Annotated in this window: 49 protein-coding genes (2 of these 49 cut by a window edge); 15 read left to right on the forward strand and 34 right to left on the reverse strand. The window is 71.0% G+C overall.

Features of this window, described 5'->3' with window-relative positions; translation table 11 throughout:
* Positions 1–1,119, reverse strand: the 5' portion of a protein-coding gene (locus tag AC3WLB_RS12210) for an MFS transporter (protein WP_492506301.1). It extends 147 nt beyond the left edge of the window; only the first 1,119 of its 1,266 coding nucleotides appear in the window; the start codon lies at positions 1,117–1,119; its stop codon lies beyond the left edge, outside the window.
* Between the two features lie 61 nt (positions 1,120–1,180).
* Here AC3WLB_RS12210 and AC3WLB_RS12215 point away from each other — a divergent pair, with 61 nt between their 5' ends.
* On the forward strand, positions 1,181–2,146 hold the full coding sequence (locus AC3WLB_RS12215) for a ketopantoate reductase family protein (RefSeq protein ID WP_492506303.1): 966 nt from the start codon (positions 1,181–1,183) through the stop codon (positions 2,144–2,146).
* Positions 2,147–2,241: 95 nt separating this feature from the next.
* Here the strand turns inward: AC3WLB_RS12215 and AC3WLB_RS12220 are convergent, their stop codons facing one another.
* From AC3WLB_RS12220 to AC3WLB_RS12235, 4 genes are all read right to left on the reverse strand, one after another.
* Complete coding sequence (locus AC3WLB_RS12220; protein ID WP_492506305.1) at positions 2,242–4,224, reverse strand: YhgE/Pip family protein; 1,983 nt, start codon at positions 4,222–4,224, stop codon at positions 2,242–2,244.
* The gene (locus tag AC3WLB_RS12225; protein ID WP_492506307.1) at positions 4,221–7,331 is read right to left on the reverse strand and encodes an MMPL family transporter; all 3,111 of its coding nucleotides are present in this window, start codon (positions 7,329–7,331) and stop codon (positions 4,221–4,223) included. Before AC3WLB_RS12225 ends, AC3WLB_RS12220 begins: the two co-directional genes overlap by 4 nt.
* A gap of 40 nt (positions 7,332–7,371) precedes the next feature.
* Entirely contained in the window at positions 7,372–7,956 is a 585-nt protein-coding gene (locus tag AC3WLB_RS12230; protein WP_022898840.1) for a TetR family transcriptional regulator, read from the reverse strand.
* Between the two features lie 123 nt (positions 7,957–8,079).
* Positions 8,080–8,943 carry an NAD-dependent epimerase/dehydratase family protein gene (locus AC3WLB_RS12235; protein WP_492506309.1) on the reverse strand — a complete coding sequence of 288 codons (864 nt, stop codon included), beginning with the start codon at positions 8,941–8,943 and terminating at the stop codon, positions 8,080–8,082.
* A 41-nt stretch (positions 8,944–8,984) separates the two neighbouring features.
* Between AC3WLB_RS12235 and AC3WLB_RS12240 the strand changes: the two genes are divergently transcribed.
* Positions 8,985–9,374 carry a DUF1304 domain-containing protein gene (locus AC3WLB_RS12240; RefSeq protein WP_492506311.1) on the forward strand — a complete coding sequence of 130 codons (390 nt, stop codon included), beginning with the start codon at positions 8,985–8,987 and terminating at the stop codon, positions 9,372–9,374.
* Between the two features lie 208 nt (positions 9,375–9,582).
* Here AC3WLB_RS12240 and AC3WLB_RS12245 read toward each other — a convergent pair whose 3' ends face one another.
* The 23 genes from AC3WLB_RS12245 to kdpF all read right to left on the reverse strand — a co-directional run bounded on the left by AC3WLB_RS12245 (position 9,583) and on the right by kdpF (position 37,779).
* Positions 9,583–12,984: an efflux RND transporter permease subunit gene (locus AC3WLB_RS12245; protein ID WP_492506313.1), complete on the reverse strand. Its 3,402-nt coding sequence runs from the start codon at positions 12,982–12,984 to the stop codon at positions 9,583–9,585.
* 61 nt (positions 12,985–13,045) lie between these two features.
* Positions 13,046–14,413, reverse strand: a complete 1,368-nt coding sequence (locus AC3WLB_RS12250) for an amidohydrolase family protein (protein WP_492506315.1) — start codon at positions 14,411–14,413, stop codon at positions 13,046–13,048.
* Positions 14,410–15,729: an amidase family protein gene (locus AC3WLB_RS12255; protein WP_492506317.1), complete on the reverse strand. Its 1,320-nt coding sequence runs from the start codon at positions 15,727–15,729 to the stop codon at positions 14,410–14,412. The genes AC3WLB_RS12250 and AC3WLB_RS12255 overlap by 4 nt, the downstream gene beginning before the upstream one ends.
* Entirely contained in the window at positions 15,726–16,991 is a 1,266-nt protein-coding gene (locus tag AC3WLB_RS12260) for a M24 family metallopeptidase (RefSeq protein WP_492506319.1), read from the reverse strand. The genes AC3WLB_RS12255 and AC3WLB_RS12260 overlap by 4 nt, the downstream gene beginning before the upstream one ends.
* The gene (locus AC3WLB_RS12265; RefSeq protein ID WP_492506321.1) at positions 16,988–18,076 is read right to left on the reverse strand and encodes a TIM barrel protein; all 1,089 of its coding nucleotides are present in this window, start codon (positions 18,074–18,076) and stop codon (positions 16,988–16,990) included. Before AC3WLB_RS12265 ends, AC3WLB_RS12260 begins: the two co-directional genes overlap by 4 nt.
* On the reverse strand, positions 18,073–19,524 hold the full coding sequence (locus AC3WLB_RS12270; RefSeq protein ID WP_492506323.1) for an FAD-binding oxidoreductase: 1,452 nt from the start codon (positions 19,522–19,524) through the stop codon (positions 18,073–18,075). The genes AC3WLB_RS12265 and AC3WLB_RS12270 overlap by 4 nt, the downstream gene beginning before the upstream one ends.
* Positions 19,525–19,531: 7 nt before the next feature.
* A complete protein-coding gene (locus AC3WLB_RS12275; protein WP_492506325.1) occupies positions 19,532–20,632 on the reverse strand; it encodes a sugar phosphate isomerase/epimerase family protein in 1,101 nt (366 codons plus the stop codon).
* Positions 20,629–21,456, reverse strand: coding sequence for an ATP-binding cassette domain-containing protein (locus tag AC3WLB_RS12280; protein ID WP_492506327.1), 828 nt, complete (start codon positions 21,454–21,456; stop codon positions 20,629–20,631). Before AC3WLB_RS12280 ends, AC3WLB_RS12275 begins: the two co-directional genes overlap by 4 nt.
* The gene (locus tag AC3WLB_RS12285) at positions 21,453–22,391 is read right to left on the reverse strand and encodes an ABC transporter ATP-binding protein (protein WP_492506329.1); all 939 of its coding nucleotides are present in this window, start codon (positions 22,389–22,391) and stop codon (positions 21,453–21,455) included. Before AC3WLB_RS12285 ends, AC3WLB_RS12280 begins: the two co-directional genes overlap by 4 nt.
* Position 22,392: 1 nt before the next feature.
* Positions 22,393–23,364: an ABC transporter permease gene (locus AC3WLB_RS12290; RefSeq protein ID WP_022895015.1), complete on the reverse strand. Its 972-nt coding sequence runs from the start codon at positions 23,362–23,364 to the stop codon at positions 22,393–22,395.
* Entirely contained in the window at positions 23,361–24,386 is a 1,026-nt protein-coding gene (locus AC3WLB_RS12295; protein ID WP_492506331.1) for an ABC transporter permease, read from the reverse strand. Before AC3WLB_RS12295 ends, AC3WLB_RS12290 begins: the two co-directional genes overlap by 4 nt.
* Before the next feature lie 97 nt (positions 24,387–24,483).
* Positions 24,484–26,052 (reverse strand): ABC transporter substrate-binding protein, encoded by a 1,569-nt coding sequence (locus tag AC3WLB_RS12300; protein WP_492506333.1) that lies wholly within the window; start codon positions 26,050–26,052, stop codon positions 24,484–24,486.
* A 37-nt stretch (positions 26,053–26,089) separates the two neighbouring features.
* Positions 26,090–27,424: an amidohydrolase gene (locus tag AC3WLB_RS12305; protein ID WP_492506335.1), complete on the reverse strand. Its 1,335-nt coding sequence runs from the start codon at positions 27,422–27,424 to the stop codon at positions 26,090–26,092.
* Between the two features lie 121 nt (positions 27,425–27,545).
* Positions 27,546–28,235 (reverse strand): GntR family transcriptional regulator, encoded by a 690-nt coding sequence (locus AC3WLB_RS12310; protein ID WP_492506337.1) that lies wholly within the window; start codon positions 28,233–28,235, stop codon positions 27,546–27,548.
* 105 nt (positions 28,236–28,340) lie between these two features.
* Entirely contained in the window at positions 28,341–28,745 is a 405-nt protein-coding gene (locus AC3WLB_RS12315) for a PIN domain-containing protein (RefSeq protein ID WP_492506339.1), read from the reverse strand.
* The gene (locus AC3WLB_RS12320; RefSeq protein WP_031282236.1) at positions 28,742–28,972 is read right to left on the reverse strand and encodes a hypothetical protein; all 231 of its coding nucleotides are present in this window, start codon (positions 28,970–28,972) and stop codon (positions 28,742–28,744) included. Before AC3WLB_RS12320 ends, AC3WLB_RS12315 begins: the two co-directional genes overlap by 4 nt.
* Positions 28,973–29,049: 77 nt before the next feature.
* Positions 29,050–30,021 (reverse strand): magnesium/cobalt transporter CorA, encoded by a 972-nt coding sequence (gene corA, locus AC3WLB_RS12325; protein ID WP_492506342.1) that lies wholly within the window; start codon positions 30,019–30,021, stop codon positions 29,050–29,052.
* Positions 30,018–30,752 carry a response regulator gene (locus AC3WLB_RS12330; RefSeq protein ID WP_492506344.1) on the reverse strand — a complete coding sequence of 245 codons (735 nt, stop codon included), beginning with the start codon at positions 30,750–30,752 and terminating at the stop codon, positions 30,018–30,020. The genes corA and AC3WLB_RS12330 overlap by 4 nt, the downstream gene beginning before the upstream one ends.
* Positions 30,749–33,295, reverse strand: coding sequence for a DUF4118 domain-containing protein (locus AC3WLB_RS12335; protein WP_492506346.1), 2,547 nt, complete (start codon positions 33,293–33,295; stop codon positions 30,749–30,751). Before AC3WLB_RS12335 ends, AC3WLB_RS12330 begins: the two co-directional genes overlap by 4 nt.
* A 12-nt stretch (positions 33,296–33,307) precedes the next feature.
* A complete protein-coding gene (kdpC, locus tag AC3WLB_RS12340) occupies positions 33,308–33,910 on the reverse strand; it encodes a potassium-transporting ATPase subunit KdpC (RefSeq protein WP_492506348.1) in 603 nt (200 codons plus the stop codon).
* Between the two features lie 22 nt (positions 33,911–33,932).
* Positions 33,933–36,002, reverse strand: a complete 2,070-nt coding sequence (gene kdpB, locus AC3WLB_RS12345; protein ID WP_492506350.1) for a potassium-transporting ATPase subunit KdpB — start codon at positions 36,000–36,002, stop codon at positions 33,933–33,935.
* Positions 36,003–36,005: 3 nt separating this feature from the next.
* A complete protein-coding gene (kdpA, locus tag AC3WLB_RS12350; protein WP_492506778.1) occupies positions 36,006–37,673 on the reverse strand; it encodes a potassium-transporting ATPase subunit KdpA in 1,668 nt (555 codons plus the stop codon).
* Positions 37,674–37,689: 16 nt separating this feature from the next.
* Positions 37,690–37,779 (reverse strand): K(+)-transporting ATPase subunit F, encoded by a 90-nt coding sequence (gene kdpF / locus AC3WLB_RS12355; protein ID WP_022896341.1) that lies wholly within the window; start codon positions 37,777–37,779, stop codon positions 37,690–37,692.
* Between the two features lie 262 nt (positions 37,780–38,041).
* Between kdpF and AC3WLB_RS12360 the strand changes: the two genes are divergently transcribed.
* A complete protein-coding gene (locus AC3WLB_RS12360) occupies positions 38,042–38,248 on the forward strand; it encodes a hypothetical protein (protein ID WP_492506352.1) in 207 nt (68 codons plus the stop codon).
* A gap of 22 nt (positions 38,249–38,270) precedes the next feature.
* Here the strand turns inward: AC3WLB_RS12360 and AC3WLB_RS12365 are convergent, their stop codons facing one another.
* The gene (locus AC3WLB_RS12365) at positions 38,271–38,639 is read right to left on the reverse strand and encodes a DUF7882 family protein (RefSeq protein WP_022895495.1); all 369 of its coding nucleotides are present in this window, start codon (positions 38,637–38,639) and stop codon (positions 38,271–38,273) included.
* A 104-nt stretch (positions 38,640–38,743) separates the two neighbouring features.
* Between AC3WLB_RS12365 and AC3WLB_RS12370 the strand changes: the two genes are divergently transcribed.
* Entirely contained in the window at positions 38,744–39,883 is a 1,140-nt protein-coding gene (locus tag AC3WLB_RS12370) for an AI-2E family transporter (RefSeq protein WP_492506355.1), read from the forward strand.
* A gap of 15 nt (positions 39,884–39,898) precedes the next feature.
* Here AC3WLB_RS12370 and yczR read toward each other — a convergent pair whose 3' ends face one another.
* Positions 39,899–41,362, reverse strand: coding sequence for a MocR-like transcription factor YczR (yczR, locus tag AC3WLB_RS12375; protein ID WP_022895493.1), 1,464 nt, complete (start codon positions 41,360–41,362; stop codon positions 39,899–39,901).
* A 61-nt stretch (positions 41,363–41,423) separates the two neighbouring features.
* Between yczR and yczE the strand changes: the two genes are divergently transcribed.
* From yczE to AC3WLB_RS12390, 3 genes are read left to right on the forward strand one after another with little or no spacing between them, the layout of a single operon-like run.
* Complete coding sequence (gene yczE / locus AC3WLB_RS12380) at positions 41,424–42,101, forward strand: membrane protein YczE (protein ID WP_492506357.1); 678 nt, start codon at positions 41,424–41,426, stop codon at positions 42,099–42,101.
* On the forward strand, positions 42,070–42,420 hold the full coding sequence (locus AC3WLB_RS12385; protein WP_492506359.1) for an L-rhamnose mutarotase: 351 nt from the start codon (positions 42,070–42,072) through the stop codon (positions 42,418–42,420). The genes yczE and AC3WLB_RS12385 overlap by 32 nt, the downstream gene beginning before the upstream one ends.
* A complete protein-coding gene (locus tag AC3WLB_RS12390) occupies positions 42,417–43,514 on the forward strand; it encodes an aminotransferase class V-fold PLP-dependent enzyme (protein ID WP_492506361.1) in 1,098 nt (365 codons plus the stop codon). Before AC3WLB_RS12385 ends, AC3WLB_RS12390 begins: the two co-directional genes overlap by 4 nt.
* A gap of 78 nt (positions 43,515–43,592) precedes the next feature.
* Here the strand turns inward: AC3WLB_RS12390 and AC3WLB_RS12395 are convergent, their stop codons facing one another.
* Complete coding sequence (locus AC3WLB_RS12395) at positions 43,593–44,222, reverse strand: SGNH/GDSL hydrolase family protein (RefSeq protein ID WP_492506363.1); 630 nt, start codon at positions 44,220–44,222, stop codon at positions 43,593–43,595.
* On the reverse strand, positions 44,219–46,489 hold the full coding sequence (locus AC3WLB_RS12400; protein WP_492506365.1) for an alpha-galactosidase: 2,271 nt from the start codon (positions 46,487–46,489) through the stop codon (positions 44,219–44,221). Before AC3WLB_RS12400 ends, AC3WLB_RS12395 begins: the two co-directional genes overlap by 4 nt.
* A gap of 217 nt (positions 46,490–46,706) precedes the next feature.
* Between AC3WLB_RS12400 and AC3WLB_RS12405 the strand changes: the two genes are divergently transcribed.
* The 5 genes from AC3WLB_RS12405 (at position 46,707) to AC3WLB_RS12425 (ending at position 54,112) form a co-directional block, all read left to right on the forward strand.
* Positions 46,707–47,594: a carbohydrate ABC transporter permease gene (locus AC3WLB_RS12405; protein WP_492506367.1), complete on the forward strand. Its 888-nt coding sequence runs from the start codon at positions 46,707–46,709 to the stop codon at positions 47,592–47,594.
* On the forward strand, positions 47,594–48,553 hold the full coding sequence (locus AC3WLB_RS12410; RefSeq protein ID WP_492506369.1) for a carbohydrate ABC transporter permease: 960 nt from the start codon (positions 47,594–47,596) through the stop codon (positions 48,551–48,553). The genes AC3WLB_RS12405 and AC3WLB_RS12410 overlap by 1 nt, the downstream gene beginning before the upstream one ends.
* A gap of 8 nt (positions 48,554–48,561) precedes the next feature.
* Positions 48,562–51,288 carry a glycosyl hydrolase family 95 catalytic domain-containing protein gene (locus tag AC3WLB_RS12415; RefSeq protein ID WP_492506371.1) on the forward strand — a complete coding sequence of 909 codons (2,727 nt, stop codon included), beginning with the start codon at positions 48,562–48,564 and terminating at the stop codon, positions 51,286–51,288.
* Positions 51,289–51,457: 169 nt separating this feature from the next.
* A complete protein-coding gene (locus tag AC3WLB_RS12420; RefSeq protein ID WP_492506373.1) occupies positions 51,458–52,798 on the forward strand; it encodes an ABC transporter substrate-binding protein in 1,341 nt (446 codons plus the stop codon).
* A 45-nt stretch (positions 52,799–52,843) separates the two neighbouring features.
* On the forward strand, positions 52,844–54,112 hold the full coding sequence (locus AC3WLB_RS12425; RefSeq protein ID WP_492506375.1) for an ROK family transcriptional regulator: 1,269 nt from the start codon (positions 52,844–52,846) through the stop codon (positions 54,110–54,112).
* Here the strand turns inward: AC3WLB_RS12425 and AC3WLB_RS12430 are convergent.
* On the reverse strand, positions 54,060–54,632 hold the full coding sequence (locus tag AC3WLB_RS12430) for an HhH-GPD-type base excision DNA repair protein (protein ID WP_492506378.1): 573 nt from the start codon (positions 54,630–54,632) through the stop codon (positions 54,060–54,062). The genes AC3WLB_RS12425 and AC3WLB_RS12430 overlap by 53 nt on opposite strands.
* A 131-nt stretch (positions 54,633–54,763) precedes the next feature.
* Between AC3WLB_RS12430 and AC3WLB_RS12435 the strand changes: the two genes are divergently transcribed.
* A complete protein-coding gene (locus tag AC3WLB_RS12435) occupies positions 54,764–55,141 on the forward strand; it encodes a YciI family protein (RefSeq protein ID WP_492506380.1) in 378 nt (125 codons plus the stop codon).
* Positions 55,138–56,469, forward strand: coding sequence for an RNA polymerase sigma factor (locus AC3WLB_RS12440; protein ID WP_492506382.1), 1,332 nt, complete (start codon positions 55,138–55,140; stop codon positions 56,467–56,469). The genes AC3WLB_RS12435 and AC3WLB_RS12440 overlap by 4 nt, the downstream gene beginning before the upstream one ends.
* A 105-nt stretch (positions 56,470–56,574) precedes the next feature.
* Here the strand turns inward: AC3WLB_RS12440 and AC3WLB_RS12445 are convergent, their stop codons facing one another.
* Positions 56,575–57,390, reverse strand: a complete 816-nt coding sequence (locus AC3WLB_RS12445) for an MBL fold metallo-hydrolase (RefSeq protein ID WP_492506384.1) — start codon at positions 57,388–57,390, stop codon at positions 56,575–56,577.
* Between the two features lie 65 nt (positions 57,391–57,455).
* Between AC3WLB_RS12445 and AC3WLB_RS12450 the strand changes: the two genes are divergently transcribed.
* Positions 57,456–57,671: the start of a GNAT family N-acetyltransferase gene (locus tag AC3WLB_RS12450; RefSeq protein WP_492506386.1), read on the forward strand. Its footprint extends 321 nt past the window's final position; 216 of the gene's 537 nt are visible here — the first part of the coding sequence; the start codon lies at positions 57,456–57,458; the stop codon falls past the right edge of the window.

Raw genomic sequence — 57,671 nt, forward strand, 5'->3', positions numbered from 1 at the left:
GATGAGGGTCGGCGCGGTCGCCCCGAGGGCGTAACCGACGCCCTGGATCATCGCCGACAACCGCCGCGCGTGCGTGCCGCTCAGGGCGAGCTGCACGATCAGCATGAACACGATCGTGATGCCACCGCCCTGCGCCACCCCACCGAGCAACCCCCACGCGAACCAGCCGGCCGGAGCGAGCATCATGCCGAGCGGAAAGCTCACCCACAGCGCCGCGACCCCGACGAAGACGACCGGAACACCGAGGCGCTTGACCAGCAGCGGCACCCCGAGCGCACCGACGACGGCCGCGACCTGGAAGATCGACGAACTCGACCCGGCCGACGACGCGGAGTACCCGAGCTCCTGCTCGAGGATGGTCGGGAACCACGCCGTGAGCCCGTAGTAGGAGAACGCCTGCCCGGCGAACGCGAGCGCCAGCAGCACCGCGGAGAGGTTGCGCCAGGTGCGCGGCTCCTCACCGGCGAGCGGCACCGAACGGGTGTCGATGGCCACGGTGTCGACGGCGCCGGTTTCGACCGAGCGCCGCACCGGGCCCCAGTGGAAGGCCCGCCGCGGGCCGATGGCGACGAGCCACGCCACCGCGGCGAGCACCACGAAGCCGAGCCAGGTGAGCAGCGCCCCGCGCCAGCCGAACAGCGCGGCGAGCGGCACGGTCGCAATCGAGGTGATCATCGAGCTGACGTTCATGGCCGAGGTGTAGGCGCCGGTCACGATGCCGACGCGCTCCTCGCGCACGTCACGGCGGATGATCACGGGGATGACGACATTGCCGATGGTGATGAACGCGCCCATGATGATCGTGCCGGCGAAAGCGGCCTCCACTCCCCCGGCCGAGCGCACGATCGATCCGATCCCGACGCCCACGATGGCGACGGTGGTGGCGAAGTTCGCTCCGGCACGGCCCACGAACAGCGACGCGAACGGCGTGATCAGCGCGAAGCAGAGCACCGGGAGACTCGTCAGGAGGCCGGCTTGGGCGGCGTTCAGCGACAGATCCGAACTGATCGTTCCCGTGATCGGGGCCACCGCGATCAGCGGGCCGCGGAGGATGAACCCGATGCAGACGATGCCGACGAGGAGCAGCCACGGGAAGCGGGATCGGGAGAGGCTGCGCACGTCGTCCGATCCTACGCGTAGCGTGGGATCAGCAGTTCCCGGCGTCAGTGAGGAGACCAGCATGCGCACACTCATCGTCGGCGCAGGGGCGATCGGCGGCTTCTTCGGCTCCCGCCTCATCGCGGCCGGCCGGGACGTCACCTTCCTCGCCCGGGAGAACCGCGCCGAGTCGTTGCGGCGCGACGGCCTGCGCGTGGCCGGGCGGGTGCCCGAAGGCGGTGCGGATGCGGTGGAGGTCTTCCCCGGCATCCGTGCGATCTCGGCTCGCGATGCGGCCGACGCGGGCACCTTCGATCTCGTGCTCCTCGCCGTGAAGTCGTACGCGCTGCCGGGCGCGATCGACGACGTCGCGCCGTTCGTGGGGCCGGAATCGACCGTCCTGCCGCTCCTCAACGGACTCAAGCACCTCGACACCCTGGGCGAGCGGTTCGGCACCGCCGCGGTGATCGGCGGCCAGTGCGTCGCCTCCGCGCAACTGCGCGGCGACGGCACCGTCGAGCTGCTGCTGCCCGGCACGAGCATGAGCTACGGGGAGCTCGACGGGTCGGTGGGCACGCGCATCCGGGCCGTCGACGAGACCCTGCGGGTGCCCGACCTCGACGGGGCGGAGTACACGGCCAAGCTCTCCACCGACATCCTCTACGACATGTGGGTGAAGTGGGTGTTCCTGGCTTCGGGCGGGGCGGTGAACACGCTGCTCGGCGGATCGGTGGGGCAGGTCGCCGCCACGCCCACCGGGCCGTCGACGGCGCGCGCCATCGTCGACGAGTGCGTGGCGGTGGCGCGGGCAGCCGGCTACGAGCTGCCCGAGCGGGTGGTCGCGGCGGCGCGGGGGCGCGTGACGGAGGCGGGTTCGGCGTTCACGACGTCGATGTTCCGCGATCTGCAGGCCGGGCATCCGGTCGAGGGCGACTCGATCATCGGCGACCTGGTCGCCCGCGGCAGAGCGCTCGGCGTGCCGACGCCGCTGCTCGCCGCCTGCTACGCGCGGCTGTGCGTGTACACCGACGGCCTCGGCCTCGGCTGAGCCGGTCGGCCCGGACTTCTCCAAACGAGAACGCCATCCCTCCCCTGGGGACCGTCGGAGGACCCCAGGTTTGGAGAAGTCCGCACCTGACGGGGTCAGGCCACGCCGGGACGCGTCGCCGCGCGCGACGCGGGCAGTCTGCGCGGGGGCGCGGGCCGCGCCGGCACGAGCCAGCCGATCTCGACCGGGCGACGTCGGCGCGCCAGAGCGAACGCGGCGAGCAGGATGCTCACGACGAGCATCATCGCCAGCACCACCGCGGCGGTCACCACCGTTCCGGGGTCGCCGCCCGTGAGGATCGCCTGGATGCCGTTCACCGCGTAGGCGAGCGGGCTGATGGTGTTGATCGCCTGGAACGGGCCGGAGAGGATCTCGACCGGGTAGAGGCCGCCCGTCGCCGCCAGCTGCAGGGCGAGCAGCACCAGCGAAATGACGGCGCCGATGCGCCCGAACGCGGTGGCGAGGAACTGATGGAAGGCCGTGAAGGCGAGTGCCACGAGCAACGAGAAGCCGAGGGTGGCGGGCAGGGAGCTCCACGCCACACCGAGAGCGAGGTGGATGAAGGCGACGAGCAGCACGACCTGAGCGGCCGCGATGCCGGCGGCCCGCACGAAGGTGCGGGCGGTGAGCCGCGCGGTGGTGGCCGAGGAGGCGAGCACACCGCGGGAGAACGGGCGGAGCCAGAGGAAGAGGGCGAGGGCGCCGATCCAGAGGGCGGTGGGGAGGAGGATGGTCGACACGATCTGCCCCAGGTTCGTGACCTGGTTGACGGTGGTGACGTCGACCTTCACGGGCTGCGCGATCACGTCGGCCGGGCTCGGGCTGGCGGTGGCGCTGCCTCCGTCGGCCGCGGTGTTGGCGGCGATCTGGTCGGCGCCCTGCTGCAGGCCGGAGGCGAGCGTGCGCGCCCCGTCGCCGAGCTGCGTCGCGCCCGTGCCGAGCTGCGTCGCGCCGGGAACGGTCTGCTGGAGGCCGGTGGACAGCTGTGCGGCGCCCGACGAGAGCTGCGCGGCTCCGTCGGCGAGCGCGGGACCGTTCGCGGCGAGGTCGGCGGCACCGGATGCTGTGCGCGCGATCCCCGACTCCAGGTCGCCGAGGCCGGCGGTCTTCGCGGTGAGATCGGCGCCACCCGCCGAGAGACCGGCGAGCCCACCGGACAAAGCCGTCAGTCCGTCCTTCAGGTATCCGGGAACGGTGGGATCGGCCGATGCCGCGTCAGCCAGGTTGGCGGCGGCCTGGGAAGACTGGTTGACGCCCTCGGTGTACTGCGCGATCCCACCGGACAGCTGCCCGAGGCCGGTGGTCTGCGCGGCGAGTTCGCCGAGGCCGCCGGAAAGCTGACTGACGCCGTCGGTGTACTTGCTGAGGCCGTCGCTGAGTGGCGTCGCCCCGTCGGCGAGCTGCACCGCACCCGTGTTCAGCTGGTTGAGGCCATCGGCGAGCTGGGTGGCTCCTGTGGCGAGGCCGTCGGCGCCGGTGGCGAGCTGGGTGGCGCCGCCCGCGGCATCCGAGAGGCTTGTGCCGACACCGCCGAAGCTCGTGTAGAGCCCATTGACCACCTGCGCCGTGACCTGCTGGCCGAAGCCGGCCTGCACCGCCGACGCCACCGTGCTCGCGACGATGCCCGAGAGGTAGCCGTGCGCGTCATCCGTGGTGATGTCGATCAGGCCCTGCTTGGGGTCGGGGGTGCCGAGCGTGTTGAGCGACGCCGAGAAGTCCTTCGGAATGGTGAGCACCGCGTAGTAGGTGCCGTCGTCGAGGCCCTTCTGGGCGTCGTCGGCGTTGGTGGCGGTCCAGTGGAATCCCGTCTGACCGGGGCCGGTGAGCTCGGTGACGAGACCGCGGCCGGCGAAGTTCGTCGATGTCGTGCCGTCGGGGTTCGTGGTCGTGGTCATCTCGTCGTTGTTGACGACGGCGGCCGGCACGCTCGTGAGGTTGGTGTCGGCATTCGCGAGGGCTCCCGCGAACAGGCCGTTCACCGCGAGCGGCGTGAACGCCACGGCGAGCGCGGCGAGCACCACCAGCACGATCTTGGTGCGACGCCGCATGCGCGGGGTGGGGGTGGTGGCGGTGCTCATCGGGATTCTCCCGTCGTCGGAATGGCAGGTGAAGACTGGTCGGTGCCGGTCAGCGCGACCCGCACCAGAGTGCGGTCGCCGACCGTGGCGGCGTGGCTCGCGGGTTCCTCGGCCAGGCCGAGGACGACCGTGGTGGACGGGTCGGCGATGCTCGCCACCGCGCCGGCGAAGGCCGGGCTGGCCGGATGCGCGAGGTCGCCGTCGCCCGCATCGACCACCAGCACCTCGGCGCGGTCGGCCACGCCGAGCGCCACCGCGAGCAGCGAGTGCGCGAGCGGCGACAGTTCGCCGAGGGTGCGGTGGACGTCGATCGGCGCCTCCGCCTGGTCGCCCGCCGGGTTTCCCGGCGAGCCGGCCCCCGCGGAGGCCGCGGAGCTCGACGCGCCCGAGTACTCGGCGAGCGCCGCGTTGATGCGACCCACCAGCTCCTCCGCGTCGCCCTGCGGCACCCGGCGGAACCACGGCAGACCCAGCCGCAGACGCTCGTTGAGGGCGTCGCCGACGGTGGTGGTCGCATCCGGCCGCCGCGATTCGAGGTCGACGAGGGTGACGCGCTTCGCGACCGCGGAGGCCTCGGAGGGCAGGCACTGGCCGAGCACCTGGAGGTGACCGGCGTCGGGCGCGATGCGGCCCGCGATGGCGGCGCCGACCATGCGGCGGGCAGCGGTCTCACCGGTGACGACGGCCACCGACCCGGCGGGGACAGCGAACGACACCGGCGCGCCCGCACCCTCGACCGTGAGGTCTTCGGCCGTGATCGCGTCGTCGTGGCCGCGCGCCCACTCCCGCTCGTCGATGTGGCCGCGCAAGCTCTCGCCCTCCACGTCGACGTTCGGCAGGATGCGCCCCAGCCACTTCGGCAGGTACCAGGCGTGCCGGCCGAGCAGGGTCATGATCGCGGGCACCAGCGTCATGCGCACGAGGAACGCGTCGACGAAGACGCCGACCGCGAGCGCCAGCGCGATGGCCTTGATGGCGCCCTCCCCCTCGGGCACGAAGGCGAAGAAGACGAAGAACATGATGAGCGCGGCGGCCGTCACCACCCGTGCGCCGTGCTGGAAGCCGACCCGCACGGCGCGCCGGGCATCCTTCGTCTTCACGAACTCCTCGCGCATGCCCGAGACGAGGAAGACCTCGTAGTCCATGGCGAGACCGAACAGGATGGCCATGAGGAGGATGGGCAGGAAGCTGATGATCGGGCCGGTGGAGTGCACGCCGAGCAGGTCGGCGAACAGCCCGTCTTGGAAGACGGCGACCGTCACGCCGAAGGAGGCGCCGACCGAGAGCGCGAACCCGAGCGCGGCCTTGATCGGCACCGCGATGGAGCGGAACACCATGGCGAGCAGCAGGATGGACAGGCCGATCACGAGGATGCCGAACGGGATCAGCGCGTTCGTCAGCTGGTTCGACACGTCGATCGCGACGGCGGTCTGGCCACTCACCGTGAACGGCGTGCCGTACTGCGCGTCGACCTCGCCCTTCATGTCGCGGAGCCGCTCGACCAGCGCCTTCGTCTCGGGGGCGTCGGGCGCGGTGGTGGGCACGACCTGGAAGATCGCGGTGTCGAGCGTCTCGTCGGGCAGGCCCGGGCCCACGGTCGCGACACCGTCGACCGCTTCGAGGTCGGTGCGGATGCCCGTGAGCACGTTCTGGATGTCGGTGGTCTGCGTGATGTCGGCCACCACCACGATCGTGCCGTTGTAGCCCGCGCCGAACTTGTCGGCGATGGTGTCGTAGGCGATGCGCGCCGAGTCGTCGGCGGGCTGCGAGGCCGCCGTGGGCAGGTTGAGGTCGAGGCTGAACGCCGGGATCGACGCGACTCCGAGAAGGCCGACCACCGCGACGATGAAGACGATGGGGGCGCGCATCACGAGGCGCACCCAGCGGCCGCCGAGGGAGGGTTTCACGGGCTTGGCCGGCTTCGCCTGCTCCGCCTGCTCTGCCTGCTTCCTCGATCCGGGGGCTGCGGTGGATGCCGCGGAGGGCACGGATGCGCTTGCGTCGGCCGCTGCGGGGGCGGTGCCCCGCGCATCCGCTGGGTCGTCGTCGTGTGACGCAGCTGCGATCGCTCGACGGGCGGCGCGCGAGCCCGGCTTGGGGGCGAGCTTGCCCTTCGCAATACCCATGATGGCCGGCAGCAGGGTGATGGCGATCATGACCGCCGCGAACACCGCGAATGCCGCGGCGACACCCATGACGGAGAGGAACGGGATGCCCACGACGAGCAATCCGAGCAGGGCGATGATGACGGTGAGCCCCGCGAACACGACCGCGGCGCCCGCGGTGGCGACGGATTGGGCGGCCGACTCCTCCGCAGCCATTCCCTGCGCCAGTTGCGATCGATGTCGGCTGAGGATGAAGAGGGCGTAGTCGATGCCGACGGCCAGCCCGATCATGACGGCGAGCATCGGCGCCGTGCTCGACACGCTGGTGAACGCGGCGACGAGGGTGATGCCGGAGAACGAGACGCCGACGCCGATGAGCGCGGTGAGGAGGGGAAGCCCGGCGGCCAGCAGCGAGCCGAAGGTGATGAAGAGCACCACGCCGGCGAAGAGCACGCCGATGCCCTCGGTGATGGTGAGGCCGAAGGACTGGTTCTGGAAGACCTCGCCGCCGTAGGAGACGGTCATGCCGTCGGCGACCAGGCTGTCGCCCGCGGTGGTGACCTGCTCGAGCGTCGTGTCGGTCACATCCGTCGACGGGCCGTCGAACTGCACCTTGAGGAGGGCGGTGGTGCCGTCGTCGGAGATGGCGTTCGTGGCGTACTCGGAGTACGGGCTCACGACGGCGGCCACCTGGTCGAGCTTGCCGAGGTCGTCGGCGACGCCGGTGATCTCCTGCTTGACCGTGTCGTCGTTGACGCTCTGACCCTCGGGCGCGACGATGACGACGGTCGCGGCGGCACCGGCGGCGGAGGGGAAGAGGTTCTCGAGCTTGTCGATGGTCTGCTGCGACTCGGTGCCCGGGATGGTGAAGCTCTCCTGGGTCTGGCCGCCGAGCGCGAGACCGGTGCCGAGCAGTGCGCCGAGCACGAGCACCCACGCCGCGACGACGTACCAGGCTTTGCGGAAGGCGAATCGGCCGATGCGGTAGAGCAGTGTCGCCACGGGAGGGCTCCTCGGTGTTCGGGTTCGGGTGTGGGTCGGGCTAGCCCGCGAGGGGCACGATGAGTTCGGTGACCACGTCGATGAGGGCCTCCCTGACCTCGTCGACGGGTTCGATCGGGTTCGCGTCGACCGGGGTCGCCACGAGGATGTAGGCGGCACCGGCGAGCGCGATGCCGAGCCGCACGCGTTGCTGCGTCGTCGGCAGCTCGGACATGAAGGCTTCGCCGATGTGGTTCATGTAGCCGAGCGCCTCATCGATCAGGCGGATGTCGCTGAGCGTCTGCCCCTGGTTGATGATGATGTGTGCCGCGAGGCGGTACTCGAGCAGCAGGTCGACGAACTCGACCACGAACTCCTCGCGGAGCTCGCGCGACGAGGCACGCTCGACGGTCGAGGCGAGGAAGGTGCCGAGCCGCTCGACGGCAGGGGCGATCGCCGCTTCGAACAGCGCCTCCTTCGACGAGAAGTGGTAGAGCACGCTCGACTTCGAGTACCCGGCGGCGTCGGCGATCTGCTGCAGGCTCGTGCCGGTGTAGCCGTTCTCGGCGAACATCCGCAGCGCGATCTGCCGCAGTTCGGCGGGCACGTCGGTCTGGATGCGCGGAATGGGCTGGGAGGAGGGCACGCCCCCACCCTATTCTGACCGATCGGTCAGCTCCTGTCCGATCGGTCAGATTCGCGGCGACCTACCAGCCTTCCCCCAGCGCCTGTTCACCCTCGCGCAGGTCTGCTCGTGGCGCTCATGCGCTCACACGTGGTCGCGCCAGGAGTGGCGCGGGGCGTACCAGAGCTGGTCGCGGGCCTTGTCGATCGAGAGCAGGGTGTCGGTGCCGTCGACCGAGCGGCTGAAGGGGACCGTCGGGAAGTGCGACGCTGCCAGGGCCGCCGAGGGCGTGGACATGACGGTGTCGGCCGCCGCGATGATGAAGGGCTCGAAGCCGCGCAGGGTGCTCTCGAGCGACAGGCGCACGGCCTGCGCGCCGTCGCGGGCGTCGATGTAGCCCCAGGCGTTCCAGGCGCGCGACAGCGGCGCCTCCTCGAAGGCGGGGAAGGCGGCGTAGTCGGCCTCGTCCATCACGTTCGAGAAGCGGAGGCCGATGAGCTTCAGGTTCGGGTTCCAGCGCGTGAAGTGCCGCGCCATCTCCTCCTCCACAGCCTTGCCGAGGGAGTAGGTCGACTGCGGCCGCACGGCGTACGACTCGTCGACCGGGAACGACGGCGGCGGCGACTGGGTGAAGGGCAGGCCGAGCACGGTCTCGCTCGAGGCCCAGACGATGTTGTCGATGCCGGCCGCCTGCGCCGCGGCGAACACGTTGTACGTGCTCGGCACGTTGTTGGCGAAGGTGGCCGAGTTGGTGAGGATGCCCGGCGCCGGGATCGCCGCCAGGTGCACCACCGCATCCACCCGGGTGTAGCGGTCGTCGACGGCGGTCAGCGCCTCCGCGACCTCGCCGTAGTTCGACAGGTCGACGCGCACGTGCTTGACCCGCGCATCCGCCCCCGGTGACGGCACCCGGTCGAGGTTCACCACCTCGTAGCCGTGCTCGAGCAGCTCGCGCACGACCGCTCGACCGAGTTTTCCGCTTCCACCTGTGACTGCGACGATCTCCATGCCTCAACGCTAGACCGCCCCGCCGACGTTAGGCTGACCGCATGGGTATCGTCGCATCCGTTCTGGTCGGGCTGGCCGCGCTGTTGCACGTCTACATCTGGTACATGGAGAGCGTGCGCTGGCGCACCCCCGCCATCTGGAAACGCTTCGGCCTCGCCAGCCAGGCCGACGCCGACACCACCGCCCCCATGGCCTACAACCAAGGCTTCTACAACCTGTTCCTGGCGATCGGGGCGGCGCTCGGCGTCATCCTCTACTGGACGGATGCGCGCGAGGCCGGCTTCGCCCTCGCCCTCTTCTCGGCCGGGTCGATGGCCGCGGCAGCCCTCGTGCTCCTCAGCACCGGCCGCAGCCGCCTCCGCGCGGCCGCAACCCAGGGCACCCTCCCCCTCCTCGGCGTCGTCTTCTTCCTCCTGTCCCTGGCCTTCTGACCCGCGTCGCCCGGCGCGCCCGAACGACGGACTTCTCGCGAAAACCGGACCGTCACTCCGTCGTTACCGTGTGCCGCCCCCATCCTCCGTCGTTGCGGAGGGTGGGGAGTGCCGTTGCGGAGGGCGGGGGGCGAAAGGACGAGGCAGAACGCAACAGGCCGTACTCGACGACCCAGGGTGAGGGCGTGGCCGCGAAGCGACCGCGTCCTCACATGTCGCGCGGCGCCGGGCGAGGACCGGCGACGCCCGAGGAGCCCGCGCGCAGCACGGGCCCCGAGGCAGCCAGCACAGCCCGCTCCTCCCGGCGGTTGCGGCGGCGCTCGCGCCAGCCCTCGACGATGTTGTAGAGCACCGGCAGCACGATGAGGGTGAGCAGCGTCGACGACACGAGGCCGCCGATCACGATGATCGCGAGCGGCTGCGAGATGAAGCCGCCGTGCCCGGTGAGCCCGACCGCCATGGGCAGCAGCGCGAAGATGGTGGCGAGCGCCGTCATGAGGATGGGTCGCAGACGTCGCGACGCCCCTTCGATGAGCGCCTCCCGCACCGGCAATCCGCGAGAACGGTACTGGTTCACGAGGTCGACGAGCACGATCGCGTTCGTCACCACGATGCCGATGAGCATCAGCACGCCGATGATGGAGGGCACACCGAGCGGGATGCCAGAGATCACCTGCAGCGCGATCGCCCCGGTCGCGGCGAACGGGATCGACACGAGCAGCAGGATCGGCTGCAGCAGGCTCTTGAAGGTCGCCACCATCACGACGTAGACGATGAGGATGGCCACCAGCAACGCGATGCCGAGCTGCGAGAAGGCATCCGACTGGTCGGTCACGACACCACCGACCGACGCGGCAGCGCCCGCGGGCAGTGACACCTCGTCGAGCGCTCGCTGCACCTCGGCGCTCGCGGTGCCGAGGTCTTCGCTGTTCGGCGTGACCGACACGGTCGCGGTGCGGACACCCTTGATCGTGGTGATGGTCGCGGGCCCGTCGACGACCCCGACGGTGGCCAGCGAGTCGAGGCGCACCGGGCCGAGCGCGGTCGGGATCTGCAGCGCCGCCAGCTCGTCCTGCGTGGCGGGCGGATTCTCGGCGACGATGTAGATCGTGTAGTTCTTGTCGTCGATCACGATCGATCCGGCCGTGGTGGGCTGCATCGCCTGCGACACGATGCTGCCGACGGCGACCTCGCTGAGGCCCGCGGCCGCCGCCTTCGCACGGTCGACCGCCACCTGCACGTACGGCCGCGAGTCGCTGAGGTTCGACGACGCCTGCTTGACCGCGTCGAGGCCCTGCATGGACGTGAGCACCGCATCCGACGCCGTCTTCAGGTCGGTCTGGGTGGGTGCCGTGACGTCGATCGCGATGTCGGAGGAGCCGCCGAATCCGCCGCCCGACGACACCGAGATCTCGCCCGCGTCGGGCAGGGCTTCGAGGGTGGAGCGCACGGTGTCCTGCAGCGCATCCTGGTCGACGTTCTCGTCGGTGGTGATGTTGTAGGTGATGGCGCTGTCGCCACCGCCCACGAAGGCGTCGCGCAGCGCGCTTCCGGACGAGCCGATGGTCAGCTGCACGGTCTGGATGCCGTCGATGCCCTCGAGCGCGGTCTCGACCTGATCGGCGGCGGTGGACTGCGCGTCGAGGCTCGACCCGACCGGCACGGTCTGGGTGACGGTGAAGGTGTTCTGGCCGCTCGAGCCGAGGAAGTTCGTCTTCATCAGGAGGGTGAGCGGCACCGTGCCGACCAGCACGAGGATGGCGATGACGATGGTCACGGCGGAGTGCTTCAGCGTCCACGAGATGATCGGGAGGTAGCGGCGCTGCAGCGCGGTGGGCGGTTCGTCTTCGAGGTCGGCACGGTGCGTGCGGGCCCGGCGGGTGGGCGCGGGCGCCGGCGCCGGCGCCGACACGAGCATCGGGTCGACGGATGCCTCGGGGTGCGCGGGGAGGCCCGCCGCGTCGATCGGCGCATCCGTCGCCCCTGGCGCGGCGTGCGCCCCGTGCGCCCCGTGCGCGGATGGCGCGGAGTGCGCGCCCACCGGCACCGCTGCCACCTCGTCGGCGGGAGCGGGCGCGGCCACGGCCGCCGCCTTCTTCGCCTTCGGCGGCCGCACGAACCAGTACGCGAGCACGGGCACGATGGTGAGCGCCACGAGGAGCGACGCGAGCAACGCGATGGTGACGGTGAGCGCGAACGGGCGGAACAGCTCGCCCGTGGTGTCGCCCACGAACGCGAGCGGGAGGAAGACCGCGACCGTGGTGATGGTCGACGCGGTGATGGCCCCGCCCACCTCGCGCACGGCGTCGACGATGAGCGAGGCGCGCGCCGCCCCCGCTTCCTTCGGTGGCAGCGTCGTGCCGGCCAGCACCGCGAGGTGCCGCTTGATGTTCTCGATGACGACGATGGAGTCGTCGACGACACGTCCGATGGCGATCGTCAGCGCACCGAGCGTGATGATGTTGAGCGTGTAGTTCGCGGTCTGCAACCCGATGAAGGTGATGAGCACCGAGGTGGGGATGGAGATGGCGGTGACGATCGTCGACCGGATCGACAGCAGGAACACGAACACCACGAGCACCGCGAAGAAGAGCCCGAGGAGGCCCTCGGTGGCGAGCGACTCGATCGACTGCTGGATGAACGGCGCCTGGTCGAACACGACGGTGAAGGTGGCACCCGGGATGGCTGCCTCGAGCTGCGGCAGCAGGTCGCGCACGCCCTGCGAGACCTCGACGGTGTTCGCTGCCGGGAGTTTCGTGATCGACAGGGTGAGCGCATCCTCCCCGTTGACGCGCGAGATGGAGGTGACCGGGTCGTCGACGAGGGCGACGGATGCGACCTGCCCGATGGTGACGGGCGTTCCGTCGGGGTTCACGGCGGGCAGCGGGAGGGCTGCGATGTCGTCGGTGCTGGTGAGCTTGGAGCCCGCCTGCACCGCGTAGGTCTGCCCGTCTTGGGTGAGCGTGCCGGCCGGGATGAGGACGCCGTTCGCGGCGATCGCGTCGCTGATCGACTTGGTGGTGAGCCCGGCCGTCGCGAGCGAGACCGGCGACGGGGTGATGGTGACCCGCTGGCCGATGGCCCCCAGCACCTCGGCGGCGCGCACCCCGTCGACCTCTTCGAGGTCGGGCACGGCGGAGGTCTCGAGCTGCTGGGCCAGGGTCTTGGTGTCTTCGCCCGACACGGCGATGGAGATGATCGGCAGGTCGTTGATGCTGCCGGAGAGCACCTGCGGGTCGAGGTCCTCGGGCAGGGTCGACTTGATGCGGTTGATGGCCTGCTGCATCTTCTGTTCGGCCGTGGCGAGGTTCGTGCCGTAGGTGAAGGTGGCCGAGATGATGGAGAGGTTCGTGCTCGAGGTGGCGCTCGTGGTCTCGATGCCCTCCACGCCCTGGATGGCGCTCTCGATCGGCGTCGACACGTCCTCGTTCACCACCTCGGGGCTCGCGCCCGGGTAGGTGGTGAGCACCGCCAGCTGCGGGAACTCGATCGAGGGGATCAGTTCCTGCTTGAGGTTCGTCAGCGCCAGGCCGCCGAACACGGCGACGACGATGGTGACGAGGGCGATCAGCGCCCGGTTCTTCATGCTGAGAACGGCGAGAAAATGCACGGGGACGTCTCTCTATCGGGCGGATGCGCGAGCGGAGCGGCTAGGCAACTTAACTATCGCATCATTCCCTGGCCTCCTCCTGCCGGAGGGCGGCGAGATCGGGCGCCCAGCTCTCGTGGTGCTCGGCGGCGTAGACGACCCGGCCGCGGGCGACGACGAGGTGGCGGGGCGGCTGGTCGAGCACGAGCGCGGCCGGGTCGAGGGAGTCGAACACCACCAGATCGGCGCGTGCGCCCGCCTCGATGGCGTGCCGGGGTTCGGGGGCCGGGTGCAGGATGCGGGCGCCGGCGGCACCGGTCAGCTCGAGCAGCTGCGCGAAATGGGCGGGATCGGAAGCGAAGGAGACGCGGGCGAGGAGCAACGCGATGTCGAGCGGATCGGCGCGCCCCGTTGGCGTGAAGGCGTTGCGCACGTTGTTGGAGGAGACGGCGGTGCGCACGCCCCGGCGGCGCAGCGGCTCGAGCGGAGCCACACCCCGGCGGGCGTTCGACTCGTCGGACCGGCCCATCAGGTAGAGGTCTGTTGCGGGGAGCACCACCACCGCGACGTCGGCCGCCACCAGAGCGTCGAGCACACGGTCGCGACGAGCCGATGGCATCGCCGAGAGCGTGGTGACGTGCCCGAGAGCCACCCGTCCCTGGAGCCCACGGTCGGCCACGGCCTGCGCGACGTACTCGGCGAGCGTGAACCGCTCGTCGTCGAGGTCGTCGGCCAGATCGAGGTGCAGGTCGGCGGGCGCGCCGAACTCGACGGCGAGGTCGAGCACCTGGTCGACGTGCGCCCGGGCGTCGTCCGAGGTGACCTCCGAGTACGGGCATCCGCCGACCACCGTGTTGGGGCGGGCGAGGCCGGCCCTCATCAACTCGAGCGTGCCGGGGCGGGAGAGGATGCCCTCCTGCGGGAAGATGGCGATCTGCAGGTCGAGCCAGGTCGCGTGCTCCTCGGCGAGCGCGGACATGACGTCGACACTGAGGAGGCCGACGCCCGGATCGACCTCGGTCTGGGCCCGGATGGCGGTGGTGCCGTTGCGCAGCGCCATGCCGAGCATCCGTTCGGCCCGGGTGCGCACGTCGGCGGCGGTGAAGGCCGCCTTGCGCTCGGCCGTGGCGGCGATGGCCTCGGCGAGCGTGGCGCCACCCGCCGGTGTGCCGAGCAGCGCCTTGTCGAGGTGCAGATGCGGCTCGACGAACGACGGCGCGACCACCCGGCCGCCCAGGTCGAGCGAGCCCGGAGCGAGGGAGCCGACGTCGAGGGGGCCCGCGTCGCCCGCCGCGGGGGTGGGCGACGCGGGGTGCACGGCGACGATGCGGCCATCCGCGAGGTGGATGTCGACGAGCCCGCCGGGGCCGACCGCAGTGCCGGTGCCCGTGGCGATCCGCGCGTTGCGGAGCAGCACGGGGGTCGTCCCCGCCGCGGACGGCGACGTCATGCCGTCGCGCCCGGCGGAACGGCGTCCGCGTGCGGCAGGGCCAGCGGATCGGCGTCGCGCGCGAGGCCGAGCAGCAGCTCGTCGTCACCCGGGCGCCCGACCGCGCAGAGTCCGACGGGCAGCCCGTCGACCTCGGCGAGCGGCAGTGAGACCGCCGGCAGCCCCGCGAGACCCGCGAGACAGGTCATCGCGATCGTGCGCCCGCGCAGTTCGCCCTTCGCCGCCGCGTCGAGGTCGACGCGGGGCGCCGGGCCGGAGGCCGACGCGAACACGAGCACGGCGCCCGGTGCGAGCACCTCGTCCAGGCGGGCGAGGATCGCGTCGCCGGCCTCGTCGGCCAGCCCCATCCGCGAGGTGTCCGCGGCCGCGGCGTCGGCCATCCGCGCGGTGATGCCCGGACCGAATCGCGGCGCCGGCTCCCTGGTCGACACCCACTCACCGTGCGTTCGCCAGATCTCGGGCAGCTGCCGCGCCATGAACGCGGAGCGCCACTCGCCGAGCTGCGGGGCTCCGGCGAACTCCACCTCGCTGAACGGGACACCGATCCGGGCGGCGAGCGCGACCGCGGCGGCCCGCACGGCGACGACGGCACCCGGATCGGCCAGCCCGAGCACATCCGTCGCGACCACGATGCGCGAGACCGCGGGCACGCCGCCACCGGCGCCACCGCCGCCACCGCCGCCACCGCCGGCGCCGTCACCAGCGCCACCGTCGCTCGACGAGAGCAGCACCCGCGTCGCCGTCTCGAGCATCGCGCCCGAGCGCGCGAGCACCCCGACGGTGTCGAACCGCGGCACGAGCGGCACCAGGCCGTCGGTGGGCACCCGGCCGTGCGTGGTGCGGATGCCGAACACCCCGCAGTACGACGCCGGCACCCGGGTGGAACCTCCCGTGTCGGTGGCGAGCGCGTAGTCGACGAGTCCGCCGGCGACGGCCGCGACCGATCCGCTCGACGATCCGCCCGGGATGCGCGACGCGTCGTGCGGATTCACGGGCGTGCCGTAGTGCACGTTCGTGCCGGAGAGGCTGAAGGCGAGTTCGTCGCTGTGCGCGATTCCCACCACGGTCGCCCCGGCATCCGCCCAGGCCTGCACGGCCGCCGCGTTCGACACCGCGGGTCGGGCATCGGCGAGCCAGTCGGGATTGCCCGCGGCGATGGTCTGGTCGGCGATCGCGAAGAGATCCTTCGTCACCGTCACGGTGCCCGCGAGCGGCCCCGATCCCGCCCCCGCCACGAGCACCGCCGGCCCCACCCGGAGCGCTCCGGTGGCCGAGGCCCGCTCCGCCGACGGCAGCGCGACGAGCGTCTCCGTCACGCCGCCACCACCTGCAGCCGGTTGGCGATCGTGTTGAGCTCTTCGATGCCGTTGGCGGTGAGCATCACGGTGCCGCCGATGCAGACGCGCTTGCCGTCGCGGAGCGCGTTCGGCTCGAAGGCGAACGCCACGCCCTCCGTGATCACGAAGTCGCCGTCGAGCCCGACACCGCCGGGGAGCTTCGGCAGGTGCGAGAGCGCCGGGTCGACGCCCGGGTCGATGCGCGTGGCGCTGTTGTAGATCACCGGCGCGACCGTCTGCACCATCGGCCCCGTGTTCCAGGTGCGCGAGCGCTTGAGCGGCTCGTCCATGATGGCCGCCAGCTCCGAGAAGCGGATGCCCGGCTTCAGCGCCTGGATGCCCGCGTCGTACGACTCCAGGCACACTGCCTCGAGTTCGCGCAGCAGCGCATCCGGCTCACCGATCGACACGTCGATCTGCTGCTGCGACTCGAATCCGCCGTAGTAGGCGAAGAGCTCCGAGGCGATGCTGTCGCCCTTCTGCAGCGCGTAGGGCTTGCCGCCCATGCCGAACCACTCGGGCTGACCCCAGCCGAAGCGCTGCGAGCCGGCGCGTTCCAGGATGAAGGGCGCGCGCATCCACCCGCCGCCGGCGACGATGGCCTCGATGGCCGCCGCCGTCACGACGCTCTCGAGCACCCCCACGCCCGCCGCAGCGACGTACGCGGCACTGGCCGCCTCGCCGAGGGCCGCCGCTTTGCGCACCATCTGCTGCTCCTCCTCGCTCTTGACGAGCGTGAGGGTCTCGAAGGCGTCGGCGACGTCGACGAAGGTCACGCCGGGCAGGGCGGCGAGCACGGCCGTCCAGGTGCGGAAGGGGATGACGCCGTTCCACTGCCCCACCGCGCGGCTGGTGAGACCCACGATGCCGATGGTGGCGCCGGCGAGCCCGCGCTCGTTCACCGCGGTGGTGAGGTTCGCGATGGGGTTGCCGTGCACCCAGTTGTCGGTCCAGCGCTCGTAGCGCGCTCCGGCGGAGTCGTAACGGTTGATCGGCACGTCGCCGAGGAACGACAGCGGCTCCTCGGTGGGGGTGAACAGCACGGTGGCGTGCGCGTCTTCGTTGGTCAGGTAGGAGTCGTTCGCGTTGCGGCCCTGCCCGAAGATCAGCAGCGCGTCGAGGCCGTTCTCGGACAGGAAGGCACGCACGAGGGCCCAGCGCCGGTCGCGCTCGGCGAGGCTCAGGGTGGGGAAGAAGTCGCTGTCGACCGCGACGCTGTTGGGAACGGTGAGGAGGGTCATGCGTTTCTCATTCCTGTTTCGGTGGTCACGAGCCGATCCGGCCCGGTCAGATCGGCGAGCACGGCGCGCAGGGCGGCCGCGCTCGAGGTGATGAAGGCGAGCGACTGCTCGTCGTCGATGGGCGCACGCAGCGCGTCGAGGCCGGGCGCGAGGCCGGCGGCGGCGCGCGATTCGTAGTCGCGGGTGAGGGCCAGCACCGACTCGTACTCGTCGTCGGTGAGATCCGGATGCCCGTCCCGCCACACCGGGTCGTCGATGTGGAGCGGCATCTCGGCGGACATCCGCACCACCCCTTCGATGGAGAGGTTCACCGGGTGCGGCGACTCGAGCAGCGATCCGAGCACCGCGTGCCAGTCGATGACGCCCTGCCCGACCGGGGCGAGGAAGCGCCCGATGCCATCGGCGGTGGAGTGCAGCGCCACGTCACGCACGTGGCTGAGCCGCGTGTAGGGTGCCACCCGCGCGGCGGCTGCCACCGGGTCTTCGCAGCGCACGAGCACGTTCGCGGTGTCGAAGGTGATGCCGAACGCATCCGGTCCGGCGCCCTCCACCAGGCGCACCACCTCGAAGGAGGTGATCTCCTCATGGGTCTCGATGTTGAGGTGCGCGCCCGTGTCGCGCAGCACCGGCGCGATGCGGTCGAGCACCTTCGCGGTGGCCAGCAGCTGCTCGCTCCACTCGACGTCGGTGCGGAACCGGTCGCAGGCGTAGAGGCCGCGGATGCGGAACTGGTAGTTCGCCGTGGCCGTCCAGAGCTCGGTGATGCCCGCAGCGGTGACCGCACGGATGATCCGCTCGAGCCCCAACAGGTAGTCGCCCTCCCCGAGCCGGCGGATCTCGGGCGCTTCGGGGGTGGCGTACGGATTGACCTTCGCGGTGCCCACCTCGAGGTAGAGCCCCAGGTCGACGGCGGCGGCGGTGACGTCGGCGAGCTCGGCCGCATCCAGGGTCGGACTCAGGGCGAAGGCCGAGCGGAAGAAGGCGCCGTCGAGGCCGAGCGCCGCGACCGCCTCGAGCGTGCCGACGGCGCCGAGCGCTTCGGCGCCCGGGAACTTGCTCGTGTCGGTGCCCACCCGCAGGGTCATGCGAGCTCCCCCGCGTTGTCGCTCAGGTCGACGAGTCCGCGGGCGAAGACGTTACCCGGGTCGTACTGCTTCTTCACCGACACCAGCCGGTCGTACTTGTCGCCGTAGACCGAGCGCGCGACGGACTCGTCGCCCGCCACCGAGGTGAAGTTGATGTAGGTGCCTTTCCGGTACGGCGCGAGGGCCTCGTCGAAACCCTTCGCCCAGGCCACCAGCGGCGCCTTCTCACCCGGGTACTCCCAGTCGGCGCCGATGTTGGCGGCGAAGGGGGCGCCCACCCCGGCGGTGGAGTCGTTCGACGAGTCGCGCGGGGTGCGCGAGCCGGCGATGATCTCGAACGGGCACATCAACTGGTGGGCGATGTGGGCGCTGGAGTTGAGCGCCCGGCCGGTGTAGGCATCCGCTCGCTCGATGATGGTGTCGATCGCCTCGGCCGAGAGCTCGCTCAAGAAGGTGTGCTTCCAGTAGTGCGAGATGCCGTAGCGGAACTCGTCGTCGGTGGCGTGCTGCAGTGTGACGTGCGGCATGGTGCGGAGGCTCTCGTAGATGGGCGTGGCCTGCTCGAACATCGGGGCGGTGGCGGCGGGCTCGTCGGCGGGGTCGCCGTAGAACACCGTGGCGACCGAGATGATGGGCTCGCCGCGGTGCTCGGCCGGGATCTGCGACCAGTACTCGGGCGCGCGCAGCAGCCGCACGTAGGTGCCCTGGTTGGCCGGCGCGTCGAGGCCCCACTCGGCGAAGTAGCCGAGCAGCGCCTTGCGGTCGCTCGCGGCGTAGAGCGCCTGGCGCACGGTGGCCAGGCCGGGCAGCGGCACGTAGCGGTAGACGAAGCGGGTGGCGATGCCGTAGTTGTGACCGGCGCCCTTGAGCGCCCAGAACAGCTCGGGGTGGGAGGTGGCGCTGGCGGTGAGGATGCTCCCGTCGGCCACCACCACCTCGATCTCGACGACGTGGTCGACGGTCGCGCCGTACATCCGGGCGAGGTAGCCGAAGCCGCCGCCGAGCGTCAGGCCCGCGACCCCCGTGTGCGAGACGACGCCGGCGGGAACCGCCACCCCGAGCTCGGCGGCGGGCCGGTCGACGTCACCCCAGCGGCATCCGGCCCCCACCGTGACCGTGCCCGCCTCGGTGTCGAAGACGACCTGGTCGAGGAGGGCGGTGTCGATCAGCACGGCACCGTCGGCGACGGCGGTGCCGGCGAGGTTGTGACCGCCCCCGCGCACCGTCACCGGCACGCCGTTGGCGACGCTCCAGGTGAGGGCGGCGGAGACATCCTGGGCCGAGGTGCACCGCACGATCGCGGCCGGGTAGCGGTCGATGTCGGCGTTCCACACCCGCCGCAGCAGGTCGTAGTCCGGGTGCTCGGGCAGAACGACGTCGCACGCGACCGCGTCGGCGAGTCCGCGCAGGCCGGCCGTGTCGGTGAGGGGGAAGGGGGCGATGCTCATGGTGGTCCTATCGGTCGTGAACGGATGCGGGTGCTGAGCCGGCGAGCGCCTCGCGACGCGCGAGTGACGCGCGCAGGTGGCTCGCGCAGCGCAGCGCGAAGTCGTTGATGGCCTCCGCGGGGCGGAGGGCGCGCAGCTGGTCGATGGTCTCGGCCTCGCCCGCCAGCGCCCGGGCCTGGTACGCCTCGGCGAGCGCCGTGAGTTCGGCGAGGGCGGCGTCGGTGAGGTCGGGATGCCCGGCCCGCCAGACCGGGTCGGCGGTGTGCAGCTTCATCTCGGCGCGCACCTGCCCGATCGGCTCGATGGTGAGGTTGATGCCGGGGTTCGCGTCGAGCACCTCGGCGAGCGCGACGTCCCAGTCGATGACGCCTTCGCCGCAGGGGGCGATGAAGCGGGAGATGCCCTCCTCGGTCACCCAGAGGGCGGCGTCACGCAGCTGGGTCGTGCGCACGTGCGGGGCGATCCGAGCGATCCCCTCGAGCGGCACCTCGGCGCGCACGGCCAGGTTCGCGGGGTCGAGGCAGACGCCGAGCACGTCGTCGCCGACGGCGTCGATGAGCCGCAGCAGCTCGAAGGTGGTGATCTCCTCGTGCGTCTCGAGGTTCAACCGCACGCCGGTGGCGCGGAGGGCCGGCGCGAGCTTCAGCAGAAAACGCTCGGTGGCCGCGAGCTGGTCGGGCCAGTCGGTGTCGGTGCGGAAGCGGTCGGTGAAGAAGATGCCCGGGTAGGGCTTGTAGCCGCCGATGGCGGTCCAGGTCTCGGTCCAGCCGAACTCGGCGCAGGTGCCGAGCATCCGCTCCATGCCGGCGAGGTAGCTGCCGTTGCCGAGGTCGCGCACGCGCGGCAGTTCGGCGGTCATGTACGGGTTGACCTTGCCGACGCCCATCTCGACGTAGAGCCCGAGCTCGTCTGCGAGCTGCGCGAAGTCGGTGAGTTCGGCGCGGTCGAGGGTGGGCGAGAGCTCGTCGAGGGTGCGCACGTTCACGCCCTCGAGTCCCATCGCCGCCACCGTGCGGAGGGCGTCGCTCCACGACCCCCACGCCGTGCTGCCGTTCAGGAACTTCACGTCGACCCCGACGCGGGTGGTGGTGAGAGTGGTCTCGGTCATGCTGTCCTCGCTTCGATCAGGGCTCGTCGCTGTTGCCGGCGCATCCGCTCGCCGGCCGGATCGGCTCGGGGAACGGCTTCCAGCAAGGCCTGGGTGTACGGATGCGCGGGGTGGTCGTAGACCTCGTCGCGCGTGCCCTGCTCCACGGCGACGCCGTTCTGCATGATCACGAGGCGGTCGCAGAGGTACCGCACCACGGCGAGGTCGTGGGCGATGAAGAGCACGGAGAGCGACAGTTTCTCCTGCATGTCCTTCAGCAGGTTGAGCACCTGCGCCTGCACCGACACGTCCAGCGCCGAGACGGGTTCGTCGCAGACGAGCACCCGCGGGCCGCTCACGAGCGCCCGGGCGATGGCGATGCGCTGGCGTTGCCCGCCGGAGAACGAGCGCGGGTAGCGGGCCAGGTGCCGCGCCTCCAGGCCCACCAGTTCGAGCATCTCGACCACGCGGTCGCGCCGGGCGGCTGCGGTCAGCTTGGTGTTCACCCGCAGCGGCTCGGCCACGATGCGGCCGATCGTCATGCGCGGGTTGAGGCTCGAGTACGGGTCCTGGAACACCATCTGCACCTCGGAGCGGAATCGCCGCTGCTGGGCGAAGGTCATGCGGCGCAGGTTGATGCCGTCGTAGCGGAGGTCGCCGGACTCCGGCCGTTCGAGCCCCATGAGGCACCGCACCGTGGTCGACTTGCCCGAGCCCGACTCCCCCACGATGCCGAGCACCTCGCCCGGGAAGAGCTCGAACGAGACCTTGTCGACGGCCGTGTGGGTGCGGTTGCCCGACCCGAACCGCTTCACGAGCGAGTCGACGGTGAGCAGCGCGCTCATGCGGGCACCTCCTGGGGGGCGACGGGGGCGGTCGCGGCGGCCGCGGCGGTTTCGTCGGCTGCGGCCACTTCGCCGGCTGCGGCCGCGTCGGCCATGAACTGGTCGACCGTGCGGAGCCGCACCGAGGGGTCGGCGTCGATGCGGGGGATCGACCCGAGCAGGCCGCGGGTGTACGGATGCTCGGGGTCGGCGAACAGCTCGTCGACCGGCCGGTTCTCCACGATCGCGCCGCGGTACATCACGGCCACCCGATGCGCGAGACCCGCCACGATGGCCAGGTCGTGCGTGATGAGCAGCACGGCCAGCCCGAGCTCGCGCGACTGCTCCTCGATCAGGTCGAGCACCTGCTCCTGCACGCGCACGTCGAGCGCCGTGGTCGGCTCGTCGGCGATGAGCAGCGCCGGCTGCGCCACCAGGGCGGCCGCCATCACCACCCGCTGCCGCATACCGCCCGAGAACTCCGCGGGGTACGCCGACATGCGGCGCGCGGCATCCGGCACACCGAGCCGGTCGAGCATCTCGAGCGCCCGACGGCGCGCCTCGCGCCGGCCGACACCGCGGATGACGAGTGGCTCGGCCACCTGGTCGCCGATGGTGAGCACGGGGTTCAGCGCGGTCATCGGGTCCTGGAACACCATCGACACGGCCGAGCCGCGCAGTGCCCGCACCCGCCGCTCGGGCGCGCCCACGATCTCGGTTCCGGCCACTCGGATCGAGCCGCCGAGCCGCACGGTGGGGTCGAGGCGCATCACGGCCTTGGCGGTCATCGACTTGCCCGACCCCGACTCGCCCACCAGGGCGAGCCGTTCGCCGCGGTGGATCGTGAGGTCGACGCCGTGCACCAGGGTGAGGTCGCCTGGCGCGTCGTCGATGCGTGCCGCCTCGGGCACCTGCACGGTGAGGCCCGCGATCTCGAGCACCTTCTCGTCGGTCATGTCAGCGCCTCCGCAGACTCGGGTCGAGCCGCACCCGGATGGCGTCGCCGAGCAGGCCGAAGGCGATGGCGGCGATCGTGATGGCGAGGCCCGGGAAGGTGGTGACCCACCACGCGGTGGTGATGTACTCACGGCCCTGGGCGACCATGGCGCCCCAGTCGGCGCTCGGTGGCGGGGCGCCCACACCGAGGTAGGCGAGGCCCGCCATCAGCACGATCGTGCCCGAGATCTCCATGCTCGCCTGCACGTAGACCGAGTCCATCGAGTTCGGCAGCACGTGCCGGGCGAGCAGCCCGAACCGCGAGACGCCCGTCACCCGCGCCGACTCGACGTAGGCGCTCGACATCGTGACGCGCAGGATGCCGCGCACGAGCCGGGTGGTGCCCGGCCACATCGCGATCACCATGGCCACCACCACCGATCCGAGCGACGGCCCGAGGGCCGCCGCGATGCCGAGGGCGAGCACCATGGCGGGCAGGGCCATGGCGATGTCGCAGATGCGCATGATGACGGTGTCGACCGCCCGCGGCGCGAGCGCCGCGATGCTCGCCACCACGACTCCCACCACCGTGGTCAGCACGACCACGGCGATCGCCGCCAGCAGCGTGGTGCCGGCACCGGTCAGCAGCCGCGACAGCACGTCACGGCCGGCGTCGTCGGTGCCCATCCAGTGCGCGGCGCTCGGCGGCAGCAGCGAATCCACCGGCTGGGCCAGGTAGGGGTCGTAGGGGGCGATGAACGGGCCGACGATCGCGATCAGCACGAGCAGTGCGGTGATGACGATCGCGACGCGGTCGACGATCGGTGCCCGGCGGCCGAACAGTCCGCGGAGCCCCCGGGAGATGCCCGCGCCCAGACCGGCGGGGGTCAGCCACTCGTTGACTTTTCGATAGCCGCGGGTGCCGGCCGGCACGAAGTCGGCATCGACGCTCTCGCGCTCGGCTTCGGCCGTGGGTTCGAGCAAGGAGGTCATGCCGGTGCTCCCGTCGTGTACGAGGCCCGCACGCGCGGGTCGGTGCCGATCTGGATGAGGTCGACCACGAGACTCGCCACGGTGAACACCACACCGATCACGAGCACGCAGCCGAGCACGGCGAAGGTGTCCTGGTTGAGCACCGCCTGATTGAGGTAGACGCCGATGCCCGGCAGGGCGAAGACGGTCTCCACGAGGAGCGCCGCGCCCATCATCCAGCCCAATTGCATGCCGATGATCGTGAGCGTCGACCCGAACGTCGACCGCAGACCGTGCCGGGTGACCACCCGGAACGGCTTCGCGCCCTTCGAGACGGCGAAGGCCACGTAGTCGGTGTCGAGGGCGCCGATGAGGTTCGACCGCACGTTGCGCGCGACCGTGGAGAGGAAGGGCGCGCTCAGGGCGAGGGCAGGAAGGACGAGGTGCTCGAACGAGTCGCCGAACGCCGCGGGGTCGCCGGCGATCAGCGAGTCGACCAGCGTGAAGCCGGTGACGTCGGGCGGTGCGGCGCCGAAGGAGTTCGACCCCGAGATCGGGAACCAGCCGAGGTTCGAGGCGAACAGCCACTGCAGCAGGATGGCGAGCCAGAACACCGGCACACCGCCGCTCAACACGAAGAGGATGCGCGCCGCGACATCCGGCGCCGTGTCCCGGAGAGCGGCGGCGACGGTACCGAGCGGCACCGCGATCACGATGGTGAAGAGCATGGCCACCAGCACGAGCTGAAGGGTGACCGGCACGGTCTGCGAGAGGTCGGCCACCACGTTCTGGTGGGTCGACGCCGACTGGCCGAGGTCGCCGCGCACTGCCTTGCCGAGGAAGTCGAGGTACTGCTCGATCACCGGTTTGTCGAGACCGAGGCGCTGGCGGGCCTGCTCGATCTGGTCGGCGGTGGCCGTGCGGCCGGCCGCGACGCGCGCGGCGTCACCCGGGATGAGCTTGGTGAGGAAGAAGACGATGGTGATGATCCCCCACACGCTGAGGATCGCGAGCCCGACCCGCTTCGCGATGTAGATCGCCATGAGGTGCCTCCTGTTCGGGTGCGAGGGTTCGGAGTGATGGTGCGGGAAGGGGAAGGGTGGCGACGCCGGCGATGCGGCGCCGCCACCCCGGCGCCGGTTACGGCGTGACGACGAGCATCGTCGGGTTGAACAGCTGGTAGGTCGGGTCGTAGGTGATGCCGCCGAGACCGTCCCTCAGCACGACCGCCGACTGCGGGTTGGAGATGTTGACACTGACGTCGTCGGCGAGGATCTTGTCCTGGGCCTCGGTGAACGCGTCGCAGGCGGCGGCCGGGTCGGTGGTCGACATCCCCTTCTCGAGCAGCGCGTCGACCTCGGGGTTCGAGTAGAGCGCGTAGTTCGTCTGGCCGATGAACTGCGAGTCGTAGACGCGGTAGAGCATCGGGCCGATCTCGGGGTAGTACGGGAAGTCCCAGAGCAGACCGAGGTCGGGCGTGGTGTCGGGCGACTGGATCATGCTGACGTACTCCGGGTAGGTGACCGTCTGCAACTCGAGGTTCAGCCCGATGTCCTTGAGGTTCGACTGCAGCAGGGTGGCCGCCTTCTGGTGCTCGGGGATGGTGGACTGGTACGCGAGCGTCAGCGTGGCACCCTCGGCGCCGGCTTCCTGGATGAGCTCCTTGGCCTTCGCGACATCCTGCTCGGCAGGGCCGGTGTCGACCCGGCAGGCCACCGAGGGGGCGGCGAGTCCGGTCGCGACCGAGCCGCGGCCACTCAGGATCGACGAGATGTGGCCGTCGTAGTCGTAGGCCAGCTGGATCGCCTGGCGCACCCGCGGGTCGGCGGTGACGCCCTTCTGCGTGTTCATCATCACGTACAGCTGCAGCATGCTCTGCATGTCCTGCACCTGGAATCCGGATGCGTCCTCGAAGCCCTGGAGGTCGGGCCCGGTCAGCCCGGTCACCACGTCGACACCGCCCGACTTGAGCTCGGCGCTCAGTGTCGCGCCCTCGGTGATGTAGCGGTAGACCAGCCCGGTCGGCCGGGCGTCGTCGAAGCGCCACGAGTCGTCGTAGCGCGCGAGGGTGGCCTGCTGATTCGGCGTGTAGTCGGTCAGCGAGTACGGGCCGGAGCCGGCGTCGTGGCTCGCGAGCCAGGTCTGGCCGTCATCCGTTCCCTCGTTCTCGCTCACCAGACCGGAGTCGACGACGTAGATCTTGCTGAGGGCACCGACGAAGGTGGTGTTCGTCTTGCCGAGCGTGATCTCCACCGTCGTGTCGTCGACGGCCTTCGACGAGACGTAGTCGGTGATGAACGACGACACGCCGATGCCGAGCTTCTTCACCCGGTCGAGGGTGTAGACCACGTCGGCCGCGGTGAGCGGGGTTCCGCTGTGGAACACCACGTCGTCGCGGAGCTTCAGGGTCACCACGGTCGCGTCGTCGTTGTACGACCACTCCGCGGCGATCTGCGGCACCAGCTGGCCGTCGGCGTCGTAATCGACGAGTTTGTCGTAGGCGGCGCCGACCGTGAAGTCGGTCTGCACGTCGGAGGCGAGCACGGGGTCGAGGGTCTGCGGGGTGGCCCCCGTGCCGATGATGACGGTCTCGTCACGGGCGGCGGAGGTGGATGAGGAGCTCGAAGTCCCGCCGCAGGCGGTGAGCAGCGCGCTGACGGCGAGGGCTGCGACGATGGCCGCGCCCGCTCGGGCTGTGGTGCGTTTCATGAGTCACTCCGGGAGTAGGGGATGGATGGTGCGGGGGTCAGGGGCGCACCGGGACGGCACCGCGCAGGGCGGGTGCGGCGAGGTGCGTTTCGCGGGTCTGGGCGGCGACGAACGCTCCGCCGTGCAGCACGATCCGGTCGCCCGAACCTCCCGCGACGGCCGCGGCCGGCGAGGGGGCGTCCAGAACGAGCAGGTCGGCCGGCGCGCCCGCGACGACGCCGTAGCGGTCGAGGCCGATGGCGCTGGCCGCCGCATGGGTGACCAGGTCGAGCGCGATCTCCAGCTCCTCATCGGTGCGGAAGTTCGACTGGTAGGCCACCTGGCGGGCGATGCCCAGCATGTCGCCGTCGCCGTACGGCCACCAGGCGTCGCGGATGTTGTCGGAACCGGAGAAGACGGTGGCACCCTCCGCGCGCATCGCGAGCACCGGCGGCATCGGCCCGGCGGGACCGTTGGTCATGACGGCCACCCCGGCCTCGGCGAATTCGTGGCCGATGCGGCGGGCGAGGTCGAGCTCGATCGAGCCGAGTCCGTAGGCGTGGCTCACGACGACGCGGCCGGCGAGGCCGACCCGGCGCGTGCGCTCGGCGATGAGGTGGTACTGCTCGACCGCCGAGCCGCCGAGTTCGTGCAGGTGGATGTCCACGCCCACTCCGTAGGCGCCGGCGAGCTCGAACACGATGTCGAGGTGGCGCGCGGCGTCGCGATCGAAGCCGGCCGGGTCGAGACCGCCGATCACGTCGGCGCCGGCGATCAGCGCCTCCTCGAGCAGCCGCTCGACGCCGGGGGACGCCAGGATGCCGCTCTGCGGGAAGGCGACGATCTGCATCCGCAGCACACCGCGCAGCGCATCGCGCAGCTCGAGCAGCGATTCGAGCGAGGAGAGGCCGAGCTCGGTGTCGATGTCGACGTGGGTGCGCACGGTCCCGGTGCCCGATTCGACCATGGCCCGGGCGAGAGCGGCCGAGCGGTCGCCGACCGACTCGCTGATGGTCGAGCGGATGTCGCGCTCGGCGCCGACCCGGGCGGGCACGGTGGTGCCCACGCGGTGCGGTTGCCACGGAGCGCCCATGAAGGTCTTGTCGAGGTGTGCGTGTCCGTTCACCAGCGCCGGCAGCACCAGGCGGCCCTGCAGGTCGAGGTGCGCCGGGAGATCGGCCCGCCCCCGCACGACGTCATCGAACGCGGGGGAATCGATGCTCATCGCCCGGGCTCGGGCAGCCCCCGAGACGCCCGACGCCGCCTCGCGGGCGGATGCGCCGTCACCCCCGGCGGAGACCACGGAGACGATGGTGCCGTCGGCGACCGTCAGGTCGGCGAGCGCGCCGTTCGCGAGCCGTGCGTCGAAGAGAGTGAGAGCGTCGTACACCATTGGTCCTTCTGGGAAGAGATCTTGGTATACAAAATGCCATCTTTATATTTCAACGCGACTTCTCCGCTGTTACGTCTTTGTTTCGCGTCACTTGGTATGCCGAACGTGCGGCGACGGCGGGTTACGGGTCGAGGCGTTCGCGCATCAGCTTGAGCGAGTCCGAGCGGCTGTGCTCGACGTGCGCGTAGGCCAGCGAACCGGCGTACTCGACGTTGCCGTCAGCGATGGCCCGGCACAGCTGCTGATGCTCGGCGCACAACACCTGCTGATCGCGTTCGGCCTCGAGCCGGAACAGGCGGCGCACGCGGCCGTTGATCGGCCCCATCAGCCCGATCAGCAGCGAGTTGCCCGACAGGCGCAGGATCTCCTCGTGCAGCGCCGAGTTGGCCGCGGCGATCTCGCGGTCGTCGCCCACCTCGATCGCCGCCTCGGCCGCGGCCAGCCGCTCGAAGAGCTCGCTCGACGAGGCTCCCTGCGCGCAGGCCTGCGCCGCCAGCCGGGCCGCGAGCACTTCGAGGCTCGAGCGCACGGCGAACAGCTCCTCGACGTCGCCGAGCGTCATCTCGGTGACGACGGCGCCCTTGCGGGGCACGGTGCGGATGAAGCCTTCGCTCTCCAGGCGCGGCATCGCCTCGCGGATCGGGATGCGCGAGACGTTGAACTCCTCCGCCAGTTCGCGTTCCCGGATGCGCTCGCCCGCCGGGATGATCCCCTCGATGATGCGCTCGCGCAGCTCTTCGTAGATCTTCGCCGAGAGCGACTGATCCGCGATTCCGAGCGGCAGTGCGTTCGTCACGATTCCGGCATCCACGATGCAATCCCTCCAGCTGGCTGATTGCCTACTGTATTCCACGTTCGCCGTGCGTTGTCGCCGAGAGCACCGTGGGCTCGTCGGGCCCGAAGCGTCGCCGCGCCCTCACTCCGGCACGTACTCCTGCCGGAAGGCCGGCCCCACGGCCTCGGCGATGCAAGCGAAGTCGCGGTCGGAATGCAGCACGATCGCGTCATCCGCCATGGCGTAGGCAGCAATGAGACAGTCGAAGGCGGCCGCCGCGCGCATGAGGCCTTTCTCCCATAGCGCCTGTTGCAGGTCGAGCACATCGTGCTCGTCGGGATGATGATCGGCGGGGATGAACCTCGCCATGTCGTCTCGAAGTTCGCGAAACTCGGCGGCGTTGCGCGCCGAGTAACAGTACTCCAGCACCTGCGGCGGACAGGTCATGACGAGGTGCTGGGGCGGAAGTTCACGCATCCGCTTCGCTATGGCCGGACTCCGGGCAGCCTTCTGCCAGACACTGTTATCGACGAGATAGGTGGTCACGAAGCATCTTCATGCCTACCCGCAGGTGTGATGGTGGGGGCATCGATATCCTCATCGTCGAAGTGCCGCGAAATGATCCGTTCGATGGCTTCGGCCTGCTGCCGCTGGCGGGAGGCGATCACTGCCTTGAGCGCGATCTCGACTGTCTCCGCGTTGGACGAGGCTCGCACGAGAGTGCGTGCAGCGCGCAGATCGCTCGGATCGATGTCAATTGAGGTCACTACCACGGCACGCTCCTTTCGCTGCGTAGCCGCAAGCTTACAACATGAGTGAAGATCACATTGCTATTCGTGGTCGACGTGGCTCAGAGCCAGCCCTTGCTCTTGAAGACCCTGTAGAGGCCGAAGCCGAGGGCCGCCATCAGGCCGATCGCGAAGGGGTACCCGAGCAGCCAGTGCAGCTCGGGCATGTACTCGAAGTTCATGCCGTAGATGGTGCCGACGAGCGTCGGGGTGAACAGGATGGCGGCCCACGACGAGATCTTCTTGATCTCGTTGTTCTGGTCCTGACCCACGAGGGTGGTGTGCACCATCAGAGCGTTCTGCAGCAGCTGGCGGAACGAGTCGGCCCGCTCCACGATGCGCAGCACGTGGTCATGCACGTCACGCAGGTTCTCGCGCAGCGCGACATCGGCGTCGTGGGAGTCGAGCGCGTCGCGGACGGTCTCGAGGATGTCGGCGAGCGGATGCGTCGCGCGCTGGAACGCCATCACCTCTCGGGAGAGCTGATAGATGCGGCGGGACACTTCCTGGTCGCCGTTGAACAACTGGTCCTCGATCTCGTCGATGTCGTTCTCGAGACCGTTGACGACGGGCACGTACTCGTCGACCACCTGGTCGAGCACGGCGTACAGCACGGCGAGCGGCCCCTTCGCGAGCAGCCCGGGGTCGGCCTCCAGGCGCTTGCGCACGAGCGCGAGGTCGGGCGATTCGGCGTGCCGCACGGTGATGACGTGGTCGGCGCCGAGGAACACGTCGAGCTCGCCGAACTCCACCCGCTCGTCGGCGTCGATGTAGCGCGCCGGCCGCAGGGCGAGAAAGGTCGAGCCGCCGTACTTCTCGATCTTCGCGCGCTGGTGGCCCTTCAGCGCATCCTCCACGGCGAGCGGGGGCAGAGCGAACTCGTCGGCCACCGACTGCAGCTCCTCGGGGCTGGGGCGGTACATCCCGATCCACGCGAAGCCCTCGCGCTCCCGCATCACCTCGAAGGTCTCGTCGAGGCTCGGCGGGTCGGCCGTGCGGCGGCCCCCGACGTACACGGCGTTGTCGACGATCATCGGTCGCTCCGTCCATCATGAGCAGCTGCCGCGGGCGCGGCGGGTTCGTCGGGCACGAAGCGGTAGCCCATGCCCGCCTCGGTGAGCAGGTGCCGCGGATGCGACGGCTCCACCTCGAGCTTCTTGCGCAGCTGCCCGATGTAGAGCCGCAGGTACCCGGTCTCTTTCACGAGGTGCGTGCCCCACACCTCGGTGAGCAGCTCCTGGTGGGTGACGAGCCGGCCGGGGTTCCGCACCAGCAGCTCGAGGATCTTCCACTCCGTCGGCGTCAACCGGATGGCCGAGCGGTCACCCTCCCGGGTCACCAGGTGCGCGGCGAGATCGATGGCGACCCCGCCGAAGCTGACCACCGGGTCGCCGCCGGCCGCGGGCGCGACGCTCCGCCGGGTGAGGGCACGGATGCGCGCCAGCAGCTCATCCATCGCGAAGGGCTTGGTGACGTAGTCGTCGGCGCCCGCGTCGAGCGCATCCACCTTGTCGGCCGAGCCCGCCCGCCCCGAGACGACGAGGATGGGCACGCTCGACCAGCCCCGCACGGCCTGGATCACCTCGAGGCCGTCGAGCCGCGGCATCCCGAGGTCGAGCATGATGAGGTCGATCGAGGAGGCAGTGGCCTGCCGGATGGCCTCGGCGCCGTCGGCGGCCGTCACGATCTCGTAGCCCTGTGAGCCGAGCGTGATGCGCAGCGCCCGCAGGATCTGCGGGTCGTCGTCGGCGATCAGGATCTTCACGCGCCACCCGTCCTCTCCGCCGCCACCGGCAGGGTCACCACCATCGTGAGGCCGCCGCCCGGCGTCTCCTCGGTGTCGAGTGTGCCACCCATCCCCTCCACGAAACCCTTCGAGAGCGCGAGCCCGAGCCCGAGCCCGGTGAGGTTGTCGGTGTCGCCGAGCCGCTGGAACGGCACGAACACGTCGTCGCGCCGGTCGGGCGGGATGCCCGGGCCGCGGTCGACGACGCGCAGCTGAATTGTGTCGGCGAAGGTGCTCGCCGAGACCACCACCTGCTCCCCTGCCGGGCTGTACCGCAGCGCGTTCGAGAGCAGGTTCACCAGCACGCGGTCGAGCAGCACCGGGTCGGCGGCGAACGCCGGGAGGTCGGCGGCCAGCTCGAGGTCGACCTCGTCGGGGCCGAGGCCGAGCTCGTCGAGCACGCCCGGCAACAGGTCCTCGAGGTCGACCGGCACGAGCGAGACGCCGAGCACGCCGGCCTGCACCCGGCTGACGTCGAGGAGGTCGGTGAGCAGCTGGGCGAGGGTGCCGAGGCTCTCCTCGGCGGTGGCGAGCAGCTCGTCGCGATCGGCGGGGCTCAGCGTGGCGTCGCGGGCACGGAGACCGGTCACCGCCGCGGTCGCCGCGGTCAGCGGCCGCCGCAGGTCGTGCCCGACCGCGGCGAGCAGCGCCGACCGCACCCGGTCGGCAGCTGCCAGCGGGGCGAGGCCGCGCGCCGTCTCCTCGAGCCCCGCGTGCTCGAGCGCGGCGGCGATCTGCACCACGATCACCGCGAGCAACCGGCGATCGGATGCCTGCAACTCCCGCCCCGACAGCTCAAGCACGGTCTCGTCGTCGACCGGCATCGACACGACATCGGCCGCGGCATCCCCGTCCGCAGCGTCCGCAGAGCCCGCAGCGGCGGCTGAGCCCTCGGCGCCGGCGGGCTCGCCGTCGGCCGCGACCGTCGCGCCGGCCCGCACGAGCCGCACCCCGGTGAGCCCGAACGCCTCCCGGGTCTGGGTGACGAGCGCCTGCAGCGCATCCTCGCCGCGGAGCACGCTGCCGGCCACCGTGGCCACGAGTTCCGACTCGGCCGCCGAGCGGCGTGCCGCCCGCGAGCGCCGCGCCGCCTGGTCGACCACGATGCTCACGAGCAGCGCGATCACCACGTAGAGCGCCAGTGCGAGCACGTGCAACGGCTCGTTGACGGTGACCGTGTAGAGGGGATCGACGAAGAAGAAGTCGAGCGTGAACCCCGAGAGCACCGCCGCGAACAACGCGGGCCAGATGCCGCCGATCAGCGCGGCCACCACCACCAGCAGCTGGTAGGCGAGCACGTCGGAGGTGATCGAGTCGTCGCTCCGGAACGACGTGAGGAGCCAGGTCAGCAGGGGCCCGGCCACGAGCGCGAACGCGAAGCCGTAGATGCGCCGGCGCAGGGTGAGGGCTCCGCGGGAGCCGGGCAGGCGCATCCGCCCACCGGCCGCCGCGTGCGTCACGATGTGCACGTCGATGTCGCCGGATTCCCGGATGACCGTGGCCCCGATGCCCGGACCCGTCAGGAGCGCCGCGAGCCGGCTGCGGCGGCTCACGCCGATCACGAGTTGCGTCGCGTTGGACGCGCGCGCGAACTCGACCAGCGCGGCGGGCACGTCGTCGCCCACCACCTGGTGGAAGCTCCCGCCGAGGCTCTCGACGAGTGCCCGCTGGGCGGCGAGCGCCCCCGGGTTCGGCTCGCGCAGCCCGTCCTGCGCGGTGACGTGCACCGCCATCAGCTGTCCACCCGCGGAGCGGGCCGCGATGCGGGCGCCCCGGCGCAGCAGCGTCTCGCCCTCCGGGCCGCCGGTCAGCGCCACCACGACCCGTTCGCGGGCCTCCCACTTCTCGCCGATGCCGTGCTCGTCGCGGTAGCGACGGAGGGAGCTGTCGACCTCGTCGGCGAGCCAGAGCAACGCCAGTTCGCGGAGGGCCGTGAGGTTGCCGAGGCGGAAGTAGTTCGAGAGCGCGGCGTCGACTCGCGCCGCGGGGTAGACCTGCCCCTCGGCCAGGCGGTCCCGCAGCGCCTGCGGGGCGAGGTCGACGACCTCGATCTGGTCGGCGGCGCGCAGCACCGCATCGGGTACCGTCTCGCGCTGCGGCACGCCGGTGATCTGCTCCACCACGTCGTTCAACGACTCGATGTGCTGGATGTTCACCGTCGAGAGCACGTTGATCCCCGCATCCAGCAGCGTCTCGACGTCGCGCCAGCGTTTCTCGTGGGCGAGCCCGGGGGCGTTGGTGTGGGCGAGCTCGTCGACCAGCGCGTACTCGGGGGCGCGGGCGAGCACCGCGTCGAGGTCCATCTCGTCGAGCTCGACCCCGCGGTGACCGACGCGGAGGCGCGGCACCACCTCGAAGCCCGCGGCCATCGAGGCCGTGCCCGCTCGCCCGTGGGTCTCGACGATGGCGATCACCACGTCCTTGCCGGCGGCCCGCAGGCGCCGGCCCTCCTCGAGCATGGTGTAGGTCTTGCCGACCCCGGGCGCCGCGCCGAGCAGCACCCGGAGTCTCCCCTGCTTCACGCCGGCACCCGGTCAGCCCAGCTGCGCGAGGGCGAGGTTGAGCTGGAGCACGTTGACGGTCTCGTCACCGAGGTAACCGAGGTCGCGGCCCTGGGTGAACGACTCGACCAGATCATGAACCTGCGACTCCTCCAGTCCACGCGCCGCCGCGACACGCGGCACCTGCAGTAGAGCGTATTGCGGGCTGATCTGGGGGTCGAGCCCGGAGGCGGAGGTGGTGAGCGCATCCGCCGGGATGCCGGCCGGGTCGACGCCGTCGAGCTCCGAGATCGCGGCCTTGCGCGCGGCGATCTCGTCGAGAAGGTCGGGGTTCTCGGGGCCGTAGTTGCTGGCGACCGAGGCCGACCCGTCGTAGCCGGCGGCCGAGGGCCGCGACTGGAACCACTGCGGCAGGGCGTTGCCGTCGGCGTCGGCGAACGACTGGCCGATGAGCGACGAACCGGTGACGGTGCCGTCGGCGGCGGTGATCATGCTGCCGTTCGCCTGCGCGGGCAGCACGAGCTGGCCCACGCCGAGCACGGCGAGCGGGTACACGATGCCGAGGGCGACGGTGGCGATGAGGAGGAAGCGGAGCGCCACCCAGTAGGGGCGGGCGAAGCCGCGGGAGGAGGCCATGAGGGTGCCTTTCGTGAAGGGGTCAGAACCCGGGGATGAGGGAGACGAGCAGGTCGATCAGCTTGATGCCGATGAACGGCGCGATCACCCCGCCGAGCCCGTAGACGAGGAGGTTGCGGTTGAGGATGCGCGAGGCCGACAGCGGCCGGTACTTCACGCCACGGAGGGCGAGTGGGATGAGCGCGATGATCACCAGCGCGTTGAAGACGACCGCCGAGAGGATGGCCGATGCCGGCGAGTGCAGCTGCATGATGTTGAGGAGCGCGAGACCGGGGAACACGGCGCTGAACATCGCGGGGATGATGGCGAAGTACTTCGCCACGTCGTTCGCGATGGAGAACGTGGTGAGCGCCCCGCGGGTGATCAGCAGCTGCTTGCCGATGGCCACGATGTCGATGAGCTTCGTGGGGTCGGAGTCGAGGTCGACCATGTTGCCGGCCTCCTTCGCGGCGCTGGTGCCCGTGTTCATCGCCACGCCGACATCCGCCTGGGCGAGTGCCGGTGCGTCGTTCGTGCCGTCGCCCGTCATCGCGACGAGACGGCCGCCCTCCTGCTCGCGGCGGATGAGCGCCAGCTTGTCCTCCGGCGTCGCCTCGGCCAGGTAGTCGTCGACGCCGGCCTCGGCCGCGATGGCTTTGGCGGTGAGCGGGTTGTCGCCGGTCACCATGACGGTGCGGATGCCCATCGCCCGCAGTTCGGCGAAGCGGGTGGCGATGCCCTCCTTCACGACGTCCTTGAGGTAGACGACCCCGAGCAGTTCGGCCGGCCGGCCGGGCTCCTTCGTGGCGACGACGAGCGGCGTACCGCCGAGGGAGCCGATCCGGTCGGAGGCCTCCTGCACCTCGTCGAAGAGTGCGCTGCCCGCGGTGCCGCTCTCCCGGGCCCAGGCGATCACGGCCGAGCCGGCGCCCTTGCGGATCTGGCGGCCGTCGGCGAAGTCGACCCCGCTCATCCGCGTCTGCGCCGTGAACGGCACGATTTCACCGTCGACGTTCCCGGGCCGGGCGAACCCCTGCTGCTCAGCAAGATCGACGATCGATTTGCCCTCGGGCGTCGGATCGCTGAGCGACGAGAGCGCGGCCGCGTCACGGAGCGCTCCCGCATCGACGCCGGCCAGCGCCAGGAATTCGGATGCCCGGCGATTGCCGTAGGTGATGGTGCCCGTCTTGTCCATCAGCAGTGTCGTCACGTCGCCCGCGGCCTCGACCGCGCGGCCCGACATGGCGAGCACGTTCCGCTGCACCAGCCGGTCCATGCCGGCGATGCCGATGGCCGAGAGCAGCGCACCGATGGTGGTCGGGATGAGGCACACCAGGAGCGCCACCAGCACGGCGATCGAGGGTGCCGCGTTCGAGTAGCCGGCGATCGGGCCCAGGGTGAGCACCACGATCACGAAGATGATCGAGAGGCTGGCGAGCAGGATGTTCAGCGCGATCTCGTTCGGCGTCTTCTGCCGGCTCGCCCCCTCGACGAGCCGGATCATGCGGTCGACGAAGGTCTCGCCCGGCTTCGAGGTGATGCGCACCACGATGCGGTCCGAGAGCACCCGGGTGCCGCCGGTGACCGCGCTCCGGTCGCCGCCGGACTCCCGCACCACGGGCGCCGACTCACCCGTGATGGCCGACTCGTCGATCGAGGCGATGCCGTCGATGATGTCGCCATCGCCCGGCACGAGCTCGCCCGCCACCACCACGACCACGTCGCCGAGCCGCAGGTCGGCCGAGGCCACCTGGGTGGTGCCGGCGCGCTCCGCCGCGGGGTCGGCCACCTGGTCGTAGTCGACCACCCGGGCGGCCATGGTGCTCGTGCGCGTGGCCCGGAGCGTCGCGGCCTGCGCCTTGCCACGCCCCTCCGCCACCGACTCGGCGAGGTTCGCGAACAGCACGGTGAGCCAGAGCCACACCGCGATCGCCCAGGTGAAGGCGAGCGAGTCGGTGGCGTCGGTGAAGGGCTGCACGATGGCGATGAGGGTGGTCAGCGCCGCTCCGACCTCGACGATGAACATGACGGGGTTCCGCCACATCCGGCGCGGACTCAATTTGCGGAGCGCCTCGGGAAGACCCGTGGCGATCTGGGAGGTGAAGGTGGACATGGGTTACTGAAGCCCTTCGGCGAGAGGTCCGAGTGCGAGCACGGGGAAGTAGGTGAGGGCGACGACGATGACGACGACGCCGACGAGGAGGCCCACGAACTGCGGGCGATGGGTGGGCAGGGTTCCGGCCGTCACCGGCACCTTGCCCTGCGCGGCGAGTGACCCGGCGAGCGCCAGCACGAACACGATCGGCACGAACCGGCCGAGCAGCATCACCACGCCGAGCGCCGTGTTGAACCAGGGCGTGTTCGCGGTGAGTCCGGCGAAGGCCGAGCCGTTGTTGTTCGCCGCGCTGGTGAACGCGTAGAGCACCTCGCTGAACCCGTGCAGGCCGGGGTTCCAGATCGACGTCGACTCGACATCCGCTCGCACCGCCGGAATGGCGAAGCTCGCCGCGGTGCCCGCCAGCACGAGGGTGGGTGTGGCCAGGATGTAGAGGCTCGCGAGCTTGATCTCGCGCGGGCCGAGCTTCTTGCCGAGGTACTCGGGGGTGCGCCCGACGAGCAGTCCGGCGATGAACACGGTGATGATGGCGATGACGAGCATGCCGTAGAGCCCCGCGCCGATGCCGCCGGGGGCGATCTCGCCGAGCATCATGTTGAACAGCGTCATCATGCCGCCGAGCGAGGTGTAGCTGTCGTGCATGGAATTCACGGCGCCGGTGGACGTGATCGTGCTCGTCGTGCCGAACAGCGTCGAGGCGAAGATGCCGAAGCGCTGCTCCTTGCCCTCCATCGCGCCTCCCGCCGCCATCGGGCCGCTACCGGCGCCGGCCGCCTCGAACACGGTGAGCGCGGTCAGCGACACCACGAAGATGGCGGCCATCGCCGCGAGGATGGCGTAGCCCTGGCGCTTGTCGCCCACCATGGTGCCGAAGGTGCGGGGCAGGGCGAACGGGATGGCGAGCATCAGCACGATCTCGAACAGGTTCGTCCACGGCGTGGGGTTCTCGAACGGATGCGCGGAGTTCACGTTGAAGAACCCGCCGCCGTTGTTGCCGAGCAGCTTGATGGCCTCCTGCGACGCCACCGGGCCACCCGGGATCGACTGGGTCGCACCCGTCAGCGTCGTCACATCCGTGAACCCGGTGAGGTTCTGGATGACGCCGCCGGCGATGAGCACGATCGCCGCGAGGAAGGAGATCGGCAGCAGGATGCGCAGGATGCCGCGGGTGAGGTCGACCCAGAAGTTGCCGATGGTGCCGGTGGAGCGCCGGGAGAAGCCGCGGATGAGCGCGACGGCCACCGCGAGACCGACCGCCGCCGACACGAAGTTCTGTACCGCGAGGCCGATCAGCTGCACGGTGTAGCCCATCGTGACGTCGGGCGAGTAGGACTGCCAGTTCGTGTTGGTGACGAACGAGATCGCCGTGTTGAACGACAATCCCTCCGGCACGGCGGGGAAGCCGAGCGAATAGGGCAGCACGGCCTGCAGGCGCTGGATGAGGTAGACCAGCAGCACCCCGATCGCGGAGAACGCGAGCACCCCGCGGAGGTAGGCGCCCCAGCTCTGCTCGGAGTCGGGGGCGACGCCGATCAGCCGGTAGAAGCCGCGCTCCACCCGGAGGTTCTTCGAGGAGGTGAAGGTGCGCGCGATGTAGTCGCCGAGCGGCCGGTGCAGAAGGCCGAGGGCGAGCGCGAGGGTCGCGAATTGCGCGACGGCGAGCCAGATCTCGAGGGCGGACACGTCAGAACCGCTCCGGCTTCACGAGGGCGTAGACGAGGTAGGCCACAGCCGCCACGCCCAGCACCACGGCCAGGACATCGATGCCGATCACAGCTTCTCGACTCCCCAGGCGACCAGGGCGACGAGACCGAACACGGCCAGGATCGCAGCGACATAGACGATGTCGAGCACGGGATTCTCCATCCGACAGGGATTGTTGACGGATGTCGATCCAACGCCTGATCGCGGGCCCGGGCGCCGGTCCTAACGCTTTCCTGTCGGGGGCGGCGCCGAACCCTGCGCGTTCCCTACGCGATGACGCACGGACGGTGGCGAGCGCCTATGATTCAGGAGGTCGCGTTCAAAGGAGAACAATGACTGACACACTCACCACGCGCGCCGTCAGCTGGCGCGAAGCCCAATCCGGCCTCTGGGTCGCGACGTCGCCCGACGCCCGGCCGCTCGGCATCGTCACCGAGAAATGGGTGCACGGCTTCGTCGCCACCGCCCGCAGCGGCAAGAACCTCGGCACCCATCCCTCGCTCGCCGAGGCGAAGGCCGCCGTCGAGGCGTCGATCTAGCGCACGCCGATCTAGCGCACGTCTAGCGCACTGTGGCGGGGCCCGATGCGCCGCCGTGCCCGTTTCCGTTGCCGTTTCCGTTGGCACCACGGGTGCCCGGCTCTTCGGTGAACTGCAGGCCACCCGACCCGTTCGAGGAGGCGGTCAGCACGTCGAGCCACTCACGGTTGATCGACGGCACGCGCCCGCCCGCGAACTTGAAGTAGAGCGGGATGGCGCAGTCGAGCCAGATGCTCGAGCGGCCGTCGCCCACCGCCGGGTCGTCGCGCCATGAGAAGAAGAAGCTCTCCTTGCGCCGCAACTTCGCGGCGATCACGATCTGCAGATGCGTGAGTGTGCGGTCGTCGAACTCGATCTCGATGCCCGAGGTGCCGTACAGGAGCTTTCCCATACCCCCATTAACGCATGAGAACGCCGAACGCACGAGATGGTCGATCGCGGGCGCTGCCGACCGCAGCGGGATACTCTTGCGATGAGTCGAGATGAGGTGTCTTCGTGTTCAATCGCAAACCGCGGGTCGCTCCGCCGGAGACCAGCGCCCTGCAGCCGGGGTCGGATCTCGACATCGCGGGCCGTGACACGGTTCCGGCGGTTCGCGTCAATGCGTTCCGCATCGGTCTGGTGGGGGGCCTCGGCGTGCTGCTGGCCATCCTCATCGGCGGCGTGGTCACCCAGCTCAGCACGGTGCTCGTCTACGTCGGCGTCGCCCTCTTCCTCGCCCTGGGTCTCGACCCGCTCGTGTCGTGGCTCGAGCGAAAGATGCCGCGACCGGTCGCGATCGTGATCGTGTTCGCCGCGGTCATCCTGCTGTTCGGCGGACTGCTGTTCGCGGTCATCCCGCTCATCGTCGACCAGGCGTCGAACTTCATCCAGCAGTTCCCGCAGATCGTGCAGGACTTCGAGCACAGCGACTTCGTCACCGGCCTGCAGTCGCAGATCGGCGGCTTCGTCGACATCGACAAGGCGGTGCAGGATGCGACGGCCTTCTTCAAAGACCCCAACAACCTGCTGAACATCGGCGGCGGCCTCCTCGCCGTGGGCACCGGCATCGCGAGCGGTGCGACCGGCGCGGTGATCGTGCTCATCCTCACCCTCTACTTCCTGGCGTCGCTGCGTGCCATGAAGCGGGTCACCTACCGGTTCGTGCCGGCGAACAAGCGGGCCTCCTTCGCCTCCCTCACCGACGACGTCACGGGTGCTGTCGGCCGGTACGTCGTGGGGCAGATCGGGCTCGCGGCCATCAACGGTGTACTCAGCCTCATCTTCCTCAGCATCATCGGCGCACCGCTCCCGGCGCTGTTCGCGTTCGTGGCGTTCCTCGCGTCGCTCATCCCCCTCGTCGGCACGCTGAGCGGGGCGATCATCATCACCCTCGCCTGCCTGTTCGCCTCACCGGTCACGGCCCTGGTGGCGGCGATCTACTACCTCGTCTACATGCAGGTGGAGGCGTACTTCCTGAGCCCCCGCATCATGAACCGGGCGGTGTCGGTGCCGGGGTCGATCGTCGTCATCGCGGCGATCGCCGGCGGCACCCTCGGTTCGGTGCTCGGCGCGCTCGTCGCCATCCCGATCGCGGCATCGGCCATCATCATCGTGCAGAAGGTGGTGTTCCCGAAGCAGGACGCGAAGGTCTGAGCGGGGGCGCGGGAATCAGACGACGTCGGCGTAGAGGTCGGCTGGGGGGACGGGGGCGTGGGTGAGGGTGCTGCTGCTCGCGAGCAGGGCGTCGAGGCCGCGCTCGAGCTCGTTGAGCTGATAGCCGATGGGGATGCGGAGGAACCGCTCGAACGCCCCGTCGAGACCGAAGCGCGGGCCGGCCGTGATGAGCACGCCGCGGGAGCGCGCCGCCAGGGCGAGTTGCGAGCTGATCGGTGCGCCGAGGTTCACCCAGGTGGCGAGACCACCGTGCACCCGGGGCACGCGCCAATCCGGGAAGCGCTCGCCGAGCATGCGGATGACCGTGTCGCGACCCTCTCGCAACTGGGCGGCACGCAACGCCAGCACCGGCTCGAAGTCGCGCAGGATGCGCGCCACCACCAGTTGTTCGAGCACCGGCGTGCCGAGGTCGCCCGAGAACCGGGCGCCGGCGAGCTTGCGGATGATGGCGGGATCGGCGCGGATCCACCCCACCCGCAACCCCGACCACACCGTCTTGCCGACCGAGCCGATCATCACCGCCGAGGCCGCCGTGGCCGCATCCGCGTAGGCCGCGAACGGCAGGAAGCGCTCGGGGCGGTCGATGTCGAGCTCGCCGGAGGTCTCGTCGGCGATCACGATCGAGCCCTGACGGGCGGCGGCGGCGAGCACCTGCTCGCGCAGCGCCACGGGCATCGATTCGCCCGTGGGGTTGTGGAAGTCGGGCATGAGGTAGGCCAAGGCCGGGCTGGTGCGGGCGAACGCCTGCTCGATGCCCGCGGCGTCCCACCCGTGCATCCCGTCGTCGTCGGCGCCCGCCGCGGCCACCGTCACCGGCACGAGCCGCGCGCCGGCCGCCTTCAGCGCCTCGTAGGCGTGCGGGTAGCTCGGTAGCTCCACCACCGCGCGGTCGCCCCGGCTGAGCAGCACGCGCGCGAGCAGGAAGATGGCGTGCTGCGCGCCGATGGTCACCATCACCTGCTCGACGCTGGTCGGGAGGCCGCGCTCGGTGTACCGCGCGGCGATCGCCTCGCGCAGCACGAGCTCACCGAACGGGTCGAGCCCGCTCGTGGTGAGCGACGCGGGGTAGTCGGCCAGCGCATCCTGGGTGGCGGCGAACAGACCGGGGTGGGCCGGCAGGGTGGCCTTCGAGAAGTCGATGAAGTCGCCCGAGACGTCGTGACCGCCCACAGGCGCCCGGCCCGGCAGCCGGGTGACGCTGCCCGAGCCGCGCACGCTCTGGGTGTACCCCGCGTCGCGCAGCTCGCGGTACGCCGCCGAGACCATGGTGCGGCTCACGCCGAGCGCCTGCGCGAGATCGCGCTCGGCGGGCAGACGCGTGTCGACGGCGATGCGGCCGTCGAGCACGAGCAGACGGATGCGGTCGAAGAGCGCCAGATACGATGGCCCGGTGGCCGGCTGACGCCAGTCGCCGAGCAGGGCCAGGAGAGAGCGGGTTCCGATACGCGCGTCAGCCATGAATCCACTCTAGCGATATTGGCTCCTTGAACGCAGGCCAATCTCGCGATTGGCTACCTTCATGAGCCACTACGCCGCCCCGCGCATCCTGCGACTGCTCGGCGGTCTGGTGCTGTACGGGGTGGCCGACAGTCTCATCCTGCGAGCGGCGATCGGCGTCGAGCCGTGGATGGTGCTCGCTCAGGGCGTCGACGCACACACCGGCTGGGGCATCGGCATCCTCACCAACCTCATCGGGCTCGGTGTGCTGCTGCTCTGGATTCCGCTGCGTCAACGGCCGGGCATCGGCACCCTGCTCAACGTGCTGCTGGTCGGAACGACCATTCAGGCCTCACTCTGGGTCATCCCGCCGATCGACCTGCTGTGGTTGCAAGTCCTGGTCTTCGCGGCGGGGTTGCTGCTGCTCGCGGTGGCCAGCGGCATCTACATCGGCGCAGCCCTGGGGCCGGGGCCGCGCGACGGGCTGATGACGGGCATCCACTCCCGCCTGGGCTGGCCGATCTGGCTGGCGCGCGGGCTGGTCGAAGGCAGTGTGCTGCTGGTGGGTTGGCTGCTCGGCGGCGACGTCGGCATCGGCACCCTGGTGTTCGCTCTGGCGATCGGACCGCTGTGCGGATTCACGCTGCGCTGGTTGGGCGCACTGGGCCGTTATGGCAGCAGCCGTTATGGCAGCATGAAGACGTTCGCCCCGACCACGAAGGACATCGATGCGCGTCGCCCTGCACTCCCTCACCCGTGACGGCCTCGAGTCGGGCTACGACGAGACCCACGCCACCATTCCCGAGGCGCTCGCCGCCCGGTTCGGCGAGATCGGCATCCGCGACTGGACCATCTGGCGCTCGGGGCGGCACCTCTTCCATCTCGTGGAGTGCGACGACTTCCTCGCCGCCATGGCGGCGCTCGAGGGCGACCCGGTGAACACGGAGTGGCAGGCGACGATCGGCCCGTTCGTCGATCACTTCGAGACGAACGGCTCGCGCGACGGCGACGCGGCACTCCCGGTGCCGCAGGTCTGGCGTCTGCGCAGCCAGCAGGAGGGCATCGCGGGCGACGCATGACGGGCGGGACCAACTCCGAGCTCGACCTCTACGTCAACCACGCGAGTTACGGGCCGCCGACGGCGGCCGTCGCCGAGACCGTGCAGCGGCTGCTCGCCACGGCGATGCGGCCCGGCCCGACGACGTCGGCCGAGCTGCACGGCGAGCACGAACGCGCTCGCGCCGCCGTCGCCCGCCTCACTAGAGTGCCGGTCTCGCGCGTGGCGCTCACCACGAGCACCTCGCAGGGGCTGCTGCAGACCGCGTTCGGGCTGGGCGGCGAGGTGCTGCTGAGCCGTGACGAGTTCCCGGCCAACGTGTACCCCTGGGTGCGCGCCGAAGCGGCCGGCCGGCTCCGGGTGCGCTCGCTCCCCGGCGCGGGCGAGTTGCTGCCCGTCACGCCCGAGCGCGTTGCGGCGGCGCTGACACCCGCCGTCACCGCCCTCGCGGTGAGCGCGGTCGACTTCCGCACCGGGTACCGCGCCGATCTCGCCGGCCTGCGCGCAGTACTCGGGCCCGAGCGGCTGCTCGTGGTCGACGGGATCCAGGGCTTCGGGGCGATCGAGACCGATTGGTCTCCGGTCGACGTGCTCGCGGTGGGCGGGCAGAAGTGGTTGCGCTCAGGCTGGGGCACGGGCTTTCTCGCGTTCTCCGAGCAGGGACTCGCGCGGGTCGAGCCGACGCTCGGCAGCTGGGCGGGGGCGGAGGACCAGGCCCGCTACGACGGCACGATCCATCCGCTCGTGGCCGGGGCGGAGCGGCACGCGGTGACGAACCTGTCGCCCTTCACCTCGGGATCGCTCGCAACGGCGCTGGAGGAGCTGGCGGCGGCCGGCGTGGCCGATACCGCCGCCCGCATCGGGTCCGCGGCCGGCACCATCGCCGACGCGATCGATGCCGCAGGGCTCACCCTCCTCTCGCCGCGCGAACCCGAGCGGCGCGCCGGCATCGTCGTGGCGGGCTACCCGGCGGGTGCGGCGCCCGAGGCACACGCGCGGCTCGCCGCGGCGGGGGTGTCGTCGACGCTGCACGGCGACAGCCGCATCCGGTTCTCGCCGCACGTGACGACCTCCCCGGCCGCCCTCCAGCGGCTCGCGGCACTGCTCCGCGGCTGAGTGCGGCTGGTAACTCTGCAAATGAAGAGGACCGACCCCGTATAGGGCGTCGGTCCTCTTCATTTGCAGGGTTACCGGTCAATCGGCCAGCAGGTGCCCGGCGTGCGCGAGCCAGATCGCCGCCATCGCCGCGTGCCCCTCCGCAGTCGGGTGCACCCCGTCGGACGCGAGTGCGGCGGCACCGGTCTCGCCGGCGAGCCGGGTGAGCTCGACGTCGGTGGGCACGAGCACTGCGCCGAACTCCTCGGCGAGGCGGTGCACGACCGCGATCTTCGGGTCGAGATCCTCGCGCCACCCCTCCTGCTCGGGTCGCACCGGGAGGAGGAACGGCTCCATCAACACGAGCGCCGGCTGCGAACGCTCCACAAGTGCGGTGAGCAGTCGCCGGTAACCGGCCTCGTAGTCCTCCGCGGAGGTGGGGTCGTCGCTGTCGTACCGTCGCCAGGTGTCGTTGATGCCGATCAGGATGCTCACCACACCGGCCTCGGCAGCGAGCACGTCGTCGGCCCAGCGCGCCTCGAGGTCGACGACCCGGTTGCCGCTGATGCCGCGGTTCAGCACCGCGCGGCCGGCGAGCTGAGGCGTGCCGGCGAGCACGCGCACATACCCCTGGCCGAGCCCCTCGGGGTCGTCGCGGCGCCCGCAATCGGTGACGCTGTCGCCCACGAAGAGCACGGAAGAAGAGGGGGAGGAAGTGGGTTCGGTCATGCCTCAACGCTCTCATCCGGAGCGGTCGCGGTGGCGGCGCCACGCGCATCCGTTCGCCGTACTTCGATCAGCAAGGTCTGCTGCGGGTTGAGAGTGGGCAGCGGAAGCCCCGCGACGGCCGCGACGCTGCCGGGCACCGCGACCCAGCCCTGCGCAGCCGCCTCGGCCCACCCGGGGTCGCGGGCCTCGTGCCGGCTCGGCCGGCCGAGGTCTTCGCGCAGCCGCAGCTCGTAGTGCGCCTCGGGGTCGAGGCCCGGCAGGCGCACCCGCCCCGACTGCCCGCCGGCCGAGGTCGCCACCCGCGACCACGCGAAGAGCGCCCGGCCGTTCTCGCCCACCACGCCGTGCAGGCTCGTGGCCGGGTCGGCCAGGTCGGCGTTCACCACGCGTCCGACGTGCACGAGCGAGCGGAACTCGCGGTACATCGCCGACCAGGTGGCGATCTGCTCGAGCTCCTCCTCGGTGCATCCGGTGAGGTCCCACTCGATCCCCGAGTGGGCGAACAGCGCGGTGGCGAGGCGGAACGGCGCCGACGTCACCCGCGAGGTGGTGTGCGCACGGGCGGCGCCGAGGTGGCTGCCGATGAGCTCGGGCGGCAGGAGCAGCGAGGTCCAGCGCTCGATCTCGAGCCGTTCGACCGGGTCGTTGCAGTCCGACGCCCAGACCCGGTCGGTGCGCTCGAGGATGCCGAGGTCGATGCGCCCGCCCCCGCCCGAGCAGGTCTCGATCTCGAGGTCCGGATGCCGGCGGCGCAACTCGTCGAGGAGGGCGTAGAGCGCCAGGGTCTGCCGCCGCACGCCCGGGCGGTCGCCCGCGCCGGCCGCCCCGCGGCTCACCGCCTCGGAGAGGTCGCGGTTGTGGTCCCACTTGATGTAGTCGATCGCGTACTCGCGCACGAGCAGGTCGATGCGCTCGAGGAGGTACTGCGACACCTCCGGTTTGCCGATGTCGAGCACGTACTGCTGCCGCGACGACAGTCCCACGCCTTCCGAGGGCGCGAGCAGCCAGTCCGGATGCTCGCGGGCGAGGTCGGAGTCGAGGTTCACCATCTCGGGCTCGAACCACAGCCCGAACTGCATGCCGTGCTCGCGCACCCGGCGCACGAACGGCGCGAGCCCCTGCGGCCACACCGCGGGGTCGACGTGCCAGTCGCCGAGACCGGCGTCGGCGTCGCGCCGGCCGGAGAACCAGCCGTCGTCGAGCACCACGCGCTCCACGCCCACGCGCGCGGCGAGGTCGGCGAGCCGGTCGAGCCGGTCGGCGTCGTGGTCGAAGTACACCGCCTCCCAGGTGTTGAGCACGAGCGGGCGGGCCGACGACGGATGCGCGGACCGCGCCCGCAGTCGCCGGTGGAAGCGCTCGGAGACGCCGTCCAGCCCGGCACCCGACCACGTGAACAGCACCGTCGGCGCCGTGTAGCGCTCGCCGTCGGCGAGCAGCACCTCGCCGGGTGCGAGCAGTTCGCCGCCGCCGAGCACTGACCGGAACGCACCGGCCCCTTCGGGCAGCTCCTCCACCAGGGTGTGCTGGTTGCCGCTCCAGGCCACGTGCATGCCCCACACCTCGCCGTGCCGGAAACCGAATCCCGGCGTGCCGACCAGGGTGAGGAAGGGCGAGTCGTGCCCGGGCTTGCCACGGCGGCTCTCGCGCCGGTGCGCGCCGAAGCGCACGGGCGTGCGCTGCAGCGAGCGCTCGCGGCACCATTTGCCCGCGAAGTCGGCGATCTCGCCGGCCCGTTCGGGCAACGGGAGCAGCGCGTCGAGGCTGGCGAGAGCATACGGTTCGGCGGAGCCGGGGGTGCCGACCGAGAGGTCGCGGGTGAGGTCGAGGTCGACCGCGAGCACCCCGTGCGGGTCGAGGGTGTAGCGGATGCGCGACCGCATCGCCGTGACGGCGTCGACGAAGCGCAGCTCGAGCGCGCCGCCGGCGCCACCCGTCCCGTCGCGATCGTCGCCGCCCGTCACGTCCCACCCCGCCAGCACCGGCCGCGGCGTGGTGCGGGTGCCGCCGGCGTGACCCGACTGAGCCGGGGTGCCCGACCAGCCGTCCCGCTCGGTGGGCCAGGCCGAGAAGACGCGCGGCGCATCCGGTGAGTTGTTGAGCTGGGCGGGCTGCGCCGTGCTTCGCAGAGCGCGCAGGTCGGCGCCGTCGAGCGGCCCCAGATCCGCGCCCCAGTGCAGCACCTGGGGCACCGGAGAGGTCAGTTCGACGGCGAGCGACACCCCGGCCGCGCGCAGCACAATGACGGCTTCCTCGCCGTGAGTCATGTCGGAAATCCCTCGTTCGCAATTACTTGACATTGTGAATAAATCATCTCTAGTCTGTCCGTGCAAGTGCAGATCCGGAAATCGTCCCCCCGCCATTCGGGATTTCCGGCCGAGACGAACCGGCGGAACAGGTGGATCAATGGTGATCGCGAGATCAACAGCGGCAGGGCCGGCGAGGCCCTCCCGCGCCGACCGGAAGCGCGACCGGCGCGGCTCCGTGAACGCGAAAGCGCCCGCGCACCGCGGTGACGCGAAGCTGGCGTGGCTCTTCATCGCGCCGGCTCTCATCGGGTTCCTGGTGTTCGCCGCCTACCCCACGCTCCGCGGCATCTACCTGAGCTTCACCGACTTCAAGGTGCTCACGCCGCCGAAGTGGATCGGGCTCGACAACTTCGTGAAGCTGCTCGGCGACGACGTGTTCTGGAGCTCGCTGCTCGTCACCGTCTACTTCGTGCTGCTCTCCGTCGCTCTCGGGCTCACGCTCTCGATCATCACCGCCGTGGTGCTGCATCGGCTCACCGCGTCGACCGTGATCCGCGGCCTCATCATCCTGCCGTTCCTCATCTCGGGCGTCGTCGCAGCGACGGTGTGGTCGTGGATGCTCGACACCCAGCTCGGCATCATCAACATCGTGCTCGAGCACCTCACCGGTCAGAGCATCCAGTTCCTCACTTCGCGGGCCTGGGCCATCCCGTCCATCGCCATCATCAGCGTGTGGAAGTCGCTCGGCTACACCGCCATCATCATCTTCGCGGGGCTGCAGACCATCCCGCCGACCATCTACGAAGCGGGCCGGATCGACGGCGCGAGCGAGTTCCAGATGTTCCGCCGCCTGACCCTGCCGCTCCTGCGGCCAATCCTCGCGCTCGTCGTGGTGCTCAACGTGATCGGCGCCTTCCAGGTGTTCGACATCGTGCAGGTCGCCACGAAGGGCGGCCCCGCGAACGCCTCGAACGTGCTGCAGATGTACATCTACAGCAAGGCTTTCGGGCAGTTCGACTTCGGCTACGCCTCGGCGATGTCGCTCGCGCTCTTCGCGGTACTCATCGTCATCACCTTCCTGCAGATGCGCCTGTTGCGCGCGAGCGAATCGGACACCGACTGATGACCACCACCACTGCCGCCCGCCCCCGCCCCACCGCCGCTTCGCCGGCTGCAACGGCCCACCCGGTAGCCCGTCGGGCCCGACGCCGCTTCAGCCTCGGCCGCGCCGTCGCCTGGACCTACATCGTGATCGTGCTGTTCGTCACGATCTTCCCGTTCTACTGGATTCTGCGCACCGCGCTCTCGAACAACTACTCCCTCATCACCGACCCCGCTTCGCTCGTACCCACCGGGTTCACGCTCGGTGCGTTCCAGCGGGTGCTCGGGCTCGCCACGCCCGAGCAGGCCATCGCCGAGGGCGGCTCGGGAGCATCGATCGAGATCGGCCACTTCCTGCTGAACTCGGTCATCTACGCCACCCTCTCGACGGTGCTGATCGTGTTCTTCTCGGCGCTCGCCGCCTACGCCTTCGCCCGACTGCGCTGGCGCGGCCGGGAGCTGATGTTCAGCCTCTTCCTCACCGCGTTGATGGTGCCGGGCATCCTCACGCTGCTGCCGAACTTCGTGCTGGTGAAAGAGCTCGGGCTCCTCAACACCTTCGCGGGCATGATCTTGCCCACCGCGCTCTTCTCGGCGTTCAACATCTTCTTCCTGCGCCAGTTCATGCTCGGGCTCAGCACCGAGACCGAGGAGGCGGCGCTGCTCGACGGGGCCGGGCGCATCAGGGTGTTCTTCCAGATCACCCTGCCGATGTCGTCGGGGCCCATCATCACGCTGTCGATCCTCGGGTTCATCACGGCCTGGAACGACTACTTCTGGCCCCTGCTCGTCACGAGCGACGACAGCGTGCAGCCGCTCACGCTCGCGCTCGCGGTGTTCAAGCAGTCGTCGCCGCAGGCGGCACCCGACTGGGCCGGCCTCATGGCCGCAACCCTGGTGGCCGCGCTCCCGATGCTGGTGCTCTTCATGGTGTTCGGCAAGCGCATCGTGAACTCCATCGGCTTCACGGGCATCAAATGAGCGAGCGGATGTCGCGGCGCGACGCCTTCGACGACACCGACCCCGGTACCCTGCGATTGTTCTGGCCCGCTGCGGCGGCCGATTTCACCGAGGCCATGCCGCTCGGCAACGGGCGCATCGGCGCCATGGTGCTGGATGGGGCCACGGGTCGCGTGCAGCTGAACGACTCGACGGTCTGGTCGGGCACGCCGGCCGGGCCCGCTCGGGCGCTCGACGCGGTGCTCGCCGCCGGGGCGGGGCCGGCGCGGCTCGCCGAGGTGCGCGCCGCGCTCGACGCGGGCGACCGGCGCACCGCCGAACGGCTGCTGATGAGCTTCGAGGGGCCGTACTCGCAGGAGTTCCTGCCGCTGGCCGACCTCGATGTTGCGCTCTCGACGCCGGGCCGGCCTGATTCGCCGATCGATTCTCTCGGGCGCGAGCTCGACCTCGACCGAGCGCTGGCGACCGAGCGGATGCGCGCGAGCGGTACCGACATCCGCCGACGCACCTGGGTGTCGGCCCCCGACAGGGCGCTCTGCGTACTGGTGGAGGCGGCCCCTTCCGCGGCGGCGGGCACCAGGGACGCGGGCACCACGGACACGGCCGGCGATCCCGGCACGGGCCCCGCGGATGGCGCGGGCGGCGATCCCGGCACGAACTCCGCGGACGGCTCGGCCGGCACCGCGGCGGAGGCAGTGGGCGCGGCGGTCGGCCACGGCACCACGCTCGGGGGTCTGAAGTCCGGCAGCTTCGATGCGCGCATCCGGCTCAGCACTCCCCTCCGCGAGGCGGGCAGCTGGGCGACACGGTCGGGGATCTCGATGGGGGTCGAGATCCCGATCGATGGCGCCCCGCTGCACGAGCCCGACGAACCCGCCCACCGCTACCGCTCCGACGCCAACGCCGACGCGGCGATCGAGGACGACTTCGATCCGTTCGCCGCCGTGCACCTCATGTTCGACACCGACGGCACCGCCGAGATCGTCGACGGCACCGTCGTCGTGCGCGGCGCCACCCGCCTGCTCGCGGTGCTCTCGACGGCCACCCGCGCCGAGTCGTGGTGGAACGCGGGCGAACCCGGGGCCGGAGACATCCGCGACTCGCGGGCTGCCATCGAGACGCGGGCGCAGGAGCGCGCGGCCGCCGCCCTCGCGCGCGGTGCGGATGCCCTGCTCGCGCGACACCTCGACGACGTCGAGACACTCGCCGGCCGCACGCGCATCACGATCGGCAGCCGCAGGGCCGGGTCGTGGGACGTCGCGGCCGAGGTGCTCCGCGGTGACGACGAGGCCCTGCGCGCCACCGTCATGGCCGCATTCGGGCGCTACCTGCTCATCGCATCCTCACGCGCCGGCAGTCCGCCCGCCAACCTCCAGGGCATCTGGAACGACCAGCTGCGCCCCGCCTGGTCGTCGAACTACACCATCAACATCAACACCCAGATGAACTACTGGCCCGCCGACGTCACCGGACTGCCCGAGTGCTTCGCTCCCCTCCCCGAACTCCTCACGAAGCTCACCGTCACCGGCGGCGCGGTCGCCCGCCGGCTCTACGGTGCCCGCGGCTGGGTGGCCCACCACAACACCGACCCGTGGGGCTGGGCGCTCCCGGTCGGCAACGGTCACGGCAATCCCAGCTGGGCCATCTGGATGATGGGCGGCGTCTGGCTCACGCACAACGCCTGGGACCACTACGCCTTCACCGCCGACCCCACTTACCTGCGCGACACCCTCTGGCCCCTCCTGCGCGGCGCCGCCGAGTTCTGCCTCGATTGGGTGCAGAATGCTCCGGACGGCTGGCTGCGCACCCTGCCCTCGACCTCGCCCGAGAACCTCTTCCTCGGCCCGGACGGGTCGCCGGAGTCGCTGAGCGAGTCGGTGACCATGGACGTGTTCCTCATCCGCAGCCTGTTCCGGCGCACCCGCCGCGCCATCGCGCTGCTCAGGGCCGAGACAGAGGCCGCGGCCGCGGCCGGGACCGCGGCCGACCTCGCCGCCCTCGACCGCGAGCTCGCCGCCGCCCTCGACCGCCTCCCCGACCCCGGCGTCACCGCCGACGGCCGCCTGCGCGAATGGCACGACGACGAGACCGAGCACGACCCGCTGCACCGCCACCTCTCCCCCGCCGTCGGCCTCTACCCGCTCGACGAGATCGACCCCGAGCAGTCGCCCGAACTCGCCGAGGCGACCCGCCGTTTTCTCGACGGCCGCGGCCCCGGCGCCATGGGCTGGTCGTGGGCCTGGAAGATCGCGCTGCGCGCCCGGCTCGGCGACGGCGAGACCGCGCGGGCGCTCCTGGCCGAGGCCACGCATCCGTTCGAGCGCGACGCCAGCCGGTTCGCCCCGGTCGACGGCTCCGAGTGGGGCGGCCTCCTGCCGAACCTGTTCAGCACGCATCCGCCGTTCCAGATCGACGGCAACTACGGCTTCACCGCCGCCATCGCCCAGATGCTGCTGCAGAGCCACGGATCGGCCGTCACCCTGCTCCCCGCCCTCCCCGCGGCCTGGCGCGACGGCGAGGTAGCCGGCCTCCGCGCCCGCGGCGGCCTGGCGGTCGATCTCCGCTGGGCCGGTGGCGCGCTCACCGCGGCCCGTGTACACAACCTCACCGCGAACGAGGTCACGGCAGCCGTTCGCCACGGCGAGAGCGTCGCGACCGTGACCCTCGCCGCGCACGGCACGGCAGAGCTCGAGCAGCTCGTCGCGCCCACCCCGCCCGCCCCGGGCGGAGAACGAGTTCCGGCGGTCGCCCAGTGACCGGGGTACGACCGTGGTCGCGGGCATCCGCTCCGCGACCTGCCCTGGGCGGCCGCCGGACACCAGACGTACCCCAGCACCACATCACCCTCGGACTCCGCGGAGCGGCCGGGCGCACGACGTCGCGCGCCGCCGCCCCGCGGGAGCCCTGACGAGAAGAGAGAGAAGCATGAAACTACAGCGCATCATCGCCATCGCGGCGGTCGCGGGAGCTGCGGCCGCACTGAGCGCCTGCTCGAGCGGAGCCGGCGGCTCCACCGACAGCGCCGGCGGCACCGTGAACTGGTGGACCTGGGACGAGAAGCAGGCCGCCTCGTACGAGAAGTGCATCCCCGGCTTTCAGGAGGCCAACCCCGGCATCGACGTGAAGATCTCGCAGTACGCGGTCGACGACTACTTCACCAAGCTCACCGCCGGCTTCGTCTCGGGCAGCGCGCCCGACGCCTTCCAGAACAGCGTGCCGCTGCTCGGCGCCTATGCCGGGCAGGGCCAGATCATGGCGCTCGACGACCTCATCAAGGACAACGACTTCGACCTGTCGAAGTTCGCGGTGGGCGTCGACTCGTGGAAGTACACCGACGGCAAGCAGTACGGCCTGCCGCTCGACTGGGCCTCGGCCGCGTTCTACTTCAACGAGCAGGCGGTGGCGGATGCGGGGCTCACCGACGACGACCTCGCCACCATGACCTGGAACCCCGACGACGGCGGCAGCTTCGACACGATCGTCGCCCACCTCACCATCGACGAGAACGGCGTGCGCGGCGACGAGCCCGGCTTCGACAAGACCAAGGTCGCCACCTACGGCATCGGCAGCCTCGGCTCGGGCGACTTCAACGGGCAGACGTCGTGGAACGCGTTCGCCTCCTCGACCGGCTGGCGCCTCGGCGACAAGCCCGCCTGGCCGTCGCAGTTCGAGTACGACGACCCCGACTTCGTGAAGACCATGGACTACGTCTCGTCGCTCGCCGAGCGCGGCTTCTCGCCGGCCTTCGGCGCGTTCACCGTGTCGGGCACCGAGCAGCTCGGCTCGGGCAAGGTGGCCATGGTCGAGGGCGGCTCGTGGGATGCGACCACCTTCGCCAAGCTCACCGACCTCAAGGTCGGCATCGCCCCGACGGTCGAGGGCCCCGACGGCCGGTCGGTCATCAGCAACTCGAACGCCAACAACATCTACTCCGGCACGAAGAACCTCGACGCCACCTGGAAGTGGGTCTCGTACATGGGCTCCGAGGACTGCCAGTCGGTGGCCGGCGCCGACGGCACCTTCCTGCCCTCCATCGCCTCCTCGATGCAGGCCGCGGCGGATGCGCAGCTGAAGCAGGGCGTCGACCTCTCGGTCTTCACGAACGCCCTCCAGAACGGCGAGGTCTACCCGGCCCCGCCGACGGTGAACGGGCAGGAGATCGTCGACACCATCCAGCCGTTGTTCGAGGCCTACTTCTCCGGTGAGCGCGGCGACGACGTGTTCCCGGAGATGACCGAGAAGACGAAGGAGATCCTGAGCGAGTAGTCGCCCAGGTCGTCACCGCCGCGGAAAGGGGCCAGAATGCGTACTGTGACCGACGCCGTCGACCTGTTGCGCACCGCCTCGCCCGCGGCGGTGGACGTGTTCACGCGCATCCTCACCCGGGGGCCGCTGTCGCGCACGGATGTCGCGCGGCTCACCGGCCTCTCGCAGGCGGCGATCACCAAGGCGGTGGCGCCGATGGTCGCGGCCGGGCTCGTGGCCGACCGCCACGAGCCCGGCGGGACCGGGACGGGGAGCGGGAACGGGAACGGGAACGGACTGCCGGGGCGCCCGGCCAGCCCGGTCCGGGTCGTGCCGGAGTCGATCATCACGCTCGGCATCAAGGTGAACCCGGGCGACATCATCGGCGTCGCCACCGACCTGACGGCGGGCATCCTGGTCAGCGCGCATCTGGCGGTGGTCGACACCGGCTTCGCCTCGATGGTCGACTCGATCGCCGAGGTGGCGCGGCGGCTCTCCGATCTGCTGGGCGAGCGCGCCGAGCGGCTCGCGGGCATCTGCGTCGCCGTCTCGGGTGATGTCGACACCGCGGGCGGGGTGGTGCGCGAGTCGGCGCTGCTCGGCTGGGCCGACGAACCGCTCGGCGCCGCGCTGCGCTCGCGCCTGGGGGTCGAGGTGCTGATCGAGAACGACGTGCGGGCACTCACCATCGCCGAGCACTGGTTCGGGGTGGGGGTCGGCACCGGGTCGTTCGCCATCGTCACGATCGGCTCAGGCATCGGCTGCGGCCTGCACGTGAACGGGGAGGTCGTGGAGGGCGCGTTCGGCGTGGCGGGCGAGATCGGGCACCTGCCACTCACCTCGGAGCAGTACGTCTGCACCTGCGGGCGGCGCGGCTGCGTCGAAGCCGTCGCGGGGTCGAGCGCCATCGTGCGGGCGGTCGCGTCGGCGCAGCCGACGCCCGTTGCCTCGATCGACGACGCCGTGGCGCTCGCGCACGCCGGGGAGCCGGCCGCCATCGAGGCCTTCGACCGCGCCGGCACGGTCATCGGCACCGCCATCGCCACGGTCGCGAACCTCACCGGTCCGGAGATCGTGGTGATCACGGGTGAAGCGGTGGCCGACTACGACCTGTACGACCAGCGGCTGCGGGCGGCCTTCGGTGCGCACGCGTTCGGCGCGGCGGGCAACTGCCGCATCGTCATCCGCCCCCACACCTTCGAGGACTGGGCGCGCGGCGCGGCCGCCGCCGCTCTGCGCGGCCTGGTGCTGCAGCGCTACGCGGGGGTGAGCTCGATCGCGCCTACTTCTTCGCGGCGGCCTTCGCCGCTCGCTTCGTCTCGCGAACCTGCGTGAGCGAGTCGGCGTCGACGATGTCGGCCACCGAGCGGAACGAGCCCTCCTCGCCGTAGGGGCCTGCCGCCTCCCGCCAGCCGGCCGGCTGCACGCCGTACTGCTTGCCGAGCAGGGCCAGGAAGATGCGGGCCTTCTGGGCGCCGAACCCGGGCAGCGACTCGAGGCGCTTCAGTACGGTCGCGCCGTCGGGGGCGTCCCGGGTCCACACCGCCGAGGTGTCACCACCCCAGTCCTCGACGAGGGCGGCGCAGAGCGCCTGCACCCGGGCGGCCATCGATCCGGGGAAGCGGTGCACGGCCGGCGTCTGCCGGAACACCTCCACCAGGGCATCCGGGTCGTAGGCGGCGAGCGTCTGCGCATCCAGCGACCCGACCCGGTCGCGGATCTTCAGGGGGCCCTCGAACGCCGTCTCCATCGCGATCTGCTGGTCGAGCAGCATGCCGAGGAGCAGGGCGAGCGGGTCGGCGGAGAGCAGCGCGTCGGCGTCGGTGTTGCCCGTGATGTGGAGCGAGGTGGCCATGCCTCCATGCTGGCACGCGGGCCGCTGGGGTGTCGATGTGGGCGGACGTGTCGATCCGGTGCGCGCTCGATCGTCAGCACAGTAGAGGTCGCAACCGGCGACCGCTAACGTGACCTACGGAAGGGCTCATCATGCGCTACTCACTGCTCCTCATCAACCAGGAAGCCCAGGATGCGGGCGTCACCGAGGAGGACATGGCGCCGTTCCGCGCCGCGTTCGACGCCTACGGGAAGTCGCTCGAGGAGGCGGGGGTGCTGGTGCTGGCCGACATCCTGCAGCCGGCGGCGGCGTCGACCACGGTGACGCTCCGCGACGGTTCGCTGCACGTGCAGGACGGCCCGTTCGCCGACACCAAGGAGAAGCTGGCCGGCACCTTCGTGATCGAGGTCGCCGACCTCGACGCGGCGATCGCCTGGGCCGAGAAGTGCCCGGGCGCGCAGTACGGGGTGATCGAGATCCGGCCCACCGCCATCTCCTTCACCGACGGGGCCTGGCACGAGCTGGCGTGAACGCGGCGGCGCGGGAGCGCGCCGAGCTCGTGGCGCGGGAGTCGTACGGGCGGCTGCTCGCGGTGCTCGCGGCACCCACGCGTGACATCGCGGCGGCCGAGGATGCGCTGGCCGACGCCTTCGAGCGCGCCCTGCGCACCTGGCCCGACGCCGGCGTGCCCGACAACCCCGAGGGCTGGCTCCTCACCGTGGCGCGCAACCGCTGGCGTGACGAGCTGGGCTCGGCCGCCCGGCGCACGTCCGTGCCGTTGCCGGGCGACGGAGCGGGCGACGGGCCGGGCGACGGTGCGCCCGACGGTATCGGCGCGGCACTGCGCGGTGAGTTCGTCGGAGCGCGGCGTGGGGAGCGGGGCGCGGCCGTCGACCCGGGCGACCTCGATCTCGATGCCGTGCCCGACAAGCGCCTCGAGCTGTTGTTCGTGTGCGCGCATCCGGCCATCGATCCGGCGGTGCGCACGGCCCTGATGCTGCAGACCGTGCTCGGTTTCGAGGCGGCCCAGATCGCGGAGGCGTTCGCGCTGCCGGCGCCCGCCATGGCGCAGCGGCTGGTACGGGCGAAGCGGCGCATCCGCGCGGCGGGGATTCCGTTCGCGGTGCCCGACCGTGGGGCCATGGCCAGGCGGCTGCCGCCCGTGCTCGAGGCGGTCTACGGGTGCTACGCCATCGACTGGCAGCGGGTGTCGGGGACGACGCTGCGCGAGTCACTCGCCGGGGAGGCGCTCTACCTCGCCACGACACTCGCCCGGCTGCTGCCCGAGGAGCCGGAGGTGCAGGGCCTGGCCGCGCTGATCTGCCTCTCGCTCGCCCGCACGTCTGCGCGCACCGGGCCTGCGGGTGAGCACGTGCCGCTCACCGAGCAGGATCCGGATCGGTGGGACGCGGCCCTCATCGCGCGCGGCGAGTCCCACCTGCGCCGGGCCCACGCCCTCGCGGTCGCGCCGTCGGGCTTCGGACGCTTCCAGCTGGAGGCGGCGATGCAGTCGGTGCACTGCGCCCGGGCGGCGACCGGCGAGACGGATTGGCGCACCCTCCGCCTGCTGAACGAGGCGCTCGTGCGGGTGGCGCCGACACTCGGCGCGCAGGTCTCGCTCGCCGCGACGATCGCCGAGGTCGAGGGTCCCGAGGCAGGCCTCGCCCACCTCGACGCCCTGGCCGCCGAGGCGCTCGAGCGGTTCCAGCCGGCCTGGGCTACGCGCGCCCACCTGCTCGCGGCGGCCGGGCGCCCGCGGGACGCGCGCGCCGCCTACGAGCGCGCCATCACCCTCACCACCGACGCCCGCCTTCGCGTCCACCTGCGCGCGAAGGCCGATGAGTTACTACCGGAATGAGCACGAGTGGCGCGCTCCAGGGCGTCACTCCCCCGCATTCCGGTAGTAACTCATCGCCCCGACGCCCTCGGCGCGGCACGGGTGGCGACTGACGTGCGGGCCGCCTCACTCGGGCTCGTCGCCCCGCAGCCACGCGACGTAGCGGGTGAGGCTGCGCCGCACCACAGCGGGCGCATCCGCGTCGATGCCACGGAACGCGCTGTACACCCGGTCGTACGGCAGCGGCTCGAGCGCCTCGAGGATGCGCAGCACGATCCGCTCCGGCAGCGGGATGTAGTTCGGGAAGCTCCGCATCACCGACACCGACGCCCGGTCGGCGCCCACCATGAGGGTGTCCCCCGTGAGCAGCACCCCACGCCCACCGGCGCCCGCCGCCCACAGCGCGACGCAACTCCCGGGGAAGTGCCCGCCGAGCTGCACGAGGTCGACCCCGGGCACGACCGAGGCCCGGTCCGACCACAGGCGGATGGCCGGATCGGGCCGCCGAATCCATCGCTCGTCCGCCGCCGCCACATACACCGGCGCCCCGCCGAACGCCTGGCTCCACTGGATCGACGACCCCGTCAGATGCGGATGACTCGCCGCCACCGCCGCCACCCCACCGAGCTCCGCGACCCCCTGCACCCCATGCGCGTCGATGAACCCCGGCGGTTCCCACAGCAGGTTGCCGCCCGGCGTGCGCACGAGCAGCCCGCGCTGGCCGATCCCGAGCGGATGATCGGTCTCCACGGCGAACAGGTCGGGCTCGAGCCCGCGCAGCACGATGCGGTACCCCTCCGCCTCGAGCCCCTCCCGGGTCACCCAGGCCTGCCCCGACTCCGGCACCCACTGCCGCTCGTCGGCGCAGATCTCGCACACGGCGGGCGGTTGTGGCGTGTCGGCGTGCTCCACGGCGCAGGTCGCGCAGATCCAGACGGTCACGGTCACGCCTCCTCGACGACGTTCACTGCAGCGAACGGATGCTCGTCCAAACGTATAGTCGTTGCATGACCGACGGAAGGCACGCGGCACCGGATGCCCCCGGCATCCTCGTGCGGCGCACCGTCGAAGCCGACTGGCGCGATGTGCGCACGCTCCGCCTCGAGATGCTCGCCGACACCCCGCTCGCCTACCTCGAGACGCTCGAGCACGCGCACCGCCGGCGCGAGTGGGAGTGGCGGGCCTGGGCCCGCGACGGGTCGTCGGCCGACTCGATCACGGTG

It is taken from the genome of Herbiconiux sp. FW305-C-125 (assembly GCF_058783455.1).

Coding starts and splice junctions, on each gene's coding strand:
- yczE (WP_492506357.1), top strand. CDS start 41,424: ATGAGCCACTACGCCGCCCCGCGCATCCTGCGACTGCTCGGCGGTCTG.
- AC3WLB_RS12435 (WP_492506380.1), top strand. CDS start 54,764: ATGCGCTACTCACTGCTCCTCATCAACCAGGAAGCCCAGGATGCGGGC.
- AC3WLB_RS12360 (WP_492506352.1), top strand. CDS start 38,042: ATGACTGACACACTCACCACGCGCGCCGTCAGCTGGCGCGAAGCCCAA.
- AC3WLB_RS12275 (WP_492506325.1), bottom strand. CDS start 20,632: ATGACCGAGACCACTCTCACCACCACCCGCGTCGGGGTCGACGTGAAG.
- AC3WLB_RS12395 (WP_492506363.1), bottom strand. CDS start 44,222: ATGACCGAACCCACTTCCTCCCCCTCTTCTTCCGTGCTCTTCGTGGGC.
- AC3WLB_RS12415 (WP_492506371.1), top strand. CDS start 48,562: ATGTCGCGGCGCGACGCCTTCGACGACACCGACCCCGGTACCCTGCGA.
- corA (WP_492506342.1), bottom strand. CDS start 30,021: ATGATCGTCGACAACGCCGTGTACGTCGGGGGCCGCCGCACGGCCGAC.
- AC3WLB_RS12260 (WP_492506319.1), bottom strand. CDS start 16,991: ATGACCCTCCTCACCGTTCCCAACAGCGTCGCGGTCGACAGCGACTTC.
- AC3WLB_RS12220 (WP_492506305.1), bottom strand. CDS start 4,224: ATGAGCACCGCCACCACCCCCACCCCGCGCATGCGGCGTCGCACCAAG.
- AC3WLB_RS12365 (WP_022895495.1), bottom strand. CDS start 38,639: ATGGGAAAGCTCCTGTACGGCACCTCGGGCATCGAGATCGAGTTCGAC.
- AC3WLB_RS12300 (WP_492506333.1), bottom strand. CDS start 26,052: ATGAAACGCACCACAGCCCGAGCGGGCGCGGCCATCGTCGCAGCCCTC.
- AC3WLB_RS12270 (WP_492506323.1), bottom strand. CDS start 19,524: ATGAGCATCGCCCCCTTCCCCCTCACCGACACGGCCGGCCTGCGCGGA.
- AC3WLB_RS12250 (WP_492506315.1), bottom strand. CDS start 14,413: ATGACGTCGCCGTCCGCGGCGGGGACGACCCCCGTGCTGCTCCGCAAC.
- kdpB (WP_492506350.1), bottom strand. CDS start 36,002: ATGTCCACCTTCACCTCCCAGATCGCCACGGGTCTTCCCGAGGCGCTC.
- AC3WLB_RS12265 (WP_492506321.1), bottom strand. CDS start 18,076: ATGACCCTGCGGGTGGGCACCGACACGAGCAAGTTCCCGGGCGCCGAA.
- AC3WLB_RS12290 (WP_022895015.1), bottom strand. CDS start 23,364: ATGACCTCCTTGCTCGAACCCACGGCCGAAGCCGAGCGCGAGAGCGTC.
- AC3WLB_RS12305 (WP_492506335.1), bottom strand. CDS start 27,424: ATGGTGTACGACGCTCTCACTCTCTTCGACGCACGGCTCGCGAACGGC.
- AC3WLB_RS12280 (WP_492506327.1), bottom strand. CDS start 21,456: ATGAGCGCGCTGCTCACCGTCGACTCGCTCGTGAAGCGGTTCGGGTCG.
- kdpC (WP_492506348.1), bottom strand. CDS start 33,910: ATGGCCTCCTCCCGCGGCTTCGCCCGCCCCTACTGGGTGGCGCTCCGC.
- AC3WLB_RS12235 (WP_492506309.1), bottom strand. CDS start 8,943: ATGGAGATCGTCGCAGTCACAGGTGGAAGCGGAAAACTCGGTCGAGCG.
- AC3WLB_RS12215 (WP_492506303.1), top strand. CDS start 1,181: ATGCGCACACTCATCGTCGGCGCAGGGGCGATCGGCGGCTTCTTCGGC.
- AC3WLB_RS12390 (WP_492506361.1), top strand. CDS start 42,417: ATGACGGGCGGGACCAACTCCGAGCTCGACCTCTACGTCAACCACGCG.
- AC3WLB_RS12400 (WP_492506365.1), bottom strand. CDS start 46,489: ATGACTCACGGCGAGGAAGCCGTCATTGTGCTGCGCGCGGCCGGGGTG.
- AC3WLB_RS12240 (WP_492506311.1), top strand. CDS start 8,985: ATGGGTATCGTCGCATCCGTTCTGGTCGGGCTGGCCGCGCTGTTGCAC.
- AC3WLB_RS12430 (WP_492506378.1), bottom strand. CDS start 54,632: ATGGCCACCTCGCTCCACATCACGGGCAACACCGACGCCGACGCGCTG.
- AC3WLB_RS12285 (WP_492506329.1), bottom strand. CDS start 22,391: ATGACCGACGAGAAGGTGCTCGAGATCGCGGGCCTCACCGTGCAGGTG.
- AC3WLB_RS12385 (WP_492506359.1), top strand. CDS start 42,070: ATGCGCGTCGCCCTGCACTCCCTCACCCGTGACGGCCTCGAGTCGGGC.
- yczR (WP_022895493.1), bottom strand. CDS start 41,362: ATGGCTGACGCGCGTATCGGAACCCGCTCTCTCCTGGCCCTGCTCGGC.
- AC3WLB_RS12410 (WP_492506369.1), top strand. CDS start 47,594: ATGACCACCACCACTGCCGCCCGCCCCCGCCCCACCGCCGCTTCGCCG.
- AC3WLB_RS12295 (WP_492506331.1), bottom strand. CDS start 24,386: ATGGCGATCTACATCGCGAAGCGGGTCGGGCTCGCGATCCTCAGCGTG.
- AC3WLB_RS12420 (WP_492506373.1), top strand. CDS start 51,458: ATGAAACTACAGCGCATCATCGCCATCGCGGCGGTCGCGGGAGCTGCG.